We start from the raw sequence: 50,161 nt of genomic DNA on the forward strand, positions 1-50,161 counted from the left end.
TATAGTGCGTTTAACACATCAAGACGCTCGTACTTTGAACCAATGTGATTATCGGTTACGAATCCTATTGGATATTCAATCTCTCTATACTTCTTGAAATCAATCACGAGTGGTTCTTCGTTTGGTTGAATTTCACGAGCGAGTTTAATTGAGTCTCCAACCTCATCAACGATAAGATTCATTGCCTTGAGTTCTGAAATCGCATCAATAATCTTCTTTGGGGAAACGTCAAAAACATCTGCAAGCTCTACCACCGTTTTCTTTTCTTTTTCAAGAACACGCTTCACCATATCTGGTAATCGTTCTCCAGTTCTTGTTGATTGTGAGTTGATTCTCTTGTTTGGGAGTTTATTACGCTTACAGAATCCTCTTACGGATTCGGGCTTCATTCCCAATTCTTTTCCTAGTTCTTCGTAGGAAAGTTCTGGATGAGATAATATGTATTTTATCTTCATCTCGCGAGTCAATACTATCTTTTTCATTTTTTTGTCTCCTTGTTTTAGTTGCTTTCATAATTATAACATTTTTTGTAGTATAATATATGTGCGGTATTTAAACATTTGTGCATTGTTCCTATATAGGACGTACTATGTTGCCGCACATTTTAATAAGATTTTCCAGTTTCGGCTTGAAAATACTCGTAATATCACCTATTCACTGGGTGATTTTTCGTAGTTCTCATTCAAAAACTTTGCGAATGTTTGAACGTCTTGTTTATCGTCTCCAGAATCTGTTTGTCGCACATAAGTAAGTAATTCATTTGCGGTATCAATATCGGTTGCGTAAGGAATCATCAAATATAGTTTTGTAAATGTAACTCCTTTCAGGTCATTCTCTGAAAATCCAAGCTCAACTACCCATTTCTGATAATTCTTCCTTTTTTGGTCTGCGGTTGATGTTGGCATACCAGTAATCTCTTCGGTAAATCGTTTCCAACTTGGTTTTATTGCTTCGTATTTTTCCCCACCAAACAATTCTTTGTAGAGTGCGTTTGAAAACAGTTCATTTAATATTCTTCCCTCGACAAAATAAACACGATTTTTTATTTCTTGAAGTTCCTTTAATTCGTGAAGTAGTGTTTTTGCTTTATTGTATCTCTGTTGTATTGACATCGTTGATTAAAAAACTTCCGTTTAGTTCGACCGGCATAAGGCAGAAAGGACATCCTAACACTCCATTAAAATACTTTGACAAAAACCAGCGGTTACAACGATTACAACAAAATTCATGCAACTCAAAATTATTGTTTTTCAGAATGTTCAACGTCATAAATTGTATATGCTGCGTCTATCAATCTTACTAATCCCAGTGCCGACTCTTTTGCCATCTGTATTGTCTCATTAAACTCCTTTGAAAAGTTCCTGTTTGTTTCTCCGGCAGTGTGCGTTGGCTTTGGAAGCGATACATAAGTATTTGTTTTCCCGCCATACTCGCTCGTTTTTGTAGGAAACTCTCCTTCAAGACCAACCGCATCTACAAATCCTTTGTCAAACGAGAGGTATTTCTTTCCATCTATCGTTACTTCCAAAAACTTCCCATCTTTATTCTTTCCCGTGTTTTCTTTTAACACCTTCACATTTTCTACTACCCCTTTAATTACCATAATCTAATTTAACTTCATTATCTACGACCTTTTCTTCCATGTTTATTGGTTTATATGCCTCAAAAAACCATATTACCTTTTCTATAAATTGTTCGTCTGAAATTGCAGTTTTTGCATAAATCGCAATCGCTGTATCTACCGCCTTATTGAAACAAGCACCCTTCGCTTGTCCGCTCATTTTCATTTCAAGACCTTTCTTCGCACCACTTTCCTTTTCAAAAAATCTTTTTTGTTGTTCCATATTGTTTCATTGTTTCTTATTAAGGGTTTTGGCTAACCTTTTTATCTTATTTTTTATGTTTAGTGATTTTTGTGTTTTTTGGCACCACCGACAAGGCATACACTCTTCGTCTATTATGTTCCCGCGCTTCACATACGCTGGAATACAAATTTCCCCAACGACCACCGCACACCTCACAATTACCAAGAGCAAGAGACATTTCCTCAATTTCTTTATCCGTCATTTCCTCACCCCATACTTTAGTCATATCCGTTTGCGCCATCATTTTCTTCGACTGGGTTTCCTTCTCTTACTAAGATTTCGTCATTTTGTTCCATAGTGTTTTGGTTAGTGGTTTGCTTTCGTTCCAGTGGGCAATTAAGTGTGTCTGGTAGCTCGTTTGTTCCTTACTCGCTATCGTTACACGCCACACTTCAATATAAGCATATTTTAATGCGGATTACAAGAGGAAACTGTGGATAACTTTGAGTGGAAATCTGACAATGTTTTTACTATCAAATCCCACCGCTCCTCACTTGGTTCAAATGGAATGTGTTTCCAATCGAATGGTGTTTCAAAAATAGTGTAGAAAACAGGTAGTTTGGTGGCTCGGTGCTCGCACTCCAACTGATATTCATATTTCGTATAATCCCCACTCACTATATATTTACATTCTTCTACTCTATTCTTAAAAACAAAGTCTGGTTTTACCACTAATACAAAATCTTCAATCTGTAATTCGTATTTCTTGTTCCACTCGTGGGGTATTTTACTGTATTCAAGTGTTTTTTTATAGAGTTCTTCGAGTGCGATTCCCGTCAATACATTTCTGCAACTCTGTAAATTCATCTCTGATTTCTCAAAGAAATTCTCTGGTGTCAGCCACCCACCAAGAATTGACTTCACATCAGAAGCCCAATAATGCCCACGCTCTCGCGTTCTTGGTTCATCAAATACCCTATTCGCCAGATTCTTTATCAGTTCGTTCTTTTTCATTGTATCCATGCAATTCCCGTGCTATTCGTGCGAATGTCTCTGGAGACATCGCAACCACAGCACCCGACCTTTTCTCTCCCCTTTCTTGACGAACAATATAGCAAATACTTCCCCACTTCCCATATTGTTTTCCTTTCTCATCGTGTTCCTCAACTATGTTTATCACGTTTGGGTGAGCCATCTTTTTTGATTCCAGAAAATAATTATCAAGGAAACACTCTCCACCTCCTCTCCGCACTACATCGCCGAACAGTATCTTTTTTCCCGCTTCAGCACCTCCAATGCGAACATAGTTCAATCCCGTTATTTTTGAAAGATAATCTGCGAACTCCCGCTCCCCGGCTCCTCCCTTGTCGTTATTGTATCCCATATTTTTTTCTATCCTCTTTGTCTATTTTTCTCAACCGCATTCTTTCTTCCGCACTCTTGTATGAGCATTCTTCACACAACACAGAAACGTCTCCGTGTTTCGTTCTCCTATCTCCAAATTCTTTTTTACACCATCTGCAAATCATACAAATTGCCATCGTTTCTTCTTTTCTTCCGCCTCTTTTTCTGCAATAAATCTTGGCATCGCAAAATATAGTTCCGCTATAGTGCGTGGTTTTTTCCACTTCATAATCCATTCCGCACCACCAATAATGTCCTCATCAGAATACATATCCATAAGTTTTGCCGCCCAAATATAACGCGAACGCGGGCTATCGGCAAGTTCTTCTACCTCCCAAATCTCTTTTACGCCGTCTATAATCGCTTGTATGTATTCTTTTTTTGTCATTATTCTTGATAATCTTCGGTTACAATTCCCTCTTTCCTCTCGTTCGACAAAAGTATTCGGTAGTCGGGGTGTTTTTCCGTTTCTTTGTGTCCATTTTTGAACACCACAATCTTTACTGGTCTTCCATTCACGATAATCTCACCAGAAAAATATACTTCTCCTTTGGGGCTTTTCTTCTCCCACAACACACCAACTTTTTGATTTTTCATAATTCTATAAATGTTTTATTGTTGTAATCGTATTCGACCTTTACATATCCCAACTTACCACCGCGTCTGTTTTTGTCAATGTATATCTTGCTTCTGTTACTCCATTTGTGTTCTCCATCTTCGTCTTGTTCTTTTTCTTTAAGTCGCACAATAAACATAACTCCAAAACTTTCTCCCGCTATCATTTGTGAACCCCGTAGATTGTCAAGTGATGGTCGTGTAATGTCTTGTGTTTCTTTTTTGAGGTGGGTAATGAGAAACAGTGTTATATTTTGGCGTATTGCCATTTCTTTCAGATAACGCATAACATAATCAACAACTTGAACCTGACTTGATACCGCCACATTCGTGAGATATTGGAGGTGGTCAAGCATCACAATCCTAGTTCCATATTCTTTCTTCGCTTTCATTATCATACTTTCAAGCCACATCATTCGCTCTCCAGACTTTGCTCTCGTTGGGATACTTTTTGGAAGATGGAAGAGTGGAACATCGTCACCAAACATTTCCATGAACGATTGTGGTTCCATTTCGCACGAAAACCACATACAGGGGTAGGTTTGCGCGAGGTCTTTTGTAAGTGATATGAGGAACGTGGTTTTTCCTGCTCCGGGAAATGCACCGAGCGTATAAATCTCACCTCCGTAGAAACCACCAAAAATGTCGTCAAGTTTGGGGAAGTTCTGGAAGTGCATCTTCTCTCTCGGAGGGAGTTTCTTTATTTCCTCGTTGAGTTCGTGTGATGTTATTATTTTCATATTTTTGTAAATCGGTTCTTACTCATACCCCCAACACATTAGCGCGTATTACTCTCGAAGTATACGTTGGGGGCATTGCAAAGAATCTATTCAGCCCTCTTTGTCCTCTGCCGGTATTCAATGTGCATAAAAGGAAACTTTTTTCTCGCCTTTGACGCCTTACTGAACTTTCTATCACAATCCGAACAACAATTTCCAAGATTTTCGTGTTCTCTTTCTGTGTGTGAAAATGGTTTTCTACAAAAAGCGCACAGTCCATCTATCTTTTCAATATTTCCATTCATTTAGTTTTTAGTTCTAGTATAAACTTCCTCTTACACATCGCACATTGGTAGCAATTTTCGGTGCTTGTTTTCGTTTCGTCTCGCGTGAGATGGTACAGTTTGTGCTTGTTAGACTTTTCTGGGTAGAAATCACACCGAATATCTGGAGGAAACCACCTAAAATCCTCTTCGTTGTATATCAGTTTATCCATGTATTTTTATCGTACTTCGTACCTTTTTACATCCATAGCATATCTGCGTGAGTGCGTCGTGAAACGTGGAGTAAATCGCCTGTTGGGTATGCCGTCCTTCGCAGTCTTGAATGTGTTTCCGCACTTCTTCTTGTGTTTCGCAGTGTTCGTATTCTAGTGTCATATTTTTTCGTAAACATACAAGACTCCATCGACATCGCCAAGCAATCCGTATCCTTTTGCCACACTTCCATTCTTTCTTTATGTGTATTCTATGTTTCGACTCAAAATTCCAGTTAGATACGAGTGCTCTTGAATATAGAGCGGCATCCCCAGCGGCAGCCCAAGCGGCAGCCCAAGCGGCAGCCCAAGCGGCAGCCCTAGCGGCAGCCCAAGCGGCGTCCCTAGTGGCGTCCCTAACGGCAGCCCAAGCGGCGTCCCTAGCGGCGTCCCTAGCGGCAGCCCCAGCGGCATCCCTAGCGGCGTCCCTAGCGGCAGCCCCAGCGGCATCCCTAGCGGCATCCAAAGCGGCAGCCCCAGCGGCATTCAAAGCGTCATCCCGAGCGGCATCCTCAGCGGCAGACCGAGTCTCAAATAATTTCCACTTTTTTTGGCTTTCCGTCTGGTTTCAACCATGCTATTGATTTAAGCGTTTCAATCCATCCCTCAACATCGTTCCACCATTTAGGATGCGGAACCTCCTTCAAGAGTCTTGCTCTCCTTACCACACACTTATCACCATACCACGAAATTATATCCTCTACCTCTGCTTCGTAGTTTGTGCATCCCAACCTGTACCACATAAAAGGTTTCTTCGTGAGATGAAGTCCGCGTTCGCAAATCTTCAAATCTCCCTTTACCTCGTGCCATTCTCCAGGAATCCATTTATTGCCTTTCTTGGTTGGTAACGACCACTTCAAATCCCCACCATGACAGGACCTTCCATCTACGAGTATTTTATAAAGTTTATCCATAATTTAAAACGATTCTTCGACTAACTTTTTTTTGTGTTCTTATTTACACTCAACAAACTTACCACCCCTTAATTCATAGAATACATCCTCTTTTATTTTCTTTCCATCTATCTTTTCAGCGCGTACACATATAGGCTTATCATTTTCCCATTCAGCGAGGACAATCCAACTTCCAACTTTGCCTTTTGCGATGTTCCTATAACCAATACCCACAACAACACTATCCTTACCACCGCTTTCGAGCTGAGCGTAGTCTCCTGATGAAGCGAGCTTAGCGGAGTCTCCTGATGAAGCGAGCTGAGCGTAGACTCCTGATGAAGCGAGCTTAGCGTAGTCTCCTGATGAAGCGAGCTTAGCGGAGTATCCTGATGAAGCGAGCTTAGCGGAGTCTCCTGATGAAGCGAGCTGAGCGTAGTCTCCTGATGAAGCGAGCTGAGCGTAGACTCCTGATGAAGCGAGCTTAGCGGAGTCTCCTGATGAAGCGAGCTTAGCGGAGTATCCTGATGAAGCGAGCTGAGCGTAGACTCCTGATGAAGCGAGCTTAGCGTAGTCTCCTGATGAAGCGAGCTTAGCGGAGTATCTATTGTCTATATTTGAATCATCCTCTTTATTTTTTGTCTTGCAAATATCAAGCAAAAAATTAACTGACGCATTTACAAAACTTTTCAAGTCGAGTTTAGACTTTATCGTGATTTTATTACACACTCTCTTACTGTCATCGCTCTTCTCCTCACTTATATCTTTTGCCTCGACTTCAGCGAAATTACAATCCGTTAAATTATAGTAGTTCAGCACATCGAGCGGGTTTTCACAGAAATGAAATCCACTCTTACATAATTCAACCTTACCTTTGTGTTCGTATGTCTCTCCTTCTTTATACTGGAACCCATTACACTTGAAATCTTTATCAAATGCCTTGAACCCTTTCATTGTTTTTTTCATAATTCAATATAAGCATATTTTAGTGTCTTTTACAATAGGGTGGGTGTGGATAAGTGGTGGGTTTTCCGAAAGACTTGCGCTCTTCTGAAAGTGTGCTATAATGGATACATCTCTTGACGTTGAGCAAGAACGGGTGTAAACTAATCTAGTCAGCTGAACACCCACTCATTCTCAACGGTGAGTGGGTTGTATTTTTACTGGTGTGGATAGGTAGGCGGACTCGTGAGCCCCACACTGGAAGCCATTAAATCACGGGATATACGGAATGACTGCTTTATGCCGAAACAGCAAAAGCCGTACACGGTAATCCGAAAGTTCCTAACGTGTATAGCGAGACGATTGGGGGAAACTATGGAGTTGTGCCCAAATCAGCGAAGGAATAATTGTGTACTGAGATACAACAGATAAATACACAAGAGGAAAGCATTGCCAGACTGGCTTTGGAACTCTTGCATTATCCGAAATTACTGGACAAGTGAAAGAAATTGTTGCGAGACATTGAGGTGGTTGCTTTTTATTCTATGGTATAATCCATAAGTAATAGACAGAAAAGACGAGGATATGTGTGATTACTGGCAAAGAGAGATTTTTTTATTCTATGGTATAATCCATTCATGGAAGTATTCGATAGAGAAGAAGAAAAAAGATATTATACCGAGAAAGGGAGAAGGTGTATTAGGTGTGATAGGTTGTTGAATGATAGGGAGTGTGGGAAATGTGGGAAAAAACACGGAAAAGAATATAAGAATACCGGAATATGTGAGGAGTGTTTGTTTGGAGATATATAAAAAAACCGCCATTTCTGGTGGTCTTTTTATAATGAGTAGATTGTTATTTCGTATGTATATACTCATATAAGCATACTTCTATGATAATTGCAAGAGAGGTTATCCACAAGTCGAACTTCCGTTCTGCGTGCCCCGTCCGATGTCTGATTTTGCCGTTCCTCGCCTCTGTGTGGTACTTTTTATCGTGTTTTACTGCCCGATGATATGTTGACAATGCCAATCGGAACCCGAACTGAACCATATTTTCCGCTTCGTCTGGCGTAAATCCCACTCCTATCAGCATCTTTTGTAATGTTATTTTATCCATGGTGTAACAAAAAAACCGTACTCCCTGATGTACGGCTTTTCGCTTTTTGGGTTTTATTTTCCGAGCATTTTATAAATATGCTCAGTACAGTATGCGTATGGTGTTTCTGTTATATTTTTACACCCTAACACCTCGCATACGTGTTCCCCTTTTTGCCTTTTGCCTTTTAATTCTTCCTGTTTCTTTATGTCCTTGTGATTTCTTTCAAGCAACGGCTCGCTATAACCTCGCTCCCTAAAAATCAACTTTTCTGGAGTAACTTCGATTGTATACAATGGATTACACCTATCATATACCAGTATTTCAATGAGAAGTCTTTCATTCCCCCCCTGTCCCTTGCTTGCTCTTTCTGATGTCGTTGTTGCGTAGAGTTTCATACTATTATACCCACGTAGGTTTTATTTTCGACTCTGGCAACGCTTCGAGGAAATTTATAACTCTATCGGGTATTCTTCTTGTCTTCCATGCCGTTCCGTATTTATACCCACACGTTGGGCAAGGTTCTGATGGGTGCTCATCGTACGAATCCCATCCTAACGCAATTTGATGTTCGCATCCTGCTGTAAGGTCATTGAGATGCCAATTTTCCCACACATCTAAAAAATCAAGCCACTTGATTGCGTCCCACCCCTCAGAAAATTTTATGTCTTTGGGTTTTATGAGTTTGTCATCCCTATATTTTCCATCACGATGCCAGAAGTCCATGTCTATTTGACCGCATGAGCCATCAGCATTTCCGCTTTTTCTTGGACCAATAACACCACTTATAGAAAGGGTGGCGGGTTTTGTTTCTTTTTTATTCCATCCGCCAATTCCTCTATATGTATACTCTGGTTCCTCGATTTTTACTTTGCAGAATATTTTACTATTCGCCTTTTTATATCCGAGATTTACATCTCCAATATATAGGATTTTTTCCATAATTTTTAATGTACCCGCATGCAGGGATTGCAGGCGTTTCGGGTTTCGATACCCGTGAGCGTTAGCCGCTCATCTCCGAACCCTTGCGCTACTCGGCAAAGGTGCGGAGGGAATGGCTAAATATTATCAAGCATTTCTGTAAATCTTCCGCATAAATCTGCTTTTTCTGCATAGGATAAATCATCGCAACCGTTTTTTTAATGTTTCCAATTTGTCGGCTCGTGAATTGCTATATTGCTATCATACACGTTATAATCGAAAAATCTTTCATAATCAGCACAGTGCGGTGATGATTTTATTTCCCTTAGATATTTTTGACCCTCATGTTCTCCAATAGAAAATTTACGCTCGAAGTTATAACCACCAACCATACGGTTATCGTTTCCAACAACACACAACGAATTTCCTTTTTTCTTTTCGATTTCGCACAATTCTATTGCCATCAGTGCATATATATATTTTTCTCCTTTTAATTGTTTCATATCTTAAATGATTAAACGACCTTTACAAAACACACAACGTGAATATCACCCACCCGAATATCAACGACACCGCCACCATGGAGCATAACGCTTCCATAGTACGGCCTAATTCCTTTTTCTCTGGCTTGTAGGGCTTAAAGTCCATACTACTTATATTCCCGCTTTTTGTATAATCTTTCATCTTTTTATTTATTTTCTCGACCTTTTTGCTTCCTAGATACTCCCTCCGTGTTTTATTGTGTACATATTTTACGCCACAACGGCATCACCGCTTGAACCATATCGGATTTCAAGCAGACGCACACACACAAGAGGGAATATACAAGAAACAAATTGAAAGGTACATTTTTAGTAAATCACATTTCCATACGATTTCAAGACCCCACCTGTGGATAACTTTTGTGTCCAAGATACGCCCACAATAACGATAATTTCATGGTATAATAGGGATAACAAACATGAGCAGAAAAATCGCCCCACATAGGGCAAGAAAATTCGCTGAGGAGTATGTAAAAAATGGAATGTCATCCATAAAAGCCATTGAAGCAGTAGAAGCAGAAGCGGGTAAAACCCACTCCAAATCTTATCTAAGAGTAAAGGCACACCGCACACTATACAACGAGAAGTACAAAGGAATATAGAGGAAATATTATATGAGCATGGCGTATCAAAAACACTCATATCAAAGATATTAAAGAGGAATATAGAACAAAGAAAAGTATCCCAGGAAGCAATCAAGCCATTAGTATTGCTAGTGAATTACTGAAATTACGTGAAAATACCTCGCAAAATGCGCCCACTTTTAATATAGTAGTAAAGGAGTTGAGTATAGAAAAACCTGAAAAACCCACCCCTATAGATGTATCGGTAGAGGAAGTAAACGCCGTATAGGTCAATTTTGAGCGATATTTTTAGGCAAAAAGCCCCGTTGCGTATACATAAAGTAATAAATGACCAAAAAGTTAGAAAAAATCACCATAAAATGCGGATATTGCGGTAGAGAATTACCCACTAATAGTACATACAGACGTGAGTATTGCTCTAATGTGTGCCGATTCAAGCATTGGAGAAGGAGAAAATCATACGCAAGATAACCCGTATCGTACCCACACACCACTAAAACCCACCTACTACATACCCTTATATGGTAAAGACTGAAAGGAATGGCGAGGAAAATACTGAATGAACGAATCGGGCAGACGGGGGGAGGGGGAGCCACCAACGAGGATGTGAAGATGGTACTAGATATTGTCCCCACCACATAAATGAAAAAAAAAGAAAAGGTTACATTAAAATATGAATAAATGAAACATCTTATTATAGGAAACGGAGAAATAGGGAAGGCATTGTTTAAGGTTCTTGAGAGGTATGAACCGAAGATTTGCGATACGGAGGGCATAAGGGGGAAGTTTGACGTGCTTCATGTTGCGTTTCCGTATTCAGATTCGTTCGTTGGCTCTGTATTGAGTTATAAGAAGAGATTCGGGGCAAGGCTGGTAATTATCCATTCTACGGTGAAAGTCGGCACTACGGGTCAAATTGGAGAGTTTTGCGTACATTCACCAGTAAGGGGAGTACACCCCAATCTTGCTGAAGGGATTATGACGTTTGTGAAGCATTTTGGAGGAGAAATGGCGAATGAGGCATCAAAGATATTTGAGGATGTTGGAGTTGAAACAAGGGTACATGAGAATCCAGAAACCACTGAAATGATGAAAATACTCGATACTACCTATTATGGATGGAATATTTTATTTATGAAGGAAGTTAAGAGGATTTGTGATGAATATGGTCTTGATTTCAATGATGTTTATACGGTTCCCAACGAGGAATATAATGAGGGGTACATGCTTCTAGGGAAGCCGAATGTGAGGAGACCCGTGCTAGAGTATATGGAAGGAAAGATAGGAGGACATTGTGTGATAAATAATACGTTTTTGTTTGACGACTGGCTCACGAATACGCTAAAGGAAAGAAACAATGAGTATGGAGGATAAAATTATTGACCCACGAATGGTAAAGATGGGGAAGGATTGGCTTGACGGAAAGATTCTCGTTGAAGAGTTTCAGGGGATAAGGTTAAACGAAAAGCAGATTGAGTTTCTGAACGACAAAAACAGGTTTTCGCTCGTTTCGGGGGGAATGGCAAGCGGAAAAACGCTCGCGTTTATTATAAAGTTCATTTTGATTTCCCAATGGTTTCCCGGAACAAGGATTATGATTGGCAGAAAGACAAAGGGAAATGCTTCCGAGACTTTTATGAAGGATTTCGTCGATGTCTGTCCTCCTGGAATATATGAACACAAGATTGGTGAAGGAAAAATCATATTTAAGAATGGAACTGAGGCAATATTCTTTGGTCTTGATTCTCTTGCGTCTGGCGGTGAAGACTTGAAAAAGGCGATTCAGACGATTAAATCGCACAACTTCGGTTTTGTATTCATAGACCAGCTGGAAGAAATAGACGAGAGCGTATTTGAAGCATTGAACTCACGTGTACGTAGGAGACAATGTAAGCACGGTACCGACGAAAAGAAAGGAGAGGTATTTGTAATGAGAGATGAGAATAGACTTCCGATATACGAAAAGTGTGCAACGTGCGGGCTTTATACGTTTAACCAGTTCAATATGACCACAAACCCGGCAAACTTCTGGGGGTATGACTATTTCAAGGTTCATCCGCGTCCGATGACGCACTTGGTGGAAACCTCCATGTTGGACAACAGGGGCAATCTTTCCGAACAGTTCATTCAGTCGGAACTCGCAAAGCCGGAAAGGTATGTAAAAAAGTTTGTGTATGGTGACTGGTCGCCAGATTCTCTTGTCGAGGGGGGCGTGTTTTCGGAGGATTACATAAAACATCAGGCGTTCTATATCAAAAATCCGATACGCGAGTTTGACGGGATAAAGATATTCAGCGAGCCGGAATATAACCATGAGTATCAAATTGGGGTTGACAGTTCGGAAGGTTCTACCGACCCGTGTTCCATTCAGGTGATAAACAAGGATACCGGCGAGCAGGTTGCGTGTTTTAACCAGTTTGTTCCCGTAAATGTACAAATAGAGAAAATAATGCAGTTGGCGATGATGTACTCGTTAAAAAGAAAGCCGATGCTTGTAATAGAGACGAATGCCTCCGGAACTGCCGTTATAGAGGGCATAAAAAAACAATACGACAACATCTACGAGAGGGAGGTATTTAATTATAGAGAACAGAAGAATCTGAAAAAGTTGGGTTTTCAGACAAACTTTGCTTCAAAGGCACTCCTTATAGAAAACTTTAACGCATTACTGTCAAAAAAATATGTTATAATTAGGGATAGAAATACGCATGAGGAAATGAAAGTCTTTGTGTATTCCGACGAAGCGCAGAAGAAGGGGGCTGGAGCGCAACGAGGGTATCACGATGATAATGTAATGGCTCTCATGCTCGCCTATTTCAATGTCAGACCAAAGACGAAAGAGGAAAACACACTCTCAAGACTATTAGAAGAAAAAAGAGTTCAAAATAAAAAACCGTATCAATTCATTTAATGGAAGATAAATATATCAGAAACAATATAGGGACATTCTACGGGGATGTAGAGATGCCTGGCGGATATTCGTTCAATCATGTCGGCACGCTTCGCAGAATAGACTTGTATTATAACGGGAAGTTTGAGAGTGGGGAGTTTGACGATAGGGAAAATAAAAAGTTCTTTTTCAACATCGTAAAACCGGCGTGTGACGTGGCGAGCAAGTTCACCGATATAGACACGAAGGACGTTGTGCTTTATCCCACTATACCAGAAAATCATTGGGAGGTCTGGCTAATGCAACACGACCTCAAACAATGGTTGAAGGAAAATAATTTCGGTGTTCTTTTTAATGAAGTAAACGAAGACTATCCGAAGTACGGACACGTAATCGTAAAGAAAACCAAAGATGGCTGGAAGAAAGTAAATATAGCAAATTGCAGGTTTGACCCGTCCTCTCAGTCTTTCAAAACAGACACATGGTTTTATGAGGCGTTGTTGATGACTCCCCGAGAAATCATAGAGATGAAGTGGAATAACAAAGATGCAGTAGATGAACTTCTCTCTGACAAGAAATCAAAATATCTTATCTATGAGTGTTACGATTACAACTTGGATGGGGGGAAAAAGTGGAAGAGGTCATTTAAGGCAGGCGTGTGGGACTATAAGAAAGGAGACAGACTCGTAAGGGGAACGGAAGCACTCATAAATACGGAGAACGATTGGAATCCATCGCTTACGCTCCACGAAGACGAGCTGAATGAACTCCCGTATCGTGAATTGAAATGGGAAGAGGTTCCCGGACGCAGACTCGGTCTTGGTTTCGTTGAATACCTATTCGATAACCAAATTGCCGAAAATGAAGCGGAAAACCTGGAGAGAAAGGCGTTGTTCTTCAAGGCACTTCAAGTGTGGTACACAAGAGACGAGAATATCGGTGGTAGGAATGTTTTTGATGGCGTTGATAACGGGAATATCCTTCTTACCGGCACGGAAATTGCCTCACTTCCAAAAGACAACGCCGACTTGTCTGCGTACAACAACACGCGAAATAGGTGGAAAGAAAATACTACGACAAAAACATTTACGTCGGACATCTCGCGAGGAGAGAATCTTCCCTCAAGAACTCCGCTTGGTGTTGCAAATCTTCAAACGTCAATGCTTGTTTCGTACTTTGACAAAAAGAAAGAAAATGCAGGGTTGTTCTGGAAAGACATTTTCCTCAATGACATAATTCCTTCGTTTAAGAAAGACGCCAAAAAGAGACATAAGCTTTCGCTATTATCGAACACTTCGGGCATAACAAAGTTTATTAAACTCAAAGCAAGAGAAATTGTTGATGGTATCGCCCTGAAGTATGTTGTGGAAAAAGGAAGGATACCTAGTCTTGATGAGATTGGATTACTTGAAGAAGGTGTTGTGAAGAGCCTGAAATCAAACAAAGTGATAGGTATCGACATACCGGACGATTATTACGAAAATACTAAGTTTAGGTTTGATATAAACTTTACTGGTGAGCAGCTGGATGTCGCCACTATGCAACAGAGTCTTGACGTTGCCATGCAACTCATAGGGAGTAATCCGTTGTTCACACAAAATAAAGGATTGAGAACTATTTTGTTCAAGAGGTTAGAGCTTGCTGGGGTATCACCAGTTGACCTTGAGATGCTTGACGATGAAATGGAAGCAAATCCAATAAGTCCAGAGCAGATGATACAAGGCGGCTCAATAGCAAGGCAAACACAACAGGCAAGTCCAACAATGTCTAAACAAACCACAACCGTATGAAGCTAAGTGAAAACGATATAAAACTTTTTAAGGCGCTGAACAAGAATGAGTATGGTAAATTACTCGTTGATTATTTAGAGCGTTTGAGGATTGATATGTTTAACCCAGAAGAACTCACCAAAGAAAATCTTGAAGCGAGGAAAGACACCGCAGAGAAGATAAAGAACGAGATTATAGATAGGATTAAACTCGTACAGAAAGAGAAAAAGCCCACACCAAAAAATCAGTTTGTGTAATAAATTGAGCTGACGGTAAAGCTCATTAAACACCGACTAAGGGAGAAAACCCTGACAAAAGGTCGAAAATCAAAAATAGACAAAACTATGGAAAATGAAAAAGAACTCGAAAAGGAAGTAGTCATAGACGAAAACCTTATCGATGACGAAGATTTGAAAAAGAATCTTCAAACGGTAGTGGCTCAGAAAAAGCACTTCCGAGAAAAGTATCAGAGTGTGTCTAAGGATTTTGAGGAATACAAGAAAACACACCCAGATATTAAGGTTGAAGAAAAGAAAGAGGTTGTCCCTGTTGCCGAACCTAAAAATACAGTTTCAAACGAAGTGAGTATAGAATCGGTACTTGATTTGAGGACTAAGGGATATTCTGATGCTGAAATACTTGCATTTAACAAGTACGCAAAGAAGATGAATGTTCCAATTTCTGAAATAATTGAGGACCCATTTATCAAAGCTGGCATTGAAGCTGAAAGGCAAAAGGCAAAAGTCGAACAGACGACACCAAACCCTTCCAATGGAACAATGACTGTCAAAGGTAAAACTTGGGCACAAATGACTCCAGAGGAACGCAAGATGAATTACGATGCGTTTATAAATGGAAAGGGTAGTAATTCAAACATCTAGAGAAAATTATGGCAGTAACAACTGACCCGTTCAGCAAAACAGATTTTGATGCTCGAATCAATAAACAATCTTGTTGATTTAAAATCGGATTTAATTGACTTGAAAGCCTTTTGTAAATAGTCCAGACAAAAGGTCAACAAGGCGCAAGCACTCTTTAACAACTTGGACACCGATGTGCTATAATATATAGTATATGAAAATGTCCAAACTAACAGCTTCTTATGTAGCTGGAATAATAGACGGAGAAGGTTATATAGGTCTTTTAAGAATCTCTAAGGGAAATAAAGCAAAGTGGCAATCCCTACGGGAGTTCAAATATATGCCGTGTGTAAAAGTTGTTATGACCAACAAAGAAATAATAGATTGGTTATATAAATCTTTTGGTGGCACATTTGAAACAAGAACAAAAAACACATCTCCAAATTGCAGGGTTTCCTATGGTTGGCAATTAAGAAAACTACAAGCAATAGAATTTCTTAAAATAATTTATCCATATTTAATGGTAAAAAGGAAACAGGCAGAAGTATTATTCCGTTATCCACAAATAAAGGCTGGAACAATAATTTCAGATGAAGTTTATGAAAAAAGAAATAAACTTTTTGAAGAAATTAAAGAATTAAATAAAAGAGGTGCAGCGTGAGAGACTAAATATTCCGACACCTATATGGTGATGCGATAGTCCGACACTCCTGGTAACAGGAGAATAACAGAAAAGGAGATTTGGACCCCTATGGTTCTTGAGGAAATGTTTGCGGCTACTGTAGCAGCGAACTTCTTCACCAACCTTACTCCGTATTTCGACGCTATGGGTGGAGATATTGCGCACATCTTGGACGTGTATACCAACTCGTTCTCGGTAGAAACGCAGTCAACTCAGGGCGCAGAAATCACGACTCAGGGACCAGCTCAGGGAGATGTCACGCTCACGCTTGACACTCACAAGTATATTGCGACGATTCTCGGCGATTTTCACAAGCAACTTCTTTTGAAGTCCTTTGATTACGCTGGAACGTATGCGAAGAAAATGGGTGGCTCGCTTGCGGACGCTCTTGAGGATTCAATCCTTGCATTGTGGTCTGGTTTGAGCGGAAATACCGCATCTGGAGACACGGCAACCGTGTTGACCGACCTCGAGGTTCGTACGGCAATCGCACGACTCGTAGACGGAAATCACGATGCAGTTCGCAGAGCGGCATTTATTGTTCACCCGAACGTATTCTGGTTGCAGTTGGCAGGAATTACAAAGTATTATGATGCGTCTTCAATTGGTGCTAACCCATCAATCGTTCGCTCAGGTAACTTTGGTTCGATGGATTTCTCGCGCGGACTTGTTGGTGGTTTGTACGGTATCCCCGTTTACACGACCACGAATGTAGTTTCAGCACTTGGAACCTACCGAAACTTGCTTGCGCTTCCTGAAGCATTTGGTTACGCTCTTACGACTCCTGGTGGAAGCAAAGTGAGGATTCAGACCGAGAATGCGATTCGCAATCTTGGAACGCTCACCGTTGCGGACATCATGTATGGAGTTGCTGAGATTCGTGACGAGGCGGCGGTTCTTGTGAACGCTTCAAACACGGCGACAACGTCGTAGTATGAACCCACAGTCCTATCTGGTGACTGTGGGAAGACAACCAGGTTCTTCCCATAGTCATCAGAATGTTACTGCCATATAATAAAATTATGGCTAAAACATTTTTCTACAAAAGAATAAAAGACGGAGAGATAATCGCTATGGAAGAGCGGGAAGCTTCTCTTACTGGAAAATTCTTTGAGTTTTTGGGAAGTTCTGATGGAAATAAATTTCAAGAAATTGTTTCACCATCAAGAATAAAATTAAATCAAATACAGGTTGAAATGAATGAATTACTCAAGAATGGTTTGAAAGTACCAAAGACTTTACACACAAAATTTGCAAAGGCAAAGATTGAATTTCAAAAAGCGAATAGAGAAGGATTTAATGCAGAACTTGAAATTGCAAAACAAAATAAGGAACTTCCAAGAAAGACAGAATGGTCGGCGTTAGACAATCAAAAAATAGAGAAACCTGATTGGGCAAAATAATATGGATAAAAAAACACAGGAAAAAATAGATGAAATAAATGCATCTATCCCAGAAGAATTAAAAAAGAATGTAGTTACTCAAGAAACGAATGATGAATTACTTGAATCAAAAGAGCAAGCAGAGTTCATTCTAAAGAGAATGGAGGGTGATAGAAACATTATAAGTTCAAGACAAAAAATGCAACTTAAAGAGAGTCTTGAGGGTTTTCTTAAAAATACAGACTTTACCAAAAAAATTGAAAAAGTGAATCCAAAAGCAACTGAAGGAATAGATAGGTTTTTAAGAGGAGCCATGGAGCAGGAAATAAAAGCGGGAAGATTAAATCCAGCAAGCAAGTCGGACATGGATTCATTTATGAGAAAAATAACAAGAAAATGAGAATAGTTGGATATGGTGTTTGTGGTCCAAATGAAGCGGACAAATATCTTGAAAACACACTAAAGGAATTCAAGAGATTGTGTGATGATGTTGTGATTGTTTGTAACAACACAACAGAGAAAGAAGATAAACTTATAAAGAAATACGGTTTTAATATTGTAAGAGACAATAGAGAATGGGGGAAGGCACAAAACAAAATAAAAGAAGATTTTGTTAAGAAAGAACTTCCTAAATATAAACCAGAATATTGTCTTTGTCTTGATATGGATGAAGTGTTTGAAGAGGGATTTACAAGAAAAGATTTGGAATCGCTTACACATAAAGCATCGTATTTCTATTTCATAAGCTTCTGGGACAACGACAAACATTATAATCCGAATGTATCATTCTGGAATGTAAGGTTTTGGAAGTATGGAAACGAAAGCAAAGATTTCTATCCTCAGCCACTGCATTGCGGTCTCGCACCAAAAGTAATGTACACGCTTGGAATAAGAGTTCCGTATTACATAAGACACTATGGTCTTATAAACAGAAAATCAAAGATAGAAAGATATGACAAGTACGATAAAGACGCAAGATATAAGGGAAAAGCATATTATGATGAATTGCGTGGTGGCGTGAAAAAGGAATACAATAAAGAAGAAATAAAAAAAATGGTCGTAAATTTTGTAGAAAAATACAAAGAAAGAATAAAAGATAAAATTACAATGGAAAAAAAAGAAGAAAAGATATTCTTTGTGAGGAATCCGCACGGAATGATAGTTCCGATAAATGAACGTCATCTCAATGAAACTCTAAAAAGAAAAGGATTTGAACTTGTCGGTGAAAATGTAGTACAAAATCATCAGGAAGTAAATGATATTGTTGAAGACAAGATTCTTATAGGAGATGAACTTCTCAAGAAAGAGAGCAAGGAAGATACAAATGTAGAGTGTGATATATGCGGATTTAAATCAAAGAGTCCCGGCAGTCTTAGGGTGCATAAAGCAAAACACAATAGGAAATGAAAATAGCATACTTGGGAAATTTCAGACCAACACATAGTACCGAAACACACGTTGCCGCATCTTTTGAAGAACTTGGACACGATGTAATAAGAATACAGGAAGATAAGTACAATTCTGATGAGATACTCGATATGAGCAGAAATGCCGACTTCTTTCTGTGGACAAAGACGTGGGGTGTTATTGGAGACGCTATGAAGATGTTGAAGTCGTTGAAAATTCCTACGGTAAGTTATCATCTTGATTTATACGTTGGTCTGGAAAGACAAAAAGATATAGACAATTCACCATTTTGGAAGACTGATTATGTTTTCACTCCAGACGGAGGACACGACAAATTCTTCAAAGATAGGGGAATAAATCACCACTTTATGAAAGCCGGTGTATATGGAAAGGAATGTTTCATTGGAGACAAAAGAAAGGAATTTGAATATGATGTCATATTCGTTGGAAGCAAATCATATCACAGGGAATGGACTCACAGGCAAAACCTAATCCACTTTCTTGAAAAAACATTTGGAGATTCATTTAGATTATTTCCCAATGATGATTTCAAGTGTGTGAGAGGAAAAGATTTGAATGATTTATATGCGTCCGCAAAAGTAGTGGTGGGAGATAGTCTTTATTCACCATATTACTGGTCTGATAGGATATATGAAACAACTGGAAGAGGAGGATTTATCATACATCCAATAATAGCTGGATTAAGTGATGAGTTTGAATATGGAGAAGATATTGTAGGATATAGACACACCAATTTTGACAGACTTGAAAGAGTTATAAATCATTATTTGAAACACGAAAAAGAAAGAGAATCTATAAGAATAAACGGACACGAAAAGACAAAGAATAACTACACCTACGTTCATAGATGTAAACAAATACTTGAAACAATAAAATGAAAAAAGAAAAACAACAATACGTTGTAAGAAAATTTGTAATGGCTTCATCTGCAAAAGATGCAATAAAAATAGAAAAGACTATGGATGTTGATGATGTTTGGCTTGACCAAGATTGGATAAAACAGAAAAACACACAACTTCAACCAGCTGTGGGATTTGCAACACAAATAGAAGACGAAGAATAATATGTGGAAAAAAGAGATAAAAACATTCTGGGTTGATTGTGGAAATAACTTTGGAGACAATCTAACGTGGTATCTTTTGTGGAAATTGTTTGACATACGTCTTATACAGACAACTCCAAAAGAAGCTCGATTTATTGGTGCTGGTTCTATACTTGAATATATAGATAATAATTTTAATGGTACTATTTTTGGAACTGGAATGATGTATTCAAACACACGCAAGGATTTTACAAATGCAAATGTTGTTGGTCTTAGGGGCAAACTCACACTAGAGCGGTGTAAGTATAGAGGTGAACCAGTTCTTGGGGATTTGGGATTACTCTCGCATCTATTATGTAAATCAAGGGAAAAGAAATATAAACTTGGACTTATTCCACACTATGTTGATAAAGACAATCAACAAATAAAGGAATGGTCAAAGGTTGATGGAGTAAAATATATTGATGTGCGTTCTGGCGTTCAAAATGTAATAGACTTGGCGGCACAGTGCGACACAATAGTTTCTTCTTCGTTACACGGTATAATGCTTGCAGACTCGCTAAATATACCAAATGAATGGGTTAAATTGAGTAATAAAGTAAATGGAGAAGATTTCAAATTCAGGGATTACTATTCTATATTCAATATATCTCCAGAACCAAAAACTGAGATATCGTGGGTTGTTGGTGATTATGAAAGGGAAAACGTAGAGGGAATAAAGGCGGAACTGCACAAAAAGTTAATTGAACTATGCGAGATTATCTAGTTATACTTCCAATAATAAACAATGAGGGTTTGGTAAAAAGATGCCTTTCGTCTTTCGACATTCCTCGTTCCAACGTATTTATTGTAGATAATTCACCAGACTCGTTCGGAAAACAATTCAAGGATTATCACGTTGAATATCATCCAGAAAATGCCGGGGTTGGGCGTTCGTGGAACATTGGATTTAGGTATGGTGCCGACTATAATATACTTGTTTCCGCCTCGATGTACTTCAAGAATGGAATATCGGAACTCGTTGATAAACTTTCTTACGCAAACGAGTACGGACTTCTCACATACGAGGGGTGGCACACGATAGTAATAGGAAAAAAGACGATAGAGAAAATAGGATACATTGACGAGAACTTCTACCCAGCATACTACGAAGACAATGACTATATGTATAGAATGAAACTTGCAAACATACATAATAAACCAAATGGCGCAATACTGCCTAAAGTTGATATAGATGTTGAGTGCGCAGGAAACGCTATGAGTATGAAAAATGGAGTCTTTGTAGATTTACAGAAAAACTTGGATTACTACGAAAGGAAGTGGGGAGGTAAACCGGGTCAAGAGAAATATGAAAAACCATTCAACAGAGTTTAGGGAAATAGCGGAAAAATATAGGAACGAGACCGATAAGGGAAAGTACGAATCTTTTTATCAGCGTGAGTTTTCTCGTATGAAAAATGACGAAATTATTATACTTGAAATAGGGGTATTCAGAGGAAAGGGGATGGAGGTATTGAAAGAGTTTTTTCCAAATGCGAAAGTTTATGGTATAGACATAGATAAATACTGCGAGAGATACGGGAATGTATTTATAGGAAGTGAGATTGACAAGGACTTTCTTTTGTCTGTTGTAGATAAAATTGGGGAGCCAGATATTATTATCGACGATGGGAGTCATAAGACAAGCCACCAAAAACAAACCTTTGATATATTATTTCCCAGATTAAAGAGTGGTGGCATTTATGTAATAGAGGACTTGGAAACAAGTTATTTAAGTGGTTGGTTGGACGATGATAGACCCACGACAGATTTCCTAAAAGAGAAAATTGATGAAGTAAATCTTTATGGAAAATCGCATAAGGGACAATTCGCAAGGTCGGAGGTAGGGAATATAACCGATATACAAAGTATCAGGTTCTATACCAGTATATGCTTCATAGAAAAGTACGAATAGGATTTCTCGGTGCGAGGTGTGACAATGGTGGTCTTGGAATAGAATCCAAATACTTCATCAAGCACATAAATCCAGAAAAAATAATGGTCGTTGTTGTCGGAAATCACAAAGCGTTCCCCGATAGGTTTCCAAATGCAACTATCGTAAAAGGAATACCGACAGATAAGCAGATAGAGGACTTTGTTAAGGATATAGATGTTTTGTTCTGTATAGAAACTCCATACAACTGGAACGCATTCAGGATAGCAAGAAAACACGGCGTAAAGACGGTAATGAGGATAAACTATGAGTGGCTTCCGTTCCCAACTCCGTCCGTCCCCGATGTGATGATAAACCCAGTTGATTGGTATATGCACGAACTTCCAGAGAATGCAGTGTATCTAAAGTTTCCAGTGGACAGAAGTGTAATTCCATTTAAGAAAAGAAAGAAGGCGAAAACATTTCTGCATATAGTTGGACACGGTGGGGGTTACGGAAGGAACGGCACACAAGAACTATTAAAAGCAATTCCAATGGTAAAGAGTGATGTGAGGTTTATAATATACAGTCAAGTTAATGTAGAGAAGATTGATGACGATAGGATAGAGTGGAGGATAGGAAACTATATGAATGAAGGTGAGTTGTTTAATGATGGAGATGTATTCCTTTTTCCGAGGAAGTATGCGGGGCAGGCACTCTCAATGAATGAGGCGATGGCTTCTGGTATGGCTATAATGATGACCGATATGAAACCACAGAATAAGATTCTTCCAAAAGAACTTCTCATATCGCCAAAAGAAATGACCGAGGTATTCATAAACAGGAATATAGAGATGGCTATATTAGACCCGAAAGATATAGCAAAGAAGATAGACGAGTGGGCGAACAAGGACATTTCAAGGTTTTCTGAAATATCGAACAAAATTGCAAACGAGATGAGTTGGAAAACACTAAGGTCGAAATATATAGAAATATTACAATGAAAACAAAAAAACAGGTTATACAGGAAATGATAGATGGCACACAGGAAAACATCTATTCATTTGAGGTTATGGAAAGATTCTTTAATCAAAAAGAAATACTTTCTATTGGGAGTAAAGACACGACAAGACTCGCTTTGGGCAAGGTACAGAAGGATTTGAAGGAAAAGAGAGACTTTCTCGCATTTCTGAACAATATAATCAAGGAATACTAGCGATTTTTTATGGTATAATAAGTGTATGATATTAAGTTCATCATCGCTTTCGGGTATAACCGAAAAACCGTCAATAGTTGAGGATATAGATTATATTCTCGGTACAGATAGTACCGTTTTTCCACTTGCTGATAAGTTGCGCCTCATAAACAAATGGTATCTTAAGGTTGGTCTTTGGATTTGGCAAGCACAAAATACTTGGCAATTTGACGACAAAAATGCCACCACACTTCCGAGGGCGACAACCACACTTGTAAATAATCAGAGGGATTATTCTATACCCACGACAGCACTTTCTGTTGAGAGGGTTGAGGTTATGGACAAAAACGGCGATTACCGACTTTTGGAGAAAAAGGATAGGTCAAACTTTGAAATCGGACTTGACAACGAAGACGCTGGGATGCCGAAATATTGGGACTTGGAGGGATACTCGGTTATTCTTTATCCGAAGCCCACGTCTGATTATGTTACGCTTTCAAGCGGATTGAGATTGTTCCTTTCGAGACAAGTTACCAAGTTCACAAAATCAGATAGTGCGGTCGAACCCGGATTTGAGGAACAATTCCACGAATTTCTTTCAAAGGGACCTTCGTTTGATTTTGCACTTTCAAAAAATATGTATGATAAAGCGAACGCGCTAAGGGGAGAAATAAATCAACTGCGAGTTGATTTGGAAAACTTTTACAGGAAGCGGACAAAAACATTGCCGACAATAAACCCAAAAAAACAGTATTATGTCTAATTGGAGTAATCAGACAAAAAACACAACGACAAGTTCATTTCAAGAGAAATACGGAAAGAAATACCTTCTTTCCGAGAGTTTGTTTAGAATATTATGCGAAGATGGTGGTGGAATACTTTTAGAACAAGGACAATCGCCGTATTCTGAAGCCACAAAAAACATTGGAAGTTGGTCGTTCTCAACAAAAAATTAAACCATGTCAGATTTAGATAAAAAAATAAGTGCGCTAGATACACTCACTCCGGTTGCGGATGATGATTTAATTGTTGTCGTTGATGTTTCTGATACCTCGATGGCGGCAACAGGAACAACGAAGAAGGCGGCAAAAACGGAACTTAAGGGTGACAAGGGAGATACTGGTCCAGCTGGTCCAACTGGTCCAACTGGTGCCGCTGGTGCCGATGGAGCAGATGCGTTTGTGTATATCGCCTACGCTTCCGATGACAGCGGTACCGATTTTACACTTACATTCAATCCCGCTTTGGATTATATAGCCATAAAGAATAGCACGACAGAAATATCAACACCGCAAGCGAGTGATTTTGCTGGGTTGTGGAAAAACTACAAGGGTGCGACAGGAGAGACTGGCGCGACGGGAGCGACTGGTGCCGATGGAGCAGATGGAGTTGTACAAACTGTTGTTGCGGGAACTGGAATTAGCGTGAATAGCACAGACCCAGCAAACCCAGTAGTTTCTCTTTCTTTAGGTTCAGACGAAAACTTTGTTACTGATGCAGAAAAAACTGTATTAGGAAACACAAGCGGAACGAACACGGGAGACCAGTCAGCGGCAGATTTTGACATAAAAGACTTGACCGACAGTACATCACTTCGTGCCACGTGGAGCGGAAAACAGGACGCGTTAGGTTTTACTCCAGAAGATGTATCAAACAAAGAGACTTCTGCGCTGGATACTTCAACTACAAAATATCCTTGTAATAACGTTGTAAAATCTGCGGTTGATGGAAAAATTACGTCTGGTGCTGGAAACGCAGACTCGTCCGTATCTGACGCATCTACCACGACGAAAGGAAAGGTGGAGTTGGCTATTGCAAGCGAGGTTACTGCAGGAACAGATGCAACAAGAGCGGTTACCCCAGACGCATTGGCTGGTTCTTCCATATTCGGAGTGAAATCAATATCGGTTCAGGTAATTGATGGGGCGACAGCACTTACGACAGGAGATGGAAAAGCGTACATAAGGATTCCTTCGTCCTTGAATGGAATGAACATCGTGGGAGTAGCGGCTCAAGTAATTGTGAAATCAACATCAGGAACGCCAACAGTTCAAATCGCAAGAGGACGACAAGCAAGTGCAACAGACGACTTCACCTATGCAGATGTACTCTCCACTTTAATAACAATAGATGCAAATGAATATGACTCGAAGGACGCGACAACTGCGGCAGTAATTAACGCATCAAATGATGATTTGGCGACTGGCGATGTATTGAGAATAGACGTTGACGTAGCGGGAACAGGAACGAAAGGTCTTCAAGTAACCATAAATTGTCAACTTCCATAGTATGGCATTAGCTTGGACAAAAGATACCGCAGGAACTCTTAATACTGGTTTTGTTGCTGGATGGAATCTTGAGGATGTGAGTGATTCAAAAAGGACGGTGTGGAGTCATATCACTTCATACTTCCCGATGACAGGATGGTGATATCGGCAACAGAGAATATAGAACTAGTGAAATTCAAATTGAAATAAACGAATGACTATAAAGGGATATACAGGTTTTTCGGGTAATTCCACAAGTATAACGAAATCATATGCGCTTCCTTCAGGTACAACATTCCTTTTAGTTACAGGTGTGAATAGTGAAAATGGAGGTCTTAGTTCAATTACTTGGAATGGTAAAGCGCTCAATTTTTATCAGAACAACACAAGAAACTTTGTAGCGTGGCTTAAAAACCCAGACGTAGGAACATATAATCTTGTACTCTCAAAAGGTGGAGACACAATGCGTATTGGAGGAACTATTATAGCGCTTGACGGAGTAAACGGAACAGACCCATTCGCGCAATATCAGGAAACAGCGCATTACGACGCAACAAATCCGATAAGCAATACATTTACTACGCTGTTCAACAGTTCGTATCTTTTTGAGTTTATATTTTGTAACGACAATGCGTTAGGAAATTCGTATACAGCAGGTGCAGGCGAAACAGAAACTGCTGACTTTGAGTTTTATACACACAACCACAACTATCAGTCTGCATATAAGCCAGCCGCGACCATAGGTTCTTATACGATGACTGAGACAAATAGCAGTTCGAATATAAATCAAACGAGAATGTGGATGTTGGAATTGAAGGACGCATCAACAGAAATTTCGGCATTTACACCAAAAGTAATGATTTTTTAATATGGACTTATCAGAAATAAAACTTCAGGAAGCAATCGTATTCGTGCTTGGAATCATAGCATTGATTAAGTTTATTGTGGAGTTCTATCGCGCAATGACAAAGCCAAATACTGACCAAGACAAGGAACTCGCGCTTCTTAAGGCAAGCATCGCAGGGATAAACGTGGACATAACGTCAATCAAGAACAATCACATCGCACACATCGAGAAAGATGTACGAGATTTACAGATAGGTCAGGAACGAATAATCACTATACTTGATGAAAGACTACCAAAGAAATGAAAAAACCACTTATCACAATTAAAGATTGGCAGAATGGGATAGCGGATAGTCCACTTGGACTATTTCCAAAGATTACTGGAATTGACATTGATTATCTTGCTGGCGTTGCACGACCAAATCCAAAACTACAAAAAGTATCTGCGAGTGTTATAACCGCTCGACCCGACTGGATTGTAAAAGGAAACACGAATTTTCTTGCGGTAAGCGGAACACAAACGGCAAAGAGTACCGATGCGACAACGTGGACAAACCTCACTGGATTTGGTTCTGGCGCATTACTCGGATGTGCATTTTGGAAAGGGTATTTTGTAATTCCTCATACCGCGAACATTGATGTATTCGATGATGCCGCAAGTTGGACAAACTCATTTACTACTTTTGGAACATCGTATTCAACAACGAACGTCCCAATGTTTTCTTCTGCGGACGGAAAACTTTATTTTGGAAGGGGAAATGTTGTTGCTTCTCTTACGGAAATCGGAACATTCAATCCTTCAAGTAGTGGTACGTTTACAAGAACAGATGCCGCGCTCACACTTCCTACTGGAGTGGTAATAACAGATTTCCAAGACCTCGGTTCGTTGCTTGCAATTATGACGAATAAGGGAATTTATTTTTGGGATAGGAGTTCTGCGACGTACGAACTTCCAGTTGATGTGGGAAAATCAATAGGATGTGGTAAGACAATAAATAATATTCTTTACTACATAGCGGGAGGGACGTCAAACCAGACCACCACGATAAACGCAACAAACGGAACGACGGCAAAACAATTAAAAGAGATACCGGCGTATATAGCTGATGTGAAGAGTGGGAATGTCTCTGGATATACTTCAACTAAACATGGCGGAATTATATTTCAAGATAAAAATATTAAATTCACGACGAACTTTGGAGTGTTTTCATATAATATAAATACGGACACGCTGACGATAGATGGATTTTCCTCAAATGGTGAACTTGCTGACGGTGCGTCTCCGTATCTTGCTACAGGCGGTTTGTGTGTTTATGATGATATAAGTTATTTGCTTGGATGGGGATTGAGTACAACTTATGGAATAGATAAGTCATCGTTTCCGAATAGTGCGACACAAACATATACCGCATATGCACACACGGGGGTATATACAATAGGTTCCGAATACGAGAAAAAAACAATAGGCGAATTTGAGTTCATACTCTATAAACCGCTTACTACGAGAGGAGGCATAAAACTGCAATATCGCACAAACCCAAGTGCGTCGTGGACTGACATTGGAGAGGTAAATTATTCTACGCACGCGAACAAGCTTTCTTGTAAGATATCAAAGACAATACCCGATTTGGTGAATGTTCAATTTAACGTTCTTATAGACACAAACAGCAACGCGACACACCTAAAACAAATAAACGTATATGAACAATAACGAAGAAAAAATATTGTTTCTCGAAAAGAAACTTTCCGATTTGGAAAGGTTGTTTAACGACCACCCGCACGATGGAATAGGAACGAAGAAGATAAAATACTCAAACATTAACGATATTCCCGATACTGTGGTAAATGACAGCGACGTTGTTTTTACCGACATTACTACGGGAAACGCTTCCGCCACGAAACACGGATATCTTCCGAAGCTTTCCGATGATACAAGCGAGTTTTTGAGGGGAGATGGAACGTGGAGTTCTATAAATCTGGTAACGATTGCCGCCGACACCATACGACAGTCGGCGGACACGGAAAGAACAAGCGGTGGAGACCCAGACAACACATACACGCTTAAAAAGGATATTGAGATTCAGACGAACGGTTCAATACGTATAAAATTTGACCTACAGTCTTCAAATGGAAGTTATAACGCCTATGGAAGAATATATAAAAATGGAAGTCCCGTAGGAACAGAACGTATTACGACAAGCACATCGTATGTAACATATTCCGAAGATTTTGACGATGTTGTCATTGGAGACAATTTTCAGCTCTATATTCACAACACATTTTCGGGCGGTTCCGGAAATGTCGCACGATGCAGAAACTTTAGAGTTTATTTTGATATTGTCAATTCTCCCACCGTAATAACAGATTAAAAATGGTATAATATAACAATATGGCAACATTAAATCTTGGGTCTAATCCCACACAAAATCTTGGGTTCAATCCCACACAAAAAAAAGAATCTGTTGGAATAAATCCATTGCTTATGAGTTCAAACGGAAATATATCGTTGCCCACGCAAGCGGTTCAAATTCCCGCACAACCCCTTACTCCTCCAAAAACTACCTCAAGTCAGATTACATATCCGCAATCTCCACAACAGGTGAGTAGTTCGCAGTCAATTCTTGCCGGTGTTCAGGAATCGCTTAAACAACTTCAGGCACAAGCAGAACAATACAAAAAAGAACAGGAGGCGACACAAAAGCCACAAGCACTACAAGAAGCGGAAGCAAATAAGGCTGGGTTTTTTCAGCAAATACAGGACAAGGCAAGTAAATTACTCGGAATCGGACAAAGGAGAACTGAATTGGAATCTCAATATGGAGTAGAAGAAAATACGAAAAAACTTCAGGAGAATCAACTTCAAATCGCCTCAAAACTGGCGGAATATGAAAGTGCGTTAAAGCAGATAGATTCATTGAATGTCGCGAAACCATTTCAAGATATAGAAAGAAATCGTGCCGCTAAAACATACGCGTCTGAGGTTGGCATTCTTGAAGCGTACGGAAACGCACTTCGAGGAAATCTTGAATTGGCGAATAACAGAATCAAACAAGTTTTACAGAATGAATATCAATCAACGCAACAGGAGATAGACAATCTTAAACTCTTTTACGATATCAATAAAGATATTTTGAGCGGCGAGGAAAAGAAATATGCGGAACAGATAAATGCACTCGCACGGGAACAGGAATCGCAGTTGAAATCGAAACAGGCGAATGAGAAAAATAACACGGAACTGTTTTTGGAAGTTGCAAAGAATGGCGGTTCGTCAAGTGTGGTTGACTTCAATCTTCCATACGAGGAAAACTTGAAGCGTGCCGCACCATATATTGGCGCACTCGAAAGACAGAGGGAAGCGAGATTAACAAGAGAAGATGGAATACAGCAATCTGTTGGATTCGGTTCTTATAAGGTAGAACAGGATTTTCGTGAGAGCGCCACACAACTGTTAGATGAGGTTGATACAGGAAAAAGAACCATACAACAAGCAATTCAAATCTTACGAAGGTTGTATAGTCCGCAAGAGGTAAGTGATTCTGCGATAAATTCGTTCTTTGGAATTACTCCGTTTGGGGATTCTTCTACGGCAGACATATTGTTACCCGGCGAGTTTAATATTCCAAGCAACGCATATCTTGGAATACAAAATAAATAGTCGTTCAATATTTTTGAATAATGGGAAGATATGGAGGTACTGGTGGCGGTGGTAGATATGCTTCCGCAACTGGTTCTGGGTTAGAAAATCAAATAGAGCAGTTGAGGGGAATATCACAATCTGCTGGTTTGGAAGAAAAAAAACCAAGCAAATTCTTAAGTGCGGTTCAGAAAGTTGGACGCGTTTTAAACATAGGAACCGCTACCGTTGCTGGTGCTGTTCGTGGTGCAATACGAAAAGACCAAAATGTATTTGAGGGAATAAGAGAAGGGGTGAAAAAGAATATAGGATTTGGAGACGTATTAAGAGAAGATATTTTTACGGGGATAGAACCACAGAATAAGTTTCAGGAGATAGCGAAGAAGGTAATGATTGGTGCGGTTGGTTTTGCCGCAGATGTGTTATTTGACCCACTTACCTATCTTACATTTGGAGTTGGAGCAGGATTAAAAGTTGGTGGAAAAACACTTACAAAGGGTGCAACAAAATTAGCACAAAAAGCATCGGCAGAAGTTATTGCAGAACAAGCAAGAAAACTTACAGGAAAAATGACAGGAACACAACTTGCAAAAGAATCTTCTCGTGGTGCTTCTGGTATTGTAAATGAGTTATTGCTTCGTGCGGGAGGGAAAAAAGGAATCACATCTGAAGTTGCTGAAGAGTTTATTTCAAAGGGTGTTTCAAAAGGAACTGTGGATGATTTGCTTGCACTCGGTAAGGGTATTTATGACGCGGGAGGAATAAAGTTTTTCGGGAAAACATTGGTCACATCTAACGCACTTGCAAAAACTCCAGTAGGTAAGGCGGCTCGTGCATTAGGAGAAGTAGAAGTAGTAAAAGCATTAGGCAATACACTTGGTAAAATGTTTGTTCCTGACTTTATGAAAAACCCACGACTTACGAACATCATCGATAAGGCGGGTTTCGCGCAAAGACGGGCATTACAGGGTATTCTAAAATCAAACGAGAAATTATTTAAGGATTTAAGTGATGATGAGATGACCACGCTCTTTAATACTATATGGGAAAAGAAGGCAAGTATTGCGAAGACCACAGATGATATTCCCGGAATAATTGCAACGATGAGTAATGACGAAATAAAAGAGTTGGTTGGTCCTATACTCGGACCAGATGCTCCAATATTTAGAAAAGGAATACTTACACAAACCGGAAAAGATGCACTAGAAAAAATATTAAGAGACGAAGCAAAATTTACACAAAAATCAGAAAGACTTATATTCGATAATCCAAAACTTCAAGATGTAGCAGATAAACTTTTTGAAGGAGATAATTCAATAGTAAAAAGATTTGCAAAACTTGCTAACATCCCAGAAGAAGAAGCAATAAAATTTTATATACCGTCAAAATTTGCCGACAAAATCAAGGTAAAGGAATTTGCTATCGGAAAAAGACTTGGTTCTCCAACAACGGGGTTTCAAAAAAAGTTTACTGGAGTAGAAGAAGGGCTTATTAAAGACCCATTTGAAGCGTATTCGCGTGGTCAGGTCGAAATTGCTACATCGCGCATAAGGGGTGATGCGGTTAATTCAACGATAAGAACTTTTGGGAAATCACTAAAAGAGATGACCGAACAAGAAGCAAAACGACTTGGGTATAAAAAGATTTCCATTGATGGCGTAAAAGGCAAGATAGAGGGATGGTTGCCAGAAAATATACACAAAGAAATGACGGAGTTTATTACTCCTAAAGACGGTGTAATCAACGACCTTGCGAGGTTAAGTGGTTTTGATTGGGCTACTGGATTGTTTAAGGGGTATGTTACATCTTTGTTTCCCGGATTTCACATAAGAAACGTTACTTCGAACCAGTTCCAGAATATGCTTAAGATAGGAATCGATGTTGCTAACCCATCAATACAAAAAAACGCTTGGGATATAGTATTGGGTAAGAACCTAGACGACCTCATCACCACAAAGACGGGAAAGCAAATTTCAAAAAAGGATTTGATGGAGCAGATAAGGAAAGAGAGCGATATACTTGATAACATTGATGTTGGTGCTTTCGGAAAAATGGAAACATTTGAAAGGGAGGCGTTTTCAAGAACGAGCAAGGGAAAATTTAATCCGTTTTCACGCAACAATATTCTCGTAAGAACTGGACAGAAAATCGGTCTCACGGCGGAAAAACAGGCAAAACTTGTTAACATATTAAGTGCGGTCGCCGAAGGAAAAAGTGTAAAGGAGGGAGTAAAACAAGCAGAAGAAGCATTGTTCAATTATTCAAAACTCACAAACTTTGAAAAAGATGTTATGCGAAGACTTATCCCGTTTTACACATTTGCAAGGAAGAATATTGAATTACAGGTACGTGCATTAGCATCCACACCGGGTAGAGTGGCGGCGCAGTTTAAATTTATAAAGAATGCCGGAAATATTGCTGGCGGTTCAATAACAGAAAAGGATAAAGAGGGATTGCCAAGTTATATTCTTGATAGTCTTGGTATAAAAGCAGGGACAAATCAATATGGACAAAATGTATTCCTTACGGGTTTTGGATTGCCTATAGAAGAATTTTTACAGAGGTTTAGCGGGAAAGATGGTATCGTCACAAATGCTTTTAAAAATACTCTTGGACAAATAAATCCATTACTTAAATTCCCATTAGAAAGGGCTACTGGCGTAGACTTCTTTAGGGAAAGACCAATATCAGAACTAAACAACGCACAAGACCTTGCGAATATTATGAATGTGATGCCAGCACCAGTAGCAAAACAATTAAAAGAACTCATAGAATGGAGAGAGGTAAAAAACCAACCAATATACGCAAACGGAAAAGTGGTGGGAACTAAATCAAAATACTACGCAAATCCATTTGTATTACATTTGTTGAGAAATATGTTCACAAGTAGAATACAATCAACAGTAGGCTTCCTTACAGACCAAGAACAAACTCCTCTATCGAGGTGGTTGCGTGGATTATCTGGTGTTCGTTCAATCGCAATAGACGAAGAAACTCAAAGATTCTTCAATCTACTTGAACAAAAACAGGAACTTGAAAAATATCTATCACAAATGGGGGCTCTTGGCATAAAAGATATTTATTACGAAAAAGGCGTAAAGAAAAACTCTATAAAACGATGAGTTGGATTCTTGCTATTTTAGAGGTGTGTATTATGCCGATAATAGTGGTGATAGCAACATATAATTATCTATGAAATTCTGTAAACCATTTTATAACGCTTCTACATTTAATATAAGTCAGCGATTCGGAGAGAATCCGCAGATTTATGGTGCGTTAGGACATCAGGCGATAGACTTCTTTCCGTTCAACGCTTCCGTTGCCACAATGCTTGTTGCACCAGAGGATGTGAGAATAGTGAAACTTGTTGATGGAAGAAAACTTGACCCATCTCTCGCTCCGTTGGAGCGCGGATATGGCGTGCTTATGCAATCAATAGCATTTCCCGATATGTACCACGTCTATTGGCATTGTTCGGCGGTGTTTCCTGTAGAAGAGGGTGATATAATAAAACAAGGAAAGATTGTAGCGCAAATGTCGAACTCTGGATTCGTGATGTCGAGAGGACAGATTATTCCGTTAGACATTCGTTCGATACCTCCGTACCGGGGAACGCATCTCCATTGGGAACACTACATTCTTCTAAATGGAGTGAAAACATATCTCGACCCGTTGAATAATTTAGATTGGGATATAAAAGTAGAAGGAAGTCCTCTCGACGCAATAGCAAATATTCTCAAAAAAATAACATCACTATTCAAATGATATTTCAATGGATAGCATTGCCGTTTCTAATGCTTAAAATAATCATAGAAGAAATAAGAAAAGGTCGCAACAATAAAGAATAATATGGAATATAATATTATAAAAGGCGTGGCATTCCGTTTCCTTCGTGGATTTCTTTCTGGTTCGGTTGCGGTACTTGCGACAATTCAGGTGGTTGCGCCCGCAAATTGGGCGGACTTAGGTTCTATTTTGAACACGCTTGCGATTGCAGGTATTGTTGGTGGATTATCTGGTGGTTTTTTGGCTCTTGACAAATATCTTAGAGTGGAGTAGAATGTGCGGGCAATTAACATCTGCACCAAAAAGGCACCTGTGAGGACGGTGTCTTTTTGTTTCCCCTCTCTAGGATGCCTTTTAATCGCTCAAAATTGACTTATACGGGGCGTTTCCTTGTTTTGGGTACATTATTACTACCGACACTATGAAAGCCCTTTAAGTAGCATTTTCGGCACACCTCATACGGAATGTTATTCTTGATTCTGAAGAGTTTTGTTTGTGTGTTTTCTATTTCCTTTTTGCAGAATTGACAGGTACGCATATAGTTTTTGTAGTGTGCGACTTATAAATGTTAGGATTTGTGGCATAGTTTAGAAGCCGACCAATCCCGTGTTCCATTTTTCTTATAAAGATAGATTGCGTATTCTATGTTGTCTTTCAGGTCTTCTAAGTCAAGACCCATAGATTTTGCTTTTGCTTCGTGTACTACGTTTATTTGGAACAGACCGGAATCGTTTGACTTATTATTCTTTATGATTCCATTGTCCGTGTAGTGTCTGAAAGAACTCTCACAAAACGCTATTCTTTTTAGAATTAAGTAGTCGCTATATGTTAGGTTGTTTTTTATCGTTTCGACGTATATTTCAAACTTGTATATTTGTGCGTTTGAAAAACTTATATTGTCCGCTAACGGGTGGGATTCCAGTGTTTGGATGTTTGGAAGTTTCCAACCTTCCTGTTCAATTGCTGGTGCTTCTGCCGATGCTGGATTGTATATCGTTGCATTCACTCCAAGAATTAGTACCAATAACCCCTTAACAAGAAACCTCACAACGTAGCGGATGCTTTTGGGCATTTCCACGCTCTATAATAATACCAGATTTTTCGTAAAATTGCTAATGAACCGCTTCGCAGTACATCGTTTGTCCGTATTTCTTCCCTCTCAAATATGATTCTTCGGTCTTGTTTCCGCTCTGGTCTATTGCTTCTATTCGCACCACATAATGTTTTCCATCCGACATTCCCGCACTAATACAATTCACTCTTGTGGTTGTGGAAAATTGATTGGTTTCATAAGAACCTCCGAATCCACCAACTTCAAGCGAATATGCCTCATCGGCAACATCGTCCCAGTTATTCCTTGCGTTTGATGCGTTGATTAAACGTCCGTCATTTCTATCAACGTAATATATCTTTATTTTGGACGGCTCGTTGGTATCTACAAATATATCACCACCACGACCCGCGCTATTATACATTACCGTTTTTGTAATTTTTGGTGGGACTATATCTGCGGGCGCTTCGATTTCTATGTTTCCCACAACTCCGCCAATCGCCGTATTGTCCTGTATCCGGGTTATCTGTTGTGCTGACTGGAGTGCGATATAGTCATCAATTATTTTCTGAAGTCGTGCGATTTCGGCGAGAAGAATGTTTATAATTTCCTGTCGCATTTGCTCAACATATTCGACTGTAATCTCTTGTGTTTGTGCGAACGAAACCGATGGAACCACAAACGACAATATGAGCGCGATTACTATTATTTTCTTCATACTATGATTGAAGCATACTCCAATTCAAAAGTAAATAGTAGTTATCCACAGCACACATTTCAATATAATTTATGGTATAATATGAGCATAGGATGGCTAGTGGAAGGGCTATCCTCCAACAGACCGCATATCCATTACTTCCATAAGAGCATATCTCGGTGTTGGGCGGACTGTTGCAAAGAAAAGGGGGCATTAAACGCCTCCTTTTTTACAGGTACTTTGAGAACTTTGGGTTTATGTTCTCATAGTGTTTCATCTTTCCGAGCCGAATCAGCATTTCTATCGCCTCATATAAATCAAGGTTTTTGAATACACGGTGCCAATAGTCGTGGCGTTCCTTGTCTATGAGCAAAAGATTTTCTGGGTCGTTTGTACCGCCGTCACATCGGTTCTTGATGTGGTGGTAATTTCTTCCCCTTAATCTCTTCGCGCGCTTCTTTTCCCGTCTTTCACTCTTCCGGGTTTTCATCTTGACCCCCGAGTATCTGGTTTATTTCTACGAAATCAACGAGTGATAGTATCTGAATGGTCTCTTCTCCGCACATGATACATGAACAGAAAAGGATGTAGGCGCAATTCGGGAGGTCTATCTGGATAGTATCAATCTCGAAAGTCCCTCCGCACTCGCACCTCGGCTTCACTTCGAGAAAGCGTTTCATTTCACACCTCCTTTATGCGTGATTGATATTCCTGTTTGTTTGGTAGTTTTGTGGTCTGCTTGTGGCATTTCTGACACTCTACACGAACGAGTCGGCAATTATCGGAAACGTACTGGTCGATGACTACTTTTGCGTCAGATACTTTCTGACAGCATGGACACGGATAGTTCTTATATACCTTTTCCATGATTCACCTCTTGTTAGTTTGTTTCCCCCCAACCGAAGTTGAGGAGAGATGGCTCGCTCTCCACTCTACCGTATCTTATTTCGAGTGAAGGGAAGCGAACCGAAGGTTTTTAAGGTACATTACTATCATAGCATAAAAGTCCCCCACATTCAAGTAGGGGACTGTTGATAACTATACGTCAAGAAATATCGGACATTCCTGCGTAACTTCACCAGTAGAAGTAAACAAGAAGAACTTTTGTCGTGGGCGTTCATATTCTGCGGTAATGAATATCGCAAACGCATTATATCCTATAAGTGAACCATTACAGATAAAGTTACCTCCATTTCTCATCTGGTGGAAGTGTCCAAAAATATCAAGGTCTGCGTGCCTACCCTTGTTCCATTGCATGATTGCCTTATAGACGGTGGGGAATATTCCTCCGACATTCTTGTTGAATTTGATTGAGTGTCCGTGATGAAACCTTATCGTGCGTCCGAACAGATTGAGATAGGTATGGTATCCCTCTGCTATGATGAACGTAAGTCTCTTCTCGTTCTCAAACACACTTCTCAAGTTGTGGTACATGAAGTATTCAAGCGAGTTTCCCGATTCATTTGAGATGTGTATACGTTTTGTGATTCTCGGATGGTTTCCCGGGTGACATACTATAATGAAATCCAAACTGGTGTTCTCAAGTATGTATTTGATTCCGCCGATGAGTCTTCTTTGAACCCACAACATTGCTTCAACGGGACGCATTGATGTATTTTCAAGAAGTTCTTCGTGTATGTTTCCAGAAATGAAATCACCAAGAAGAGCAATCACCGCATTTTTAACAACAACGTCTTTCCCTGAAATCTGAAGTAACTTCACCGCATTCTTGAAGAAATAATTTATTCTTCGTTCCGCTATTTCTAGCGTGAACTCATTGAGTCCGGACACCGTGTCCTTCTTTACTATTTCCTCAACGTGCCAGTCTGACGCAATAATGAAAGGAACTGCCTCGATTTGAACGTCCGACTTGCCGTGGATTTTGTATTCTTGCGGGGTTACCTTAATTTGTGCGACCGCATCAAGTTCCCTTTCGAGTGAATCAATCTTCTCAAGAAGCTCATTCTTTACAGAATTGTCGCTCTTCCTTTCTTTTGATTCCTTGTGTTTCTGCAAAGTTTCAGACATGGAAGATTCCAGCTTGGCAAGTTCCTCCCTCTTGATTTTGCGTAGTTCGCTTCTTATAAGTCCGTATTTTGATTTCGGAAAAACCGACAATAGTTCTTCGTCTGATGTTTTTACAAGTATTTCTATTTCTTTATTTGTGAGTGACATGACACCCTCCTTTTTTTTAGTTGCTGTCATAATTATACCACCTTATATTCTTCCTTCAAGTATTCGACGAAATCCGTAACTGGTTGTGAATGATTTGAGTCATCCACGGTGCGTATAAACTTCAATATGCCGTCTGCGGTTTTCTTGTCTTTTGCGTACGGTATCGCAATATACAGCTTCGTAAGCGTGATGTCCCTTAACTCCTCGGGTTTATAATCAAGTTCTACAATCCATTTCTGGTATATTTTCCTTTTCTGGTCTGCGGTAGATGTCGGCATACCAGTTATTTCAAGACAGAATCTTTTCCAACTCCTTTCTTTTTCCGAATACTTGTCTTCACCAAAGAAAGACTTGTAGAGCGAGTCCTTGAACATCTCGTACATTATCCTCCCCTCCTCAAATGAGATTCTATTTTTCCACTCTTTTATGACGAGATAATCATCTAAGAGTTTCCTTGCCTCGTCGTTCTTTTGTTCCTCAGACTTCTTTGACATTTATATCTTTTATTTCAAATTCACCGTTTAATTCGACTGGTTCTTGGCAGTACGGGCAACCTATTACTCCATTGAATTCCTTTGTGAGAAACCACCTTCCGCAATGTGGACACACATACTCACCCATCCTAAAATCTCTTTTATTGCTTATATTCAGCGTCATAATACAGTTGTAACACCTTTCTTACGCTAAACGAGAGATTCTTTATGCTATCGAGTGAGTTTTCAATCTCATAGAGCGTTTCAATCGCGTCATTGAGATTTTTTTTGCTGTTTATTGGTTCTACGTTCTTTTGTATTTCAGGTAATTCAATGTAACGACTCACCTTTCCGCTGTATTCCTTTGAGTATGTGGGGAAGTTTCCAGAAAGTCCTTCTGCGTCCAGAAACTTTGTGTCGAACGTAACATATTCATCGTTGCCATTCAACACCACCTTGATAAACTTACCATCTTTGTTTTTCCCCACCCCCTCTTTTAGTACCTTTATTCCCGTTATTGTTCCACTAATTTGTGTTTTGTTCATACTCTATCTTTATATCGTCTTCGACTGGTTTTTCTTCTGGTTTGTTATAGACGTTTTCAAAGAACAACGTCCAATATTTGTATTCGTTTTCAAGACTTTCCCTGTCTTCGTGTTTTGCTGATACCGAAGCGAAAAGTGCCGCATCTCTCCGAATTGACGACTCACGGATTGATGCTTCTTTTTTATCTATCGTACTTGATATAAACTTTTGTTTTTTCTCTAGACCAATCTTCGCCCCACTCTCTTTACTAAATGTTCTACCTTGATAATTTCCTTGCATAATTTTTTGTGTTTAACGACATTTAATTATTGTATCTATATAATTTCTAGAAATATAATCATTCTTGTCTCCTATATATTCACCTACCAAAAATATATATTCGCATTTTGAACTGTCATAGTTATAGTCAAGTAATTTTGTTGTAAACTCAGATATTTTATCTATAAAATCAGCAATAGATACACAACTAGTGTTATATACATATAAATCTTTCTCACTAATTTTTATTATTCTTGCTTTCATACTCCTTTATTTCATATATCTCTTTTATTATCTCACGACCTTTTAGTGCGTTATCTTCTATTGCCTGTTCGACTCCGTTCATACATATAGAGCAATCGCACCACTCATCCCACGGCTTACGACAGAGGTCTTGTCTCCGATGTTCCTCGGTCGCCATTTCAACGCACTCTTCCTCGGTCATTCCATTCCACATCCACTTGTCGTCATATCCATTCTCTCCATCGTCTTGTGTTAAATCCTGTTTTTCAAATTGTGCTTCGTTTATTGTTCTCATATTATTTAAGTAGTTCGGTGGGGTTACCACTCCTCCACCCATTCGACATTTTTGAGTCCAAACATAGCGTCCTTTGCCTCTTTACAATCGGTGTGTCCGTCCATTTGGAGAAAATACTCTCTGTTGGTGGAAGCGTCAAAGCAATTATAAAACGTAAGCGGTTTGTCCATGTTTTGCACCGTAAAGGTAATGAGTCTCATTGGTTTTCCTTTGTCATCGGTCTGCTCGTCAATCACTTTGAAATCTTTTAATGCTTTCATTTTGGACTTGTCCATCATTTCGTAGGCAATCCGCCGGTGTTCCGCGTTGTCTATGGCAAACACTTCCTCTGCGGTGAGTGTATCTTTACGGATTTTATCCCACCATTCTTTTTCTAACTGTACGCCACGAATGTAATATTTTGAGTTCTTTCTTGTTTCTACTCTCTTTACAAGCCATTCTGGTATTTCGTTGGATATATACCATACTTTTTTTGTGTCTTTCCTATTTGCTCCCCACAATCTTTTTGCGAGCGATAATGATATTTTGGAGTTAATGGAAAGATCTCCGCCAACGGATTTCAGTGCCGAGAGTTCAGCGTTGGAGTTAATGGAAAGGTATCCGCCAACGGATTTCAGTGCCGAGAGTTCAGCGTTGGAGTTAATGGAAAGGTATCCGCCAACGGATTTCAGTGCCGAGAGTTCAGCGTTGGAGTTAATGTAAAGGTATCCGCCAACGGATTTCAGTGCCGAGAGTTCAGCGTTGGAGTAAATGGAAAGATATCCGCCAACGGATTCGAGTTTTGGTGCCGAGAGTTCAGCGTTGGAGTTAATGGAAAGATCTCCGCCAACGGATTCGAGTTTTGGTGCCGAGAGTTCAGCGTTGGAGTAAATGTAAAGGTATCCGCCAACGGATTTCAGTGCCGAGAGTTCAGCGTTGGAGTTAATGGAAAGGTATCCGCCAACGGATTTCAGTGCCGAGAGTTCAGCGTTGGAGTTAATGGAAAGGTATCCGCCAACGGATTTCAGTGCCGAGAGTTCAGCGTTGGAGTTAATGGAAAGGTATCCGCCAACGGATTTCAGTGCCGAGAGTTCAGCGTTGGAGTTAATGGAAAGGTATCCGCCAACGGATTTCAGTGCCGAGAGTTCAGCGTTGGAGTTAATGGAAAGGTATCCGCCAACGGATTTCAGTGCCGAGAGTTCAGCGTTGGAGTTAATGTAAAGATCTCCGCCAACGGATTCGAGTTTTGGTGCCGAGAGTTCAGCGTTGGAGTAAATGTAAAGGTATCCGCCAACGGATTCGAGTTTTGGTGCCGAGAGTTCAGCGTTGGAGTAAATGTAAAGGTATCCGCCAACGGATTCGAGTTTTGGTGCCGAGAGTTCAGCGTTGGAGTAAATGTAAAGGTATCCGCCAACGGATTTCAGTGCCGAGAGTTCAGCGTTGGAGTTAATGGAAAGGTATCCCGTAATTTCCTCTAGTTGAGAAAAATCTCTCAAATCTCCTTTTACTATTTCTAAATTTCCTTCGTATTTTTTTATTGGTGTGTTCATAGTTAGTCAACAATTTGCTTTAATCCTTCTGCGACCTTCTCGTTTGCGCGAAGAAGTCTGTATGTTCCGTCGGGAAGTTTTGCTTTTTTGGTTCCTTTTCCTGTGCCGTGTTCGGCGTGAAAGAGTGTCGTGTTTTTTGCCACAAAATAACCGAACACATACTCGTTCTCGTTTTTGAGATAGAGTTTTCCGTTGTCAAATGTGTGGGGGTGTCCGTGCGAACCTTTAAGGAATTCCTTGCTGTCCGATTGTGTGAGACCTTTTGGGAGATTTTTGATTATCTCAAAGGCTATTTCTCCGTGCCTGTATGCTTTTGTTTTCATATAGATTTATTTTTATATTTTTCCAACGATCTGATGAGTGCCCTAATAAGTTCCGACCTTGATATGTTGTGCTCCTTTGCTTTTTGTTCGAGCGTTTCGATTTCTTTCTTCCCGAGACGAAAGGCGACCACTTGTCGCGCTTCCGTGGGAGGAAGAATGCCGAATATGAGTTTCTTATTCATGGTATTAAAATAGTGGTTTGCTTTCGTTCCAGTGGGCAATTAAGTGTGTCTGGTAGCTCGTTTGTTCCTTACTCGCTATCGTTACACGCCACACTTCAATATAAGCATATTTTAATGCGGATTACAAGAGGAAACTGTGGATAACTTTGAGTGGAAATCCCTCAGTGTCTGCTGTATAAACTCCCACCTTTCTTCACTTGGAGTGAATGGTTTGTGGGTTATATCAAAAGGAGATTCTAATATTGCGTAATATACTGGTAAATTAGTGGCTCGATGTTCGCACTCCAACTGATACTCATAAGAAGTATAATCTCCACTCACAATGTATTTCGTTTCCTCGACCCTGTCTTTTAATACAAAATCTGGTTTTACCACCACCACAAAATCATCAATCTTCAATTCATACTTAGGATTCCAAACGTGTTCTATCTTGTTGTATTCAAGGATGTCGTGGTAGATTCTTTCAAGTGCGTTTCCCGTGATGACATTTCTACAACTCTGTAGATTCATTTCTCTCTTTTCAAAGAAGTTTTCCGGCGTGAGCCACCCGCCAATAATAGATTTCACATCCGAAGCCCAGTAGCGTCCTTTTTGTCTTGTACGTTCTTCATCAAAAGCCCTATTCGCAAAGTTTTTAATCAGTTCGTTCTTGTTCATAGTATCCGTGTAGGTCTTTGATTATCCGTGCGAATGTTTCTGGTGACATTGCGACTATAGTCCCAGTTCTTTTATCTCCTTTCTCTTGTTTTGTGATATAGCAAATGCTTCCCCACTTTCCATACTGCTTTCCCTTTTCGTCGTGTTCTCTTACTATCTCCATAACATTTGGGTGTGCCATTTTCTTTGATTCGAGGAAGTAGTTATCAAGGAAACAAAATCCACCGCCACGCCTTACCACGTCTCCCACCAATATCTTCTTTCCCGCTTCTACACCGCCCACCCTTACATAATCTAAACCAAGTGTCTTTGAGAGAAACTTTGCAAATTCCACTTCCCCATCGTAACCTTTGCGTGTGTTATACGACATTATATTTTTAATCCCTCTTCTGAATCTCTCCTTACTAATATATCCCAGTCTGGTTCATTTTCGTTCTTCTTTTCTGTTCTCTTAAAACAAACTATCTTTATTTTTTCTCCATTTATGATGAGTTCTCCACCGAGATATTCCCCACCATCTCTATTTTTCCTCGACCACAAGGCACCAAATTTTCTATTTTCCATAATTATTCAAATTGCCACCTTCTTTTTTGTTCCTCAACCTTTTTCTCTTTCATGTACCTCGGCATCGCAAAATACAACTGAGACATAGTGAGTGGCTTTGAGTGTTTTTTGAGCCACTCGGCACCTCCGATTATTTCTTCGTCCGAGTATTGGTTCATAAGTTTTGCTGTCCAAATATTTCGTGAGCGAACGCTATCAATAAGTTCTACTTCCCATATTTGCGACACGCCTTCAATAATCGCTTGTATGTATTCCTTCTTTGTCATAGTTCATAAAACATTTTTTCCTTGAAATTATACTCAACCTTCACATAACCCAACTTCCCACCGCGTCTGTTTTTATCAACATACACCTTGCTCCTGTTACTCCATTGGTGTTCCCCATCCTCGTCCTGTTCCTTGGATTTTAGCCGCGAGATAAACATAACACCGAAACTCTCGCCCGCTATCATTTGTGAGCCCCTCAGATTATCAAGTGACGGTCTTGAAATGTCTTGTGTTTCTTTTTTGAGGTGAGTTATAAGGAATAAAGCCACATCCTGCCTTATCACCATTTCCTTCAGGTATCTCATAACATAATCAACTACCTGAACCTGACTTGATACCGCCACATTCGTGAGATATTGGAGGTGGTCAAGCATCACAATCCTAGTTCCATATTCTTTCTTCGCTTTCATTATCATACTTTCAAGCCACATCATTCGCTCTCCAGACTTTGCTCTCGTTGGGATACTTTTTGGAAGATGGAAGAGTGGAACATCGTCACCAAACATTTCCATGAACGATTGTGGTTCCATTTCGCACGAAAACCACATACAGGGGTAGGTTTGCGCGAGGTCTTTTGTAAGTGATATGAGGAACGTGGTTTTTCCTGCTCCGGGAAATGCACCGAGCGTATAAATCTCACCTCCGTAGAAACCACCAAAAATGTCGTCAAGTTTGGGGAAGTTCTGGAAGTGCATCTTCTCTCTCGGAGGGAGTTTCTTTATTTCCTCGTTGAGTTCGTGTGATGTTATTATTTTCATATTTTTGTAAATCGGTTCTTACTCATACCCCCAACACATTAGCGCGTATTACTCTCGAAGTATACGTTGGGGGCATTGCAAAGAATCTATTCAGCCCTCTTTGTCCTCTGCCGGTATTCAATGTGCATAAAAGGAAACTTTTTTCTCGCCTTTGACGCCTTACTGAACTTTCTATCACAATCCGAACAACAATTTCCAAGATTTTCGTGTTCTCTTTCTGTGTGTGAAAATGGTTTTCTACAAAAAGCGCACAGTCCATCTATCTTTTCAATATTTCCATTCATTTAGTTTTTAGTTCTAGTATAAACTTCCTCTTACACATCGCACATTGGTAGCAATTTTCGGTGCTTGTTTTCGTTTCGTCTCGCGTGAGATGGTACAGTTTGTGCTTGTTAGACTTTTCTGGGTAGAAATCACACCGAATATCTGGAGGAAACCACCTAAAATCCTCTTCGTTGTATATCAGTTTATCCATGTATTTTTATCGTACTTCGTACCTTTTACATCCATAGCATATCTGCGTGAGTGCGTCGTGAAACGTGGAGTAAATCGCCTGTTGGGTATGCCGTCCTTCGCAGTCTTGAATGTGTTTCCGCACTTCTTCTTGTGTTTCGCAGTGTTCGTATTCTAGTGTCATATTTTTTCGTAAACATACAAGACTCCATCGACATCGCCAAGCAATCCGTATCCTTTTTGCCACACTTCCATTCTTTTCTTTATGTGTATTCTATGTTTCGACTCAAAATTCCAGTTAGATACGAGTGCTCTTGAATATAGAGCGGCATCCCCAGCGGCAGCCCAAGCGGCAGCCCAAGCGGCAGCCCAAGCGGCAGCCCTAGCGGCAGCCCAAGCGGCGTCCCTAGTGGCGTCCCTAACGGCAGCCCAAGCGGCGTCCCTAGCGGCGTCCCTAGCGGCAGCCCCAGCGGCATCCCTAGCGGCGTCCCTAGCGGCAGCCCCAGCGGCATCCCTAGCGGCATCCAAAGCGGCAGCCCCAGCGGCATTCAAAGCGTCATCCCGAGCGGCATCCTCAGCGGCAGACCGAGTCTCAAATAATTTCCACTCTTTTTTTGGCTTTCCGTCTGGTTTCAACCATGCTATTGATTTAAGCGTTTCAATCCATCCCTCAACATCGTTCCACCATTTAGGATGCGGAACCTCCTTCAAGAGTCTTGCTCTCCTTACCACACACTTATCACCATCCCACGAAATTATATCCTCTACCTCTGCTTCGTAGTTTTGCATCCCAACCTGTACCACATAAAGGTTTCTTCGTGAGATGAAGTCCGCGTTCGCAAATCTTCAAATCTCCCTTTACCTCGTGCCATTCTCCAGGAATCCATTTATTGCCTTTCTTGGTTGGTAACGACCACTTCAAATCCCCACCATGACAGGACCTTCCATCTACGAGTATTTTATAAAGTTTATCCATAATTTAAAACGATTCTTCGACTAACTTTTTTTTGTACCATTCAGGGAATCCAGAGCGTGCGGTTCTCAACAACTCTCCGCTAAATTCTTTCCACAAAAACTCTTTTATGTTTTCCTTTTCTTCTTCGATGTCGTTCTCGAAATATACACACCCACCCACAAAATCACCTTCTATTTTTGTTTTGGTTTTGGCGTGGTTATCCCTCAACAATCTCACCCTCGACCACTTCACCTCCTTTTAGTTTTATCTTCACCGTTTTCTTTGTTTCGTTCGGGAGTCCAATCTCCTTTACCTTTCCATACTTCACATCACCGCTTACAAATTTTCCGCACTGGAGTGTCTCTTCTTCTTCTGATGTCTCACGCCATTCGCACACGCCAATGAACACTTTTCCAGTTACAGTATATTTTCCTACGACATTAGAGCCAAGAGATATTCTACTTGAGTCTGCGGTTAAATCACCTCCGACTTTCTGCGACCCTCCGACTTTCTGCCACTCTCCGACTTCCTGCGACCCTCCGACTTTCTGCGACCCTCCGACTTCCTGCCACTCTCCGACTTTCTGCCACTCTCCGACTTCCTGCCACCCTCCGACTTTCTGCGACCCTCCGACTTTCTGCGACCCTACGACTTCCTGCCACTCTCCGACTTTCTGCCACTCTCCGACTTCCTGCGACCCTCCGACTTTCTGCGACCCTCCGACTTTCTGCGACCCTCCGACTTCCTGCAACCCTCCGACTTTCTGCCACTCTCCGACTTTCTGCCACTCTCCGACTTTCTGCCACTCTCCGACTTCCTGCGACCATCCAACTTCCTGCGACCCTCCGACTTTCTGCGACCCTACGACTTCCTGCCACTCTCCGACTTTCTGCCACTCTCCGACTTTCTGCGACCCTCCGACTTCCTGCCACTCTCCGACTTTCTGCCACTCTCCGACTTTCTGCGACCCTCCGACTTTCTGCGACCCTCCGACTTCCTGCCACTCTCCGACTTTCTGCCACTCTCCGACTTCCTGCCACTCTCCGACTTTCTGCCACTCTCCGACTTCCTGCCACCCTCCGACTTTCTGCCACTCTCCGACTTTCTGCGACCCTCCGACTTTCTGCGACCCTCCGACTTTCTGCGACCCTCCGACCCTATCGCTCTTCTCAACAACATAATCCTTATGGACATAAATACTTTTTTCAGCATACACTCTTCCTGCGTACAAAGAACCAGTAATTTCGATGTCGTTCTCGAAATATACACACCCACCCACAAAATCACCTTCTATTTTTGTTTTGGTGATAACTTCGTACTCTATGCCGCCTATGTTTTTTGTTGTTTTCATATTGTTATTTTTTTATCTTTTTGTTTGTGCCAAAATGCGATTTCTTGTGCTTTGTTTAGTGTCGCATCGGCTACTTTTTGTTTCCTTTCGTCCCTATTGCAAATATTTTTGGGAATGATTTTATTTTGTACATACATCTATCTAAGCATATTTTGGTGTTTTTTTCAATAGGTTAGGTGTGGATAAGTGGTGGGTTTTCCGAAAGACTTGCGCTCTTCTGAAAGTGTGCTATAATGGATACATCTCTTGACGTTGAGCAAGAACGGGTGTAAACTAATCTAGTCAGCTGAACACCCCCTCATTCTCAACGGTGAGGGGGTTGTATTTTTACTGGTGTGGATAGGTAGGCGGACTCGTGAGCCCCACACTGGAAGCCATTAAATCACGGGATATACGGAATGACTGCTTTATGCCGAAACAGCAAAAGCCGTACACGGTAATCCGAAAGTTCCTAACGTGTATAGCGAGACGATTGGGGAAACTATGGAGTTGTGCCCAAATCAGCGAAGGAATAATTGTGTACTGAGATACAACAGATAAATACACAAGAGGAAAGCATTGCCAGACTGGCTTTGGAACTCTTGCATTATCCGAAATTACTGGACAAGTGAAAGAAATTGTTGCGAGACATTGAGGTGGTTGCTTTTTTATTCTATGGTATAATCCATAAGTAATAGACAGAAAAGACGAGGATATGTGTGATTACTGGCAAAGAGAGATAAACATTGTAGAAATAGAGCTAGATGCCCTCAAAAACAATTAACCATAATAATATGAAAACACTAAAACAACTCATAAAACAAAATAAGATAGAGTGGACAGACTCAGACATAACCGAGAATAACTTTCCATTTGATAAAAACTGGACGGAACCTGAATACAAACTCTTTCATTTTGGTAGATATATCTCATCCGAAGACGCAATCTCCGAAATGAAGAAAGATGGCTACGAACCGGCAACGCTTCAGGATATGCTCGAATGGGGAGAGTGGAATGGTAAGGATTGGGTGGTTGCACTTGGGCAGTTCTGGCGCGATTCAGGCGACAACCGCCACGTGTCCATTCTGGGCTTTGACGGCGGCGGGCGCGAGCTGTTTCTGAGCTGGGGTGCCGACGGTTGGGGCGGTCGTTGCCGCTTTCTCGGCGTTCGCAAGAAACTTTGAACTCTTGCATTATCCGATCATGGAAGTATTCGATAGAGAAGAAGAAAAAAGATATTATACCGAGAAAGGGAGAAGGTGTATTAGGTGTGATAGGTTGTTGAATGATAGGGAGTGTGGGAAATGTGGGAAAAAACACGGAAAAGAATATAAGAATACCGGAATATGTGAGGAGTGTTTGTTTGGAGATATATAAAAAAACCGCCATTTCTGGTGGTCTTTTGTTTGCTTGGTGAATATCGTTTTTGCAGACCCTCTCCCTTGTTAAATACCCTCTGCGTTTTGCTTGTATATTTCGTCACGGGTTACTCGCCCCTGTGTGGTACTTTTTATCGTGTTTTACTGCCCGATGATATGTTGACAATGCCAATCGGAACCCGAACTGAACCATATTTTCCGCTTCGTCTGGCGTAAATCCCACTCCTATCAGCTGTTTTGGAATACGTTTCAATGTATTCCTCTGCGATTTCTTTAGTCCATTCATACGGCGCTCCATGCGTTGGGCGTACTTTTTCCCAAGTAAAACTATTTTCATTTCCACACTCTCCGCATTTTTTTTGTACTTTTACAAGCACGTTATACATCTTCATATAATTAAAGAATAGACGTTATTTGCGGACGCATTTCATCAAAAGTACATCCTAGCGCATAGCCAATGGACAAAAAAACCTCCAAAACCCTATTAGTTCCCCAAGCGCCACATACATATTCACGGCTTTTTTCGTTCCAATACGGAGACTCTTTAACTATTATCGGATTAAGCGGCGTATCGTTCAACTATTTTTCTTCATCGTGATGCGCCGGAACCTCGTAGGGCATAAAATGTGTCCATCCGTTTTTCATATATTTTCTACCCACGGCGACAATACGCCCACCCCGAATTGCTTTAAGGTAATTTTCTTTTTTCATCTTTTTAATGTACCCGCCCACAGGGATTGCGGGCGTTGCGGGTTTCGAGACCCGTGAGCGTTAGTCGCTCATTTCCGAACCCTTGCGCCATTCGGCAAAGGTACGGAAGGAATGACCACTATACCACAACCAACAACATCAACAGAATGAACCAACCGACACACACAAGCAAAAACTCTCCGCACACTTTCACATTCTCTCTTATATTCCTCATTCTCCGCGCTTTCATTTCCTCCTTATAATTTTTTAGTCCTACGTTTTGCATATTATTATTCTATTAATGTAGTTATAAAATTAAACGTGTCTGACTTATCTTCGTAGTTCCAACCATTACCATCCTTATATGCATTGTTTACTAATGCAATTTTCAGAGAACCACCGCGTGAAAATTCGTTAATTTTTTTCAAATAACTTATTGCGTCATCCATAACATCAAAAATTTCCTCGTTTGTTGTGCTGCTTGATACCACGAAAAACACTCTTGTTTCTTTTTTCATAATATTATTTCAGTGTTCGACCTTTTTGCTTCCTAGATACTCCCTCCGTGTTTTATTGTGTACATATTTTACGCCACAACGGCATCACCGCTTGAACCATATCGGATTTCAAGCAGACGCACACACACAAGAGGGAATATACAAGAAACAAATTGAAAGGTACATTTTTAGTAAATCACATTTCCATACGATTTCAAGACCCCACCTGTGGATAACTTTTGTGTCCAAGATACGCCCACAATAACGATAATTTCATGGTATAATAGGGATAACAAACATGAGCAGAAAAATCGCCCCACATAGGGCAAGAAAATTCGCGGAGGAGTATGTAAAAAATGGAATGTCATCCATAAAAGCCATTGAAGCAGTAGAAGCAGAAGCGGGTAAAACCCACTCCAAATCTTATCTAAGAGTAAAGGCACACCGCACACTATACAATGAAGAAGTACAAAGGAATATAGAGGAAATATTATATGAGCATGGCGTATCAAAAACACTCATATCAAAGATATTAAAGAGGAATATAGAACAAAGAGAAAAGTATCCCAGGAAGCAATCAAGCCATTAGTATTGCTAGTGAATTACTGAAATTACGTGAAAATACCTCGCAAAATGCGCCCACTTTTAATATAGTAGTAAAGGAGTTGAGTATAGAAAAACCTGAAAAACCCACCCCTATAGATGTATCGGTAGAGAAGTAAACCCGTGTAGGTCAATTTTGAGCGATATTTTTAGGCAAAAAGCCCCGTTGCGTATACATAAAGTAATAAATGACCAAAAAGTTAGAAAAAATCACCATAAAATGCGGATATTGCGGTAGAGAATTACCCACTAATAGTACATACAGACGTGAGTATTGCTCTAATGTGTGCCGATTCAAGCATTGGAGAAGGAGAAAATCATACGCAAGATAACCCGTATCGTACCCACACCACCACTAAAACCCACCTACTACATACCCTTATATGGTAAAGACTGAAAAGAATGGCGAGGAAAATACTGAATGAACGAATCGGGAAGACGGAGGGAGAGGGAGCCACCACCAGGGGATGTGAAGATGGTACTAGATAT

Annotated in this window: 68 protein-coding genes; 32 read left to right on the forward strand and 36 right to left on the reverse strand. The window is 40.2% G+C overall.

The window, feature by feature from the left end; translation table 11 throughout:
* The 15 genes from IPM48_14375 to IPM48_14445 all read right to left on the reverse strand — a co-directional run.
* Nucleotides 1-482: hypothetical protein (locus tag IPM48_14375; protein MBK9272767.1), on the reverse strand; the 482-nt coding region annotated here is incomplete at its 3' end.
* Between the two features lie 168 nt (nt 483-650).
* Nucleotides 651-1,112, reverse strand: coding sequence for a hypothetical protein (locus IPM48_14380; protein MBK9272768.1), 462 nt, complete (start codon nt 1,110-1,112; stop codon nt 651-653).
* A gap of 128 nt (nt 1,113-1,240) precedes the next feature.
* Entirely contained in the window at nt 1,241-1,603 is a 363-nt protein-coding gene (locus IPM48_14385) for a hypothetical protein (protein ID MBK9272769.1), read from the reverse strand.
* On the reverse strand, nt 1,593-1,844 hold the full coding sequence (locus IPM48_14390) for a hypothetical protein (GenBank protein ID MBK9272770.1): 252 nt from the start codon (nt 1,842-1,844) through the stop codon (nt 1,593-1,595). The genes IPM48_14385 and IPM48_14390 overlap by 11 nt, the downstream gene beginning before the upstream one ends.
* Before the next feature lie 46 nt (nt 1,845-1,890).
* The gene (locus IPM48_14395; protein MBK9272771.1) at nt 1,891-2,091 is read right to left on the reverse strand and encodes a hypothetical protein; all 201 of its coding nucleotides are present in this window, start codon (nt 2,089-2,091) and stop codon (nt 1,891-1,893) included.
* Between the two features lie 182 nt (nt 2,092-2,273).
* Entirely contained in the window at nt 2,274-2,819 is a 546-nt protein-coding gene (locus IPM48_14400; GenBank protein MBK9272772.1) for a hypothetical protein, read from the reverse strand.
* Entirely contained in the window at nt 2,782-3,189 is a 408-nt protein-coding gene (locus IPM48_14405) for a hypothetical protein (protein ID MBK9272773.1), read from the reverse strand. Before IPM48_14405 ends, IPM48_14400 begins: the two co-directional genes overlap by 38 nt.
* A 141-nt stretch (nt 3,190-3,330) precedes the next feature.
* On the reverse strand, nt 3,331-3,597 hold the full coding sequence (locus tag IPM48_14410; GenBank protein MBK9272774.1) for a hypothetical protein: 267 nt from the start codon (nt 3,595-3,597) through the stop codon (nt 3,331-3,333).
* A complete protein-coding gene (locus tag IPM48_14415; GenBank protein MBK9272775.1) occupies nt 3,597-3,806 on the reverse strand; it encodes a hypothetical protein in 210 nt (69 codons plus the stop codon). Before IPM48_14415 ends, IPM48_14410 begins: the two co-directional genes overlap by 1 nt.
* Nucleotides 3,803-4,564 carry an AAA family ATPase gene (locus IPM48_14420; protein MBK9272776.1) on the reverse strand — a complete coding sequence of 254 codons (762 nt, stop codon included), beginning with the start codon at nt 4,562-4,564 and terminating at the stop codon, nt 3,803-3,805. The genes IPM48_14415 and IPM48_14420 overlap by 4 nt, the downstream gene beginning before the upstream one ends.
* 1,044 nt (nt 4,565-5,608) lie before the next feature.
* Nucleotides 5,609-5,992 carry a hypothetical protein gene (locus tag IPM48_14425; protein ID MBK9272777.1) on the reverse strand — a complete coding sequence of 128 codons (384 nt, stop codon included), beginning with the start codon at nt 5,990-5,992 and terminating at the stop codon, nt 5,609-5,611.
* Nucleotides 5,993-6,031: 39 nt separating this feature from the next.
* Nucleotides 6,032-6,934: a hypothetical protein gene (locus IPM48_14430; GenBank protein MBK9272778.1), complete on the reverse strand. Its 903-nt coding sequence runs from the start codon at nt 6,932-6,934 to the stop codon at nt 6,032-6,034.
* Nucleotides 6,935-8,082: 1,148 nt separating this feature from the next.
* A complete protein-coding gene (locus tag IPM48_14435; GenBank protein ID MBK9272779.1) occupies nt 8,083-8,406 on the reverse strand; it encodes a hypothetical protein in 324 nt (107 codons plus the stop codon).
* Nucleotides 8,407-8,410: 4 nt separating this feature from the next.
* Nucleotides 8,411-8,950: a hypothetical protein gene (locus tag IPM48_14440; protein ID MBK9272780.1), complete on the reverse strand. Its 540-nt coding sequence runs from the start codon at nt 8,948-8,950 to the stop codon at nt 8,411-8,413.
* A 197-nt stretch (nt 8,951-9,147) separates the two neighbouring features.
* Entirely contained in the window at nt 9,148-9,432 is a 285-nt protein-coding gene (locus IPM48_14445; protein ID MBK9272781.1) for a hypothetical protein, read from the reverse strand.
* Nucleotides 9,433-9,890: 458 nt separating this feature from the next.
* Between IPM48_14445 and IPM48_14450 the strand changes: the two genes are divergently transcribed.
* The 30 genes from IPM48_14450 to IPM48_14595 all read left to right on the forward strand — a co-directional run bounded on the left by IPM48_14450 (nt 9,891) and on the right by IPM48_14595 (nt 34,021).
* A complete protein-coding gene (locus IPM48_14450) occupies nt 9,891-10,073 on the forward strand; it encodes a hypothetical protein (GenBank protein MBK9272782.1) in 183 nt (60 codons plus the stop codon).
* A gap of 663 nt (nt 10,074-10,736) precedes the next feature.
* On the forward strand, nt 10,737-11,429 hold the full coding sequence (locus IPM48_14455; protein ID MBK9272783.1) for a hypothetical protein: 693 nt from the start codon (nt 10,737-10,739) through the stop codon (nt 11,427-11,429).
* The gene (locus IPM48_14460) at nt 11,419-12,966 is read left to right on the forward strand and encodes a hypothetical protein (protein MBK9272784.1); all 1,548 of its coding nucleotides are present in this window, start codon (nt 11,419-11,421) and stop codon (nt 12,964-12,966) included. Before IPM48_14455 ends, IPM48_14460 begins: the two co-directional genes overlap by 11 nt.
* Complete coding sequence (locus tag IPM48_14465; protein MBK9272785.1) at nt 12,966-14,735, forward strand: hypothetical protein; 1,770 nt, start codon at nt 12,966-12,968, stop codon at nt 14,733-14,735. The genes IPM48_14460 and IPM48_14465 overlap by 1 nt, the downstream gene beginning before the upstream one ends.
* Nucleotides 14,732-14,971, forward strand: coding sequence for a hypothetical protein (locus tag IPM48_14470; GenBank protein MBK9272786.1), 240 nt, complete (start codon nt 14,732-14,734; stop codon nt 14,969-14,971). The genes IPM48_14465 and IPM48_14470 overlap by 4 nt, the downstream gene beginning before the upstream one ends.
* Nucleotides 14,972-15,058: 87 nt before the next feature.
* Nucleotides 15,059-15,595 (forward strand): hypothetical protein, encoded by a 537-nt coding sequence (locus tag IPM48_14475; GenBank protein ID MBK9272787.1) that lies wholly within the window; start codon nt 15,059-15,061, stop codon nt 15,593-15,595.
* A gap of 199 nt (nt 15,596-15,794) precedes the next feature.
* Nucleotides 15,795-16,235: a hypothetical protein gene (locus tag IPM48_14480; GenBank protein ID MBK9272788.1), complete on the forward strand. Its 441-nt coding sequence runs from the start codon at nt 15,795-15,797 to the stop codon at nt 16,233-16,235.
* Nucleotides 16,236-16,325: 90 nt separating this feature from the next.
* Nucleotides 16,326-17,189 (forward strand): hypothetical protein, encoded by an 864-nt coding sequence (locus tag IPM48_14485; protein MBK9272789.1) that lies wholly within the window; start codon nt 16,326-16,328, stop codon nt 17,187-17,189.
* An 89-nt stretch (nt 17,190-17,278) separates the two neighbouring features.
* Nucleotides 17,279-17,659 (forward strand): hypothetical protein, encoded by a 381-nt coding sequence (locus IPM48_14490; GenBank protein ID MBK9272790.1) that lies wholly within the window; start codon nt 17,279-17,281, stop codon nt 17,657-17,659.
* Nucleotide 17,660: 1 nt separating this feature from the next.
* Nucleotides 17,661-18,038, forward strand: a complete 378-nt coding sequence (locus IPM48_14495) for a hypothetical protein (GenBank protein MBK9272791.1) — start codon at nt 17,661-17,663, stop codon at nt 18,036-18,038.
* Nucleotides 18,035-19,045: a hypothetical protein gene (locus tag IPM48_14500; protein ID MBK9272792.1), complete on the forward strand. Its 1,011-nt coding sequence runs from the start codon at nt 18,035-18,037 to the stop codon at nt 19,043-19,045. The genes IPM48_14495 and IPM48_14500 overlap by 4 nt, the downstream gene beginning before the upstream one ends.
* Nucleotides 19,042-19,944 (forward strand): glycosyltransferase family 1 protein, encoded by a 903-nt coding sequence (locus IPM48_14505; protein MBK9272793.1) that lies wholly within the window; start codon nt 19,042-19,044, stop codon nt 19,942-19,944. Before IPM48_14500 ends, IPM48_14505 begins: the two co-directional genes overlap by 4 nt.
* Nucleotides 19,941-20,129 carry a hypothetical protein gene (locus IPM48_14510; GenBank protein ID MBK9272794.1) on the forward strand — a complete coding sequence of 63 codons (189 nt, stop codon included), beginning with the start codon at nt 19,941-19,943 and terminating at the stop codon, nt 20,127-20,129. Before IPM48_14505 ends, IPM48_14510 begins: the two co-directional genes overlap by 4 nt.
* A 1-nt stretch (nt 20,130) precedes the next feature.
* Nucleotides 20,131-20,874, forward strand: a complete 744-nt coding sequence (locus IPM48_14515; GenBank protein MBK9272795.1) for a polysaccharide pyruvyl transferase family protein — start codon at nt 20,131-20,133, stop codon at nt 20,872-20,874.
* On the forward strand, nt 20,859-21,482 hold the full coding sequence (locus IPM48_14520; protein ID MBK9272796.1) for a hypothetical protein: 624 nt from the start codon (nt 20,859-20,861) through the stop codon (nt 21,480-21,482). The genes IPM48_14515 and IPM48_14520 overlap by 16 nt, the downstream gene beginning before the upstream one ends.
* On the forward strand, nt 21,457-22,062 hold the full coding sequence (locus tag IPM48_14525) for a class I SAM-dependent methyltransferase (GenBank protein MBK9272797.1): 606 nt from the start codon (nt 21,457-21,459) through the stop codon (nt 22,060-22,062). The genes IPM48_14520 and IPM48_14525 overlap by 26 nt, the downstream gene beginning before the upstream one ends.
* The gene (locus IPM48_14530; protein ID MBK9272798.1) at nt 22,038-23,024 is read left to right on the forward strand and encodes a glycosyltransferase family 4 protein; all 987 of its coding nucleotides are present in this window, start codon (nt 22,038-22,040) and stop codon (nt 23,022-23,024) included. The genes IPM48_14525 and IPM48_14530 overlap by 25 nt, the downstream gene beginning before the upstream one ends.
* Nucleotides 23,021-23,236, forward strand: a complete 216-nt coding sequence (locus IPM48_14535; GenBank protein ID MBK9272799.1) for a hypothetical protein — start codon at nt 23,021-23,023, stop codon at nt 23,234-23,236. Before IPM48_14530 ends, IPM48_14535 begins: the two co-directional genes overlap by 4 nt.
* Nucleotides 23,237-23,261: 25 nt before the next feature.
* Nucleotides 23,262-23,978: a hypothetical protein gene (locus tag IPM48_14540; protein MBK9272800.1), complete on the forward strand. Its 717-nt coding sequence runs from the start codon at nt 23,262-23,264 to the stop codon at nt 23,976-23,978.
* Nucleotides 23,971-24,171, forward strand: coding sequence for a hypothetical protein (locus IPM48_14545; protein ID MBK9272801.1), 201 nt, complete (start codon nt 23,971-23,973; stop codon nt 24,169-24,171). The genes IPM48_14540 and IPM48_14545 overlap by 8 nt, the downstream gene beginning before the upstream one ends.
* 3 nt (nt 24,172-24,174) lie before the next feature.
* A complete protein-coding gene (locus tag IPM48_14550) occupies nt 24,175-25,503 on the forward strand; it encodes a hypothetical protein (protein ID MBK9272802.1) in 1,329 nt (442 codons plus the stop codon).
* A 1-nt stretch (nt 25,504) separates the two neighbouring features.
* Nucleotides 25,505-25,645: a hypothetical protein gene (locus IPM48_14555; GenBank protein MBK9272803.1), complete on the forward strand. Its 141-nt coding sequence runs from the start codon at nt 25,505-25,507 to the stop codon at nt 25,643-25,645.
* A gap of 51 nt (nt 25,646-25,696) precedes the next feature.
* The gene (locus tag IPM48_14560) at nt 25,697-26,350 is read left to right on the forward strand and encodes a hypothetical protein (protein MBK9272804.1); all 654 of its coding nucleotides are present in this window, start codon (nt 25,697-25,699) and stop codon (nt 26,348-26,350) included.
* A gap of 1 nt (nt 26,351) precedes the next feature.
* Complete coding sequence (locus tag IPM48_14565; protein MBK9272805.1) at nt 26,352-26,633, forward strand: hypothetical protein; 282 nt, start codon at nt 26,352-26,354, stop codon at nt 26,631-26,633.
* Nucleotides 26,630-28,039, forward strand: a complete 1,410-nt coding sequence (locus IPM48_14570) for a hypothetical protein (protein ID MBK9272806.1) — start codon at nt 26,630-26,632, stop codon at nt 28,037-28,039. The genes IPM48_14565 and IPM48_14570 overlap by 4 nt, the downstream gene beginning before the upstream one ends.
* Nucleotides 28,029-28,697 carry a hypothetical protein gene (locus IPM48_14575; GenBank protein ID MBK9272807.1) on the forward strand — a complete coding sequence of 223 codons (669 nt, stop codon included), beginning with the start codon at nt 28,029-28,031 and terminating at the stop codon, nt 28,695-28,697. The genes IPM48_14570 and IPM48_14575 overlap by 11 nt, the downstream gene beginning before the upstream one ends.
* A gap of 20 nt (nt 28,698-28,717) precedes the next feature.
* Complete coding sequence (locus IPM48_14580; protein ID MBK9272808.1) at nt 28,718-29,983, forward strand: hypothetical protein; 1,266 nt, start codon at nt 28,718-28,720, stop codon at nt 29,981-29,983.
* Nucleotides 29,984-30,003: 20 nt separating this feature from the next.
* A complete protein-coding gene (locus IPM48_14585) occupies nt 30,004-33,084 on the forward strand; it encodes a hypothetical protein (GenBank protein ID MBK9272809.1) in 3,081 nt (1,026 codons plus the stop codon).
* Between the two features lie 70 nt (nt 33,085-33,154).
* Complete coding sequence (locus IPM48_14590) at nt 33,155-33,727, forward strand: M23 family metallopeptidase (protein ID MBK9272810.1); 573 nt, start codon at nt 33,155-33,157, stop codon at nt 33,725-33,727.
* Nucleotides 33,728-33,811: 84 nt separating this feature from the next.
* Nucleotides 33,812-34,021 carry a hypothetical protein gene (locus IPM48_14595; GenBank protein ID MBK9272811.1) on the forward strand — a complete coding sequence of 70 codons (210 nt, stop codon included), beginning with the start codon at nt 33,812-33,814 and terminating at the stop codon, nt 34,019-34,021.
* Between the two features lie 295 nt (nt 34,022-34,316).
* On the opposite strand, the gene IPM48_14600 is transcribed toward IPM48_14595, so the two are convergent.
* The 19 genes from IPM48_14600 to IPM48_14690 all read right to left on the reverse strand — a co-directional run bounded on the left by IPM48_14600 (nt 34,317) and on the right by IPM48_14690 (nt 46,524).
* Entirely contained in the window at nt 34,317-34,820 is a 504-nt protein-coding gene (locus tag IPM48_14600; GenBank protein MBK9272812.1) for a hypothetical protein, read from the reverse strand.
* A 40-nt stretch (nt 34,821-34,860) separates the two neighbouring features.
* Complete coding sequence (locus IPM48_14605; protein ID MBK9272813.1) at nt 34,861-35,487, reverse strand: hypothetical protein; 627 nt, start codon at nt 35,485-35,487, stop codon at nt 34,861-34,863.
* 1,047 nt (nt 35,488-36,534) lie between these two features.
* On the reverse strand, nt 36,535-37,701 hold the full coding sequence (locus IPM48_14610; GenBank protein MBK9272814.1) for a hypothetical protein: 1,167 nt from the start codon (nt 37,699-37,701) through the stop codon (nt 36,535-36,537).
* 2 nt (nt 37,702-37,703) lie between these two features.
* Complete coding sequence (locus IPM48_14615; protein MBK9272815.1) at nt 37,704-38,165, reverse strand: hypothetical protein; 462 nt, start codon at nt 38,163-38,165, stop codon at nt 37,704-37,706.
* 140 nt (nt 38,166-38,305) lie between these two features.
* Nucleotides 38,306-38,689, reverse strand: coding sequence for a hypothetical protein (locus IPM48_14620; protein MBK9272816.1), 384 nt, complete (start codon nt 38,687-38,689; stop codon nt 38,306-38,308).
* Nucleotides 38,670-38,969 carry a hypothetical protein gene (locus IPM48_14625; protein ID MBK9272817.1) on the reverse strand — a complete coding sequence of 100 codons (300 nt, stop codon included), beginning with the start codon at nt 38,967-38,969 and terminating at the stop codon, nt 38,670-38,672. Before IPM48_14625 ends, IPM48_14620 begins: the two co-directional genes overlap by 20 nt.
* A gap of 217 nt (nt 38,970-39,186) precedes the next feature.
* A complete protein-coding gene (locus IPM48_14630; protein ID MBK9272818.1) occupies nt 39,187-39,486 on the reverse strand; it encodes a hypothetical protein in 300 nt (99 codons plus the stop codon).
* Between the two features lie 23 nt (nt 39,487-39,509).
* Nucleotides 39,510-41,015: a hypothetical protein gene (locus IPM48_14635; GenBank protein MBK9272819.1), complete on the reverse strand. Its 1,506-nt coding sequence runs from the start codon at nt 41,013-41,015 to the stop codon at nt 39,510-39,512.
* Nucleotides 41,016-41,017: 2 nt separating this feature from the next.
* Nucleotides 41,018-41,338: a hypothetical protein gene (locus IPM48_14640; protein MBK9272820.1), complete on the reverse strand. Its 321-nt coding sequence runs from the start codon at nt 41,336-41,338 to the stop codon at nt 41,018-41,020.
* Nucleotides 41,335-41,520 (reverse strand): CopG family transcriptional regulator, encoded by a 186-nt coding sequence (locus IPM48_14645; GenBank protein ID MBK9272821.1) that lies wholly within the window; start codon nt 41,518-41,520, stop codon nt 41,335-41,337. Before IPM48_14645 ends, IPM48_14640 begins: the two co-directional genes overlap by 4 nt.
* Before the next feature lie 111 nt (nt 41,521-41,631).
* On the reverse strand, nt 41,632-42,177 hold the full coding sequence (locus tag IPM48_14650) for a hypothetical protein (GenBank protein ID MBK9272822.1): 546 nt from the start codon (nt 42,175-42,177) through the stop codon (nt 41,632-41,634).
* Nucleotides 42,155-42,547: a hypothetical protein gene (locus IPM48_14655; protein MBK9272823.1), complete on the reverse strand. Its 393-nt coding sequence runs from the start codon at nt 42,545-42,547 to the stop codon at nt 42,155-42,157. Before IPM48_14655 ends, IPM48_14650 begins: the two co-directional genes overlap by 23 nt.
* Nucleotides 42,547-42,741 (reverse strand): hypothetical protein, encoded by a 195-nt coding sequence (locus IPM48_14660; protein MBK9272824.1) that lies wholly within the window; start codon nt 42,739-42,741, stop codon nt 42,547-42,549. Before IPM48_14660 ends, IPM48_14655 begins: the two co-directional genes overlap by 1 nt.
* Before the next feature lie 2 nt (nt 42,742-42,743).
* A complete protein-coding gene (locus IPM48_14665) occupies nt 42,744-43,007 on the reverse strand; it encodes a hypothetical protein (protein MBK9272825.1) in 264 nt (87 codons plus the stop codon).
* Nucleotides 43,004-43,765 (reverse strand): AAA family ATPase, encoded by a 762-nt coding sequence (locus tag IPM48_14670; protein ID MBK9272826.1) that lies wholly within the window; start codon nt 43,763-43,765, stop codon nt 43,004-43,006. The genes IPM48_14665 and IPM48_14670 overlap by 4 nt, the downstream gene beginning before the upstream one ends.
* 633 nt (nt 43,766-44,398) lie before the next feature.
* Nucleotides 44,399-45,007, reverse strand: a complete 609-nt coding sequence (locus tag IPM48_14675; protein ID MBK9272827.1) for a hypothetical protein — start codon at nt 45,005-45,007, stop codon at nt 44,399-44,401.
* On the reverse strand, nt 44,958-45,194 hold the full coding sequence (locus IPM48_14680; GenBank protein MBK9272828.1) for a hypothetical protein: 237 nt from the start codon (nt 45,192-45,194) through the stop codon (nt 44,958-44,960). Before IPM48_14680 ends, IPM48_14675 begins: the two co-directional genes overlap by 50 nt.
* A 3-nt stretch (nt 45,195-45,197) precedes the next feature.
* Nucleotides 45,198-45,425 carry a hypothetical protein gene (locus IPM48_14685; GenBank protein MBK9272829.1) on the reverse strand — a complete coding sequence of 76 codons (228 nt, stop codon included), beginning with the start codon at nt 45,423-45,425 and terminating at the stop codon, nt 45,198-45,200.
* Entirely contained in the window at nt 45,391-46,524 is a 1,134-nt protein-coding gene (locus IPM48_14690; protein MBK9272830.1) for a hypothetical protein, read from the reverse strand. The genes IPM48_14685 and IPM48_14690 overlap by 35 nt, the downstream gene beginning before the upstream one ends.
* 773 nt (nt 46,525-47,297) lie before the next feature.
* Between IPM48_14690 and IPM48_14695 the strand changes: the two genes are divergently transcribed.
* Nucleotides 47,298-47,687: a hypothetical protein gene (locus IPM48_14695; protein ID MBK9272831.1), complete on the forward strand. Its 390-nt coding sequence runs from the start codon at nt 47,298-47,300 to the stop codon at nt 47,685-47,687.
* Between the two features lie 326 nt (nt 47,688-48,013).
* Here the strand turns inward: IPM48_14695 and IPM48_14700 are convergent, their stop codons facing one another.
* Both IPM48_14700 and IPM48_14705 read right to left on the reverse strand, forming a co-directional pair.
* A complete protein-coding gene (locus IPM48_14700; protein MBK9272832.1) occupies nt 48,014-48,268 on the reverse strand; it encodes a hypothetical protein in 255 nt (84 codons plus the stop codon).
* Between the two features lie 594 nt (nt 48,269-48,862).
* Nucleotides 48,863-49,090 carry a hypothetical protein gene (locus IPM48_14705; protein MBK9272833.1) on the reverse strand — a complete coding sequence of 76 codons (228 nt, stop codon included), beginning with the start codon at nt 49,088-49,090 and terminating at the stop codon, nt 48,863-48,865.
* A 277-nt stretch (nt 49,091-49,367) separates the two neighbouring features.
* Here IPM48_14705 and IPM48_14710 point away from each other — a divergent pair, with 277 nt between their 5' ends.
* Nucleotides 49,368-49,658: a hypothetical protein gene (locus tag IPM48_14710; protein MBK9272834.1), complete on the forward strand. Its 291-nt coding sequence runs from the start codon at nt 49,368-49,370 to the stop codon at nt 49,656-49,658.
* The last annotated feature ends 503 nt before the right edge of the window (nt 49,659-50,161 follow it).

It is taken from the genome of Saprospiraceae bacterium (assembly GCA_016715965.1).
In the GTDB taxonomy this organism is placed as follows: Bacteria; Bacteroidota; Bacteroidia; order Chitinophagales; family Saprospiraceae; genus Vicinibacter.

What these genes read in the sequence shown, in the direction of transcription:
- IPM48_14415 (MBK9272775.1), bottom strand. Translation starts at nt 3,806, where the DNA reads ATGAAAAATCAAAAAGTTGGTGTGTTGTGGGAGAAGAAAAGCCCCAAA.
- IPM48_14480 (MBK9272788.1), top strand. Translation starts at nt 15,795, where the DNA reads ATGTCCAAACTAACAGCTTCTTATGTAGCTGGAATAATAGACGGAGAA.
- IPM48_14680 (MBK9272828.1), bottom strand. Translation starts at nt 45,194, where the DNA reads ATGGATAAACTTTATAAAATACTCGTAGATGGAAGGTCCTGTCATGGT.
- IPM48_14575 (MBK9272807.1), top strand. Translation starts at nt 28,029, where the DNA reads ATGAACAATAACGAAGAAAAAATATTGTTTCTCGAAAAGAAACTTTCC.
- IPM48_14615 (MBK9272815.1), bottom strand. Translation starts at nt 38,165, where the DNA reads ATGTCAAAGAAGTCTGAGGAACAAAAGAACGACGAGGCAAGGAAACTC.
- IPM48_14580 (MBK9272808.1), top strand. Translation starts at nt 28,718, where the DNA reads ATGGCAACATTAAATCTTGGGTCTAATCCCACACAAAATCTTGGGTTC.
- IPM48_14665 (MBK9272825.1), bottom strand. Translation starts at nt 43,007, where the DNA reads ATGACAAAGAAGGAATACATACAAGCGATTATTGAAGGCGTGTCGCAA.
- IPM48_14380 (MBK9272768.1), bottom strand. Translation starts at nt 1,112, where the DNA reads ATGTCAATACAACAGAGATACAATAAAGCAAAAACACTACTTCACGAA.
- IPM48_14435 (MBK9272779.1), bottom strand. Translation starts at nt 8,406, where the DNA reads ATGAAACTCTACGCAACAACGACATCAGAAAGAGCAAGCAAGGGACAG.
- IPM48_14465 (MBK9272785.1), top strand. Translation starts at nt 12,966, where the DNA reads ATGGAAGATAAATATATCAGAAACAATATAGGGACATTCTACGGGGAT.
- IPM48_14515 (MBK9272795.1), top strand. Translation starts at nt 20,131, where the DNA reads ATGTGGAAAAAAGAGATAAAAACATTCTGGGTTGATTGTGGAAATAAC.
- IPM48_14520 (MBK9272796.1), top strand. Translation starts at nt 20,859, where the DNA reads ATGCGAGATTATCTAGTTATACTTCCAATAATAAACAATGAGGGTTTG.
- IPM48_14510 (MBK9272794.1), top strand. Translation starts at nt 19,941, where the DNA reads ATGAAAAAAGAAAAACAACAATACGTTGTAAGAAAATTTGTAATGGCT.
- IPM48_14570 (MBK9272806.1), top strand. Translation starts at nt 26,630, where the DNA reads ATGAAAAAACCACTTATCACAATTAAAGATTGGCAGAATGGGATAGCG.
- IPM48_14600 (MBK9272812.1), bottom strand. Translation starts at nt 34,820, where the DNA reads ATGCCCAAAAGCATCCGCTACGTTGTGAGGTTTCTTGTTAAGGGGTTA.
- IPM48_14585 (MBK9272809.1), top strand. Translation starts at nt 30,004, where the DNA reads ATGGGAAGATATGGAGGTACTGGTGGCGGTGGTAGATATGCTTCCGCA.
- IPM48_14660 (MBK9272824.1), bottom strand. Translation starts at nt 42,741, where the DNA reads ATGGAAAATAGAAAATTTGGTGCCTTGTGGTCGAGGAAAAATAGAGAT.
- IPM48_14440 (MBK9272780.1), bottom strand. Translation starts at nt 8,950, where the DNA reads ATGGAAAAAATCCTATATATTGGAGATGTAAATCTCGGATATAAAAAG.
- IPM48_14545 (MBK9272801.1), top strand. Translation starts at nt 23,971, where the DNA reads ATGTCTAATTGGAGTAATCAGACAAAAAACACAACGACAAGTTCATTT.
- IPM48_14650 (MBK9272822.1), bottom strand. Translation starts at nt 42,177, where the DNA reads ATGAACAAGAACGAACTGATTAAAAACTTTGCGAATAGGGCTTTTGAT.
- IPM48_14635 (MBK9272819.1), bottom strand. Translation starts at nt 41,015, where the DNA reads ATGAACACACCAATAAAAAAATACGAAGGAAATTTAGAAATAGTAAAA.
- IPM48_14550 (MBK9272802.1), top strand. Translation starts at nt 24,175, where the DNA reads ATGTCAGATTTAGATAAAAAAATAAGTGCGCTAGATACACTCACTCCG.
- IPM48_14500 (MBK9272792.1), top strand. Translation starts at nt 18,035, where the DNA reads ATGAGAATAGTTGGATATGGTGTTTGTGGTCCAAATGAAGCGGACAAA.
- IPM48_14490 (MBK9272790.1), top strand. Translation starts at nt 17,279, where the DNA reads ATGGCTAAAACATTTTTCTACAAAAGAATAAAAGACGGAGAGATAATC.
- IPM48_14700 (MBK9272832.1), bottom strand. Translation starts at nt 48,268, where the DNA reads ATGTATAACGTGCTTGTAAAAGTACAAAAAAAATGCGGAGAGTGTGGA.
- IPM48_14655 (MBK9272823.1), bottom strand. Translation starts at nt 42,547, where the DNA reads ATGTCGTATAACACACGCAAAGGTTACGATGGGGAAGTGGAATTTGCA.
- IPM48_14430 (MBK9272778.1), bottom strand. Translation starts at nt 6,934, where the DNA reads ATGAAAAAAACAATGAAAGGGTTCAAGGCATTTGATAAAGATTTCAAG.
- IPM48_14705 (MBK9272833.1), bottom strand. Translation starts at nt 49,090, where the DNA reads ATGAAAAAAGAAACAAGAGTGTTTTTCGTGGTATCAAGCAGCACAACA.
- IPM48_14450 (MBK9272782.1), top strand. Translation starts at nt 9,891, where the DNA reads ATGAGCAGAAAAATCGCCCCACATAGGGCAAGAAAATTCGCTGAGGAG.
- IPM48_14405 (MBK9272773.1), bottom strand. Translation starts at nt 3,189, where the DNA reads ATGGGATACAATAACGACAAGGGAGGAGCCGGGGAGCGGGAGTTCGCA.
- IPM48_14595 (MBK9272811.1), top strand. Translation starts at nt 33,812, where the DNA reads ATGGAATATAATATTATAAAAGGCGTGGCATTCCGTTTCCTTCGTGGA.
- IPM48_14445 (MBK9272781.1), bottom strand. Translation starts at nt 9,432, where the DNA reads ATGAAACAATTAAAAGGAGAAAAATATATATATGCACTGATGGCAATA.
- IPM48_14590 (MBK9272810.1), top strand. Translation starts at nt 33,155, where the DNA reads ATGAAATTCTGTAAACCATTTTATAACGCTTCTACATTTAATATAAGT.
- IPM48_14400 (MBK9272772.1), bottom strand. Translation starts at nt 2,819, where the DNA reads ATGAAAAAGAACGAACTGATAAAGAATCTGGCGAATAGGGTATTTGAT.
- IPM48_14530 (MBK9272798.1), top strand. Translation starts at nt 22,038, where the DNA reads ATGCTTCATAGAAAAGTACGAATAGGATTTCTCGGTGCGAGGTGTGAC.
- IPM48_14525 (MBK9272797.1), top strand. Translation starts at nt 21,457, where the DNA reads ATGAAAAACCATTCAACAGAGTTTAGGGAAATAGCGGAAAAATATAGG.
- IPM48_14425 (MBK9272777.1), bottom strand. Translation starts at nt 5,992, where the DNA reads ATGGATAAACTTTATAAAATACTCGTAGATGGAAGGTCCTGTCATGGT.
- IPM48_14540 (MBK9272800.1), top strand. Translation starts at nt 23,262, where the DNA reads ATGATATTAAGTTCATCATCGCTTTCGGGTATAACCGAAAAACCGTCA.
- IPM48_14695 (MBK9272831.1), top strand. Translation starts at nt 47,298, where the DNA reads ATGAAAACACTAAAACAACTCATAAAACAAAATAAGATAGAGTGGACA.
- IPM48_14555 (MBK9272803.1), top strand. Translation starts at nt 25,505, where the DNA reads ATGGCATTAGCTTGGACAAAAGATACCGCAGGAACTCTTAATACTGGT.
- IPM48_14610 (MBK9272814.1), bottom strand. Translation starts at nt 37,701, where the DNA reads ATGACAGCAACTAAAAAAAAGGAGGGTGTCATGTCACTCACAAATAAA.
- IPM48_14560 (MBK9272804.1), top strand. Translation starts at nt 25,697, where the DNA reads ATGACTATAAAGGGATATACAGGTTTTTCGGGTAATTCCACAAGTATA.
- IPM48_14410 (MBK9272774.1), bottom strand. Translation starts at nt 3,597, where the DNA reads ATGACAAAAAAAGAATACATACAAGCGATTATAGACGGCGTAAAAGAG.
- IPM48_14620 (MBK9272816.1), bottom strand. Translation starts at nt 38,689, where the DNA reads ATGAACAAAACACAAATTAGTGGAACAATAACGGGAATAAAGGTACTA.
- IPM48_14420 (MBK9272776.1), bottom strand. Translation starts at nt 4,564, where the DNA reads ATGAAAATAATAACATCACACGAACTCAACGAGGAAATAAAGAAACTC.
- IPM48_14485 (MBK9272789.1), top strand. Translation starts at nt 16,326, where the DNA reads ATGGTTCTTGAGGAAATGTTTGCGGCTACTGTAGCAGCGAACTTCTTC.
- IPM48_14630 (MBK9272818.1), bottom strand. Translation starts at nt 39,486, where the DNA reads ATGAGAACAATAAACGAAGCACAATTTGAAAAACAGGATTTAACACAA.
- IPM48_14475 (MBK9272787.1), top strand. Translation starts at nt 15,059, where the DNA reads ATGGAAAATGAAAAAGAACTCGAAAAGGAAGTAGTCATAGACGAAAAC.
- IPM48_14460 (MBK9272784.1), top strand. Translation starts at nt 11,419, where the DNA reads ATGGAGGATAAAATTATTGACCCACGAATGGTAAAGATGGGGAAGGAT.
- IPM48_14390 (MBK9272770.1), bottom strand. Translation starts at nt 1,844, where the DNA reads ATGGAACAACAAAAAAGATTTTTTGAAAAGGAAAGTGGTGCGAAGAAA.
- IPM48_14385 (MBK9272769.1), bottom strand. Translation starts at nt 1,603, where the DNA reads ATGGTAATTAAAGGGGTAGTAGAAAATGTGAAGGTGTTAAAAGAAAAC.
- IPM48_14670 (MBK9272826.1), bottom strand. Translation starts at nt 43,765, where the DNA reads ATGAAAATAATAACATCACACGAACTCAACGAGGAAATAAAGAAACTC.
- IPM48_14690 (MBK9272830.1), bottom strand. Translation starts at nt 46,524, where the DNA reads ATGAAAACAACAAAAAACATAGGCGGCATAGAGTACGAAGTTATCACC.
- IPM48_14470 (MBK9272786.1), top strand. Translation starts at nt 14,732, where the DNA reads ATGAAGCTAAGTGAAAACGATATAAAACTTTTTAAGGCGCTGAACAAG.
- IPM48_14455 (MBK9272783.1), top strand. Translation starts at nt 10,737, where the DNA reads ATGAAACATCTTATTATAGGAAACGGAGAAATAGGGAAGGCATTGTTT.
- IPM48_14710 (MBK9272834.1), top strand. Translation starts at nt 49,368, where the DNA reads ATGAGCAGAAAAATCGCCCCACATAGGGCAAGAAAATTCGCGGAGGAG.
- IPM48_14535 (MBK9272799.1), top strand. Translation starts at nt 23,021, where the DNA reads ATGAAAACAAAAAAACAGGTTATACAGGAAATGATAGATGGCACACAG.
- IPM48_14395 (MBK9272771.1), bottom strand. Translation starts at nt 2,091, where the DNA reads ATGACTAAAGTATGGGGTGAGGAAATGACGGATAAAGAAATTGAGGAA.
- IPM48_14565 (MBK9272805.1), top strand. Translation starts at nt 26,352, where the DNA reads ATGGACTTATCAGAAATAAAACTTCAGGAAGCAATCGTATTCGTGCTT.
- IPM48_14640 (MBK9272820.1), bottom strand. Translation starts at nt 41,338, where the DNA reads ATGAAAACAAAAGCATACAGGCACGGAGAAATAGCCTTTGAGATAATC.
- IPM48_14505 (MBK9272793.1), top strand. Translation starts at nt 19,042, where the DNA reads ATGAAAATAGCATACTTGGGAAATTTCAGACCAACACATAGTACCGAA.
- IPM48_14495 (MBK9272791.1), top strand. Translation starts at nt 17,661, where the DNA reads ATGGATAAAAAAACACAGGAAAAAATAGATGAAATAAATGCATCTATC.
- IPM48_14645 (MBK9272821.1), bottom strand. Translation starts at nt 41,520, where the DNA reads ATGAATAAGAAACTCATATTCGGCATTCTTCCTCCCACGGAAGCGCGA.
- IPM48_14625 (MBK9272817.1), bottom strand. Translation starts at nt 38,969, where the DNA reads ATGCAAGGAAATTATCAAGGTAGAACATTTAGTAAAGAGAGTGGGGCG.
- IPM48_14675 (MBK9272827.1), bottom strand. Translation starts at nt 45,007, where the DNA reads ATGCAAAACTACGAAGCAGAGGTAGAGGATATAATTTCGTGGGATGGT.